The 56,823-nt window shown below is 58.0% G+C and carries 52 protein-coding genes, 3 tRNA genes and 2 pseudogenes (1 of these 57 only partly in view); 32 read left to right on the top strand and 25 right to left on the bottom strand.

Annotation, left to right across the window (positions count from 1 at the left end; all coding sequences use genetic code 11):
• Positions 1-234 carry the 3' portion of a hypothetical protein gene (locus ACIF4X_RS19705; protein ID WP_397483404.1) on the top strand. Its footprint begins 54 nt before the window's first position, so 234 of the gene's 288 nt are visible here — the last part of the coding sequence; the start codon falls outside the window, past its left edge; the stop codon is at positions 232-234.
• Positions 235-237: 3 nt separating this feature from the next.
• On the opposite strand, the gene ACIF4X_RS19700 is transcribed toward ACIF4X_RS19705, so the two are convergent.
• Positions 238-468 (bottom strand): hypothetical protein, encoded by a 231-nt coding sequence (locus tag ACIF4X_RS19700; protein ID WP_007912247.1) that lies wholly within the window; start codon positions 466-468, stop codon positions 238-240.
• A 71-nt stretch (positions 469-539) separates the two neighbouring features.
• Entirely contained in the window at positions 540-896 is a 357-nt protein-coding gene (locus ACIF4X_RS19695; RefSeq protein ID WP_095120936.1) for a hypothetical protein, read from the bottom strand.
• Positions 897-1,106: 210 nt separating this feature from the next.
• Between ACIF4X_RS19695 and ACIF4X_RS19690 the strand changes: the two genes are divergently transcribed.
• The 5 genes from ACIF4X_RS19690 (at position 1,107) to ada (ending at position 4,244) form a co-directional block, all read left to right on the top strand.
• Positions 1,107-1,409: a DUF1883 domain-containing protein gene (locus ACIF4X_RS19690; protein WP_016984992.1), complete on the top strand. Its 303-nt coding sequence runs from the start codon at positions 1,107-1,109 to the stop codon at positions 1,407-1,409.
• A gap of 28 nt (positions 1,410-1,437) precedes the next feature.
• A complete protein-coding gene (locus tag ACIF4X_RS19685) occupies positions 1,438-1,614 on the top strand; it encodes a hypothetical protein (RefSeq protein WP_193559261.1) in 177 nt (58 codons plus the stop codon).
• Positions 1,615-1,707: 93 nt separating this feature from the next.
• Complete coding sequence (locus ACIF4X_RS19680; RefSeq protein ID WP_397483403.1) at positions 1,708-2,418, top strand: 2OG-Fe(II) oxygenase; 711 nt, start codon at positions 1,708-1,710, stop codon at positions 2,416-2,418.
• Positions 2,419-2,422: 4 nt separating this feature from the next.
• The gene (alkB, locus tag ACIF4X_RS19675; RefSeq protein WP_397483402.1) at positions 2,423-3,088 is read left to right on the top strand and encodes a DNA oxidative demethylase AlkB; all 666 of its coding nucleotides are present in this window, start codon (positions 2,423-2,425) and stop codon (positions 3,086-3,088) included.
• A gap of 88 nt (positions 3,089-3,176) precedes the next feature.
• A complete protein-coding gene (gene ada / locus ACIF4X_RS19670; protein WP_397483401.1) occupies positions 3,177-4,244 on the top strand; it encodes a bifunctional DNA-binding transcriptional regulator/O6-methylguanine-DNA methyltransferase Ada in 1,068 nt (355 codons plus the stop codon).
• On the opposite strand, the gene ACIF4X_RS19665 is transcribed toward ada, so the two are convergent.
• Positions 4,241-5,224: an MDR family oxidoreductase gene (locus ACIF4X_RS19665; RefSeq protein WP_397483400.1), complete on the bottom strand. Its 984-nt coding sequence runs from the start codon at positions 5,222-5,224 to the stop codon at positions 4,241-4,243. The genes ada and ACIF4X_RS19665 overlap by 4 nt on opposite strands.
• A 187-nt stretch (positions 5,225-5,411) precedes the next feature.
• Between ACIF4X_RS19665 and ACIF4X_RS19660 the strand changes: the two genes are divergently transcribed.
• The 12 genes from ACIF4X_RS19660 (at position 5,412) to ACIF4X_RS19605 (ending at position 17,174) form a co-directional block, all read left to right on the top strand.
• The gene (locus ACIF4X_RS19660) at positions 5,412-6,353 is read left to right on the top strand and encodes a hypothetical protein (protein WP_397483399.1); all 942 of its coding nucleotides are present in this window, start codon (positions 5,412-5,414) and stop codon (positions 6,351-6,353) included.
• Positions 6,304-7,845, top strand: coding sequence for a hypothetical protein (locus ACIF4X_RS19655; RefSeq protein WP_397483398.1), 1,542 nt, complete (start codon positions 6,304-6,306; stop codon positions 7,843-7,845). The genes ACIF4X_RS19660 and ACIF4X_RS19655 overlap by 50 nt, the downstream gene beginning before the upstream one ends.
• A gap of 98 nt (positions 7,846-7,943) precedes the next feature.
• On the top strand, positions 7,944-9,008 hold the full coding sequence (locus tag ACIF4X_RS19650) for an NAD(P)H-dependent flavin oxidoreductase (RefSeq protein ID WP_397483397.1): 1,065 nt from the start codon (positions 7,944-7,946) through the stop codon (positions 9,006-9,008).
• 170 nt (positions 9,009-9,178) lie between these two features.
• Complete coding sequence (gene modA, locus ACIF4X_RS19645) at positions 9,179-9,946, top strand: molybdate ABC transporter substrate-binding protein (RefSeq protein ID WP_397483396.1); 768 nt, start codon at positions 9,179-9,181, stop codon at positions 9,944-9,946.
• Complete coding sequence (gene modB / locus ACIF4X_RS19640) at positions 9,947-10,627, top strand: molybdate ABC transporter permease subunit (RefSeq protein WP_397483395.1); 681 nt, start codon at positions 9,947-9,949, stop codon at positions 10,625-10,627.
• A 3-nt stretch (positions 10,628-10,630) separates the two neighbouring features.
• Complete coding sequence (gene modC / locus ACIF4X_RS19635; protein WP_397483394.1) at positions 10,631-11,710, top strand: molybdenum ABC transporter ATP-binding protein; 1,080 nt, start codon at positions 10,631-10,633, stop codon at positions 11,708-11,710.
• A gap of 72 nt (positions 11,711-11,782) precedes the next feature.
• Complete coding sequence (locus ACIF4X_RS19630) at positions 11,783-12,820, top strand: DNA topoisomerase IB (protein ID WP_397483412.1); 1,038 nt, start codon at positions 11,783-11,785, stop codon at positions 12,818-12,820.
• Positions 12,821-12,964: 144 nt separating this feature from the next.
• A complete protein-coding gene (locus ACIF4X_RS19625) occupies positions 12,965-14,602 on the top strand; it encodes an ATP-binding cassette domain-containing protein (RefSeq protein ID WP_397483393.1) in 1,638 nt (545 codons plus the stop codon).
• Positions 14,603-14,673: 71 nt separating this feature from the next.
• On the top strand, positions 14,674-14,904 hold the full coding sequence (locus tag ACIF4X_RS19620; RefSeq protein ID WP_397483392.1) for a hypothetical protein: 231 nt from the start codon (positions 14,674-14,676) through the stop codon (positions 14,902-14,904).
• 118 nt (positions 14,905-15,022) lie between these two features.
• Complete coding sequence (locus ACIF4X_RS19615) at positions 15,023-15,253, top strand: hypothetical protein (RefSeq protein WP_397483391.1); 231 nt, start codon at positions 15,023-15,025, stop codon at positions 15,251-15,253.
• Positions 15,254-15,515: 262 nt separating this feature from the next.
• A complete protein-coding gene (locus ACIF4X_RS19610; protein ID WP_397483390.1) occupies positions 15,516-15,800 on the top strand; it encodes a hypothetical protein in 285 nt (94 codons plus the stop codon).
• A gap of 828 nt (positions 15,801-16,628) precedes the next feature.
• Positions 16,629-17,174: a hypothetical protein gene (locus tag ACIF4X_RS19605; protein WP_397483389.1), complete on the top strand. Its 546-nt coding sequence runs from the start codon at positions 16,629-16,631 to the stop codon at positions 17,172-17,174.
• 138 nt (positions 17,175-17,312) lie between these two features.
• On the opposite strand, the gene ACIF4X_RS19600 is transcribed toward ACIF4X_RS19605, so the two are convergent.
• Positions 17,313-17,399, bottom strand: a tRNA-Leu gene (locus ACIF4X_RS19600).
• A gap of 455 nt (positions 17,400-17,854) precedes the next feature.
• Here ACIF4X_RS19600 and ACIF4X_RS19595 point away from each other — a divergent pair.
• On the top strand, positions 17,855-18,223 hold the full coding sequence (locus ACIF4X_RS19595) for a hypothetical protein (RefSeq protein ID WP_397483411.1): 369 nt from the start codon (positions 17,855-17,857) through the stop codon (positions 18,221-18,223).
• A gap of 5 nt (positions 18,224-18,228) precedes the next feature.
• Here the strand turns inward: ACIF4X_RS19595 and ACIF4X_RS19590 are convergent.
• The 12 genes and pseudogenes from ACIF4X_RS19590 to ACIF4X_RS19535 form a co-directional block, all read right to left on the bottom strand.
• A pseudogene (locus ACIF4X_RS19590) lies at positions 18,229-18,750 on the bottom strand (lysis protein); the annotation flags it as partial.
• Positions 18,740-19,161 (bottom strand): annotated as a pseudogene (locus ACIF4X_RS19585) (cell wall hydrolase). The pseudogenes ACIF4X_RS19585 and ACIF4X_RS19590, both read right to left, overlap by 11 nt.
• A 58-nt stretch (positions 19,162-19,219) precedes the next feature.
• Positions 19,220-21,211, bottom strand: a complete 1,992-nt coding sequence (locus tag ACIF4X_RS19580; RefSeq protein ID WP_397483388.1) for an acyltransferase family protein — start codon at positions 21,209-21,211, stop codon at positions 19,220-19,222.
• A gap of 145 nt (positions 21,212-21,356) precedes the next feature.
• The gene (locus tag ACIF4X_RS19575) at positions 21,357-21,629 is read right to left on the bottom strand and encodes a tail fiber assembly protein (RefSeq protein WP_397483387.1); all 273 of its coding nucleotides are present in this window, start codon (positions 21,627-21,629) and stop codon (positions 21,357-21,359) included.
• A gap of 91 nt (positions 21,630-21,720) precedes the next feature.
• Entirely contained in the window at positions 21,721-22,134 is a 414-nt protein-coding gene (locus ACIF4X_RS19570) for a hypothetical protein (RefSeq protein WP_397483386.1), read from the bottom strand.
• A gap of 346 nt (positions 22,135-22,480) precedes the next feature.
• Positions 22,481-22,554 (bottom strand) — tRNA-Cys (locus tag ACIF4X_RS19565).
• 46 nt (positions 22,555-22,600) lie between these two features.
• Positions 22,601-22,676, bottom strand: a tRNA-Gly gene (locus tag ACIF4X_RS19560).
• Positions 22,677-22,736: 60 nt separating this feature from the next.
• On the bottom strand, positions 22,737-23,297 hold the full coding sequence (gene pgsA / locus ACIF4X_RS19555; RefSeq protein WP_007950102.1) for a CDP-diacylglycerol--glycerol-3-phosphate 3-phosphatidyltransferase: 561 nt from the start codon (positions 23,295-23,297) through the stop codon (positions 22,737-22,739).
• 32 nt (positions 23,298-23,329) lie between these two features.
• Positions 23,330-25,153 carry an excinuclease ABC subunit UvrC gene (uvrC, locus tag ACIF4X_RS19550; protein ID WP_127927157.1) on the bottom strand — a complete coding sequence of 608 codons (1,824 nt, stop codon included), beginning with the start codon at positions 25,151-25,153 and terminating at the stop codon, positions 23,330-23,332.
• Positions 25,154-25,155: 2 nt separating this feature from the next.
• Entirely contained in the window at positions 25,156-25,797 is a 642-nt protein-coding gene (gene uvrY, locus ACIF4X_RS19545) for a UvrY/SirA/GacA family response regulator transcription factor (protein ID WP_016984198.1), read from the bottom strand.
• Between the two features lie 127 nt (positions 25,798-25,924).
• Positions 25,925-26,368 (bottom strand): GNAT family N-acetyltransferase, encoded by a 444-nt coding sequence (locus ACIF4X_RS19540; protein WP_397483385.1) that lies wholly within the window; start codon positions 26,366-26,368, stop codon positions 25,925-25,927.
• Positions 26,368-27,126, bottom strand: coding sequence for a carbon-nitrogen hydrolase family protein (locus ACIF4X_RS19535; RefSeq protein WP_397483384.1), 759 nt, complete (start codon positions 27,124-27,126; stop codon positions 26,368-26,370). The genes ACIF4X_RS19540 and ACIF4X_RS19535 overlap by 1 nt, the downstream gene beginning before the upstream one ends.
• Before the next feature lie 615 nt (positions 27,127-27,741).
• Here ACIF4X_RS19535 and ACIF4X_RS19530 point away from each other — a divergent pair.
• On the top strand, positions 27,742-28,818 hold the full coding sequence (locus tag ACIF4X_RS19530; RefSeq protein WP_397483383.1) for a 3-deoxy-7-phosphoheptulonate synthase: 1,077 nt from the start codon (positions 27,742-27,744) through the stop codon (positions 28,816-28,818).
• A gap of 55 nt (positions 28,819-28,873) precedes the next feature.
• Here the strand turns inward: ACIF4X_RS19530 and ACIF4X_RS19525 are convergent, their stop codons facing one another.
• Positions 28,874-29,953 (bottom strand): hypothetical protein, encoded by a 1,080-nt coding sequence (locus tag ACIF4X_RS19525; RefSeq protein WP_397483382.1) that lies wholly within the window; start codon positions 29,951-29,953, stop codon positions 28,874-28,876.
• Positions 29,954-30,289: 336 nt separating this feature from the next.
• On the opposite strand from ACIF4X_RS19525, the gene ACIF4X_RS19520 reads away from it, so the two are divergent.
• The 10 genes from ACIF4X_RS19520 to ACIF4X_RS19475 all read left to right on the top strand — a co-directional run bounded on the left by ACIF4X_RS19520 (position 30,290) and on the right by ACIF4X_RS19475 (position 43,258).
• Positions 30,290-31,159 (top strand): lipase family alpha/beta hydrolase, encoded by an 870-nt coding sequence (locus tag ACIF4X_RS19520; RefSeq protein WP_397483410.1) that lies wholly within the window; start codon positions 30,290-30,292, stop codon positions 31,157-31,159.
• Between the two features lie 97 nt (positions 31,160-31,256).
• Positions 31,257-31,538 carry a peptidylprolyl isomerase gene (locus ACIF4X_RS19515; RefSeq protein ID WP_007912303.1) on the top strand — a complete coding sequence of 94 codons (282 nt, stop codon included), beginning with the start codon at positions 31,257-31,259 and terminating at the stop codon, positions 31,536-31,538.
• Positions 31,539-31,671: 133 nt separating this feature from the next.
• The gene (locus ACIF4X_RS19510; protein ID WP_397483381.1) at positions 31,672-33,540 is read left to right on the top strand and encodes an extracellular solute-binding protein; all 1,869 of its coding nucleotides are present in this window, start codon (positions 31,672-31,674) and stop codon (positions 33,538-33,540) included.
• Positions 33,540-34,601, top strand: a complete 1,062-nt coding sequence (locus tag ACIF4X_RS19505) for a microcin C ABC transporter permease YejB (RefSeq protein WP_007912305.1) — start codon at positions 33,540-33,542, stop codon at positions 34,599-34,601. The genes ACIF4X_RS19510 and ACIF4X_RS19505 overlap by 1 nt, the downstream gene beginning before the upstream one ends.
• Positions 34,601-35,623: an ABC transporter permease gene (locus tag ACIF4X_RS19500; protein WP_095120956.1), complete on the top strand. Its 1,023-nt coding sequence runs from the start codon at positions 34,601-34,603 to the stop codon at positions 35,621-35,623. The genes ACIF4X_RS19505 and ACIF4X_RS19500 overlap by 1 nt, the downstream gene beginning before the upstream one ends.
• Before the next feature lie 9 nt (positions 35,624-35,632).
• On the top strand, positions 35,633-37,207 hold the full coding sequence (locus ACIF4X_RS19495; RefSeq protein ID WP_397483380.1) for an ABC transporter ATP-binding protein: 1,575 nt from the start codon (positions 35,633-35,635) through the stop codon (positions 37,205-37,207).
• Between the two features lie 169 nt (positions 37,208-37,376).
• Positions 37,377-38,783, top strand: coding sequence for a sigma-54 interaction domain-containing protein (locus ACIF4X_RS19490; RefSeq protein WP_397483379.1), 1,407 nt, complete (start codon positions 37,377-37,379; stop codon positions 38,781-38,783).
• A 296-nt stretch (positions 38,784-39,079) separates the two neighbouring features.
• Positions 39,080-40,471 (top strand): GntP family permease, encoded by a 1,392-nt coding sequence (locus ACIF4X_RS19485; protein WP_397483378.1) that lies wholly within the window; start codon positions 39,080-39,082, stop codon positions 40,469-40,471.
• A 7-nt stretch (positions 40,472-40,478) separates the two neighbouring features.
• On the top strand, positions 40,479-41,252 hold the full coding sequence (hbdH, locus tag ACIF4X_RS19480; RefSeq protein WP_397483377.1) for a 3-hydroxybutyrate dehydrogenase: 774 nt from the start codon (positions 40,479-40,481) through the stop codon (positions 41,250-41,252).
• A 50-nt stretch (positions 41,253-41,302) separates the two neighbouring features.
• Complete coding sequence (locus ACIF4X_RS19475; protein ID WP_397483376.1) at positions 41,303-43,258, top strand: acetoacetate--CoA ligase; 1,956 nt, start codon at positions 41,303-41,305, stop codon at positions 43,256-43,258.
• 48 nt (positions 43,259-43,306) lie between these two features.
• Here ACIF4X_RS19475 and ACIF4X_RS19470 read toward each other — a convergent pair whose 3' ends face one another.
• Both ACIF4X_RS19470 and ACIF4X_RS19465 read right to left on the bottom strand, forming a co-directional pair.
• A complete protein-coding gene (locus tag ACIF4X_RS19470; protein WP_397483375.1) occupies positions 43,307-47,074 on the bottom strand; it encodes a hypothetical protein in 3,768 nt (1,255 codons plus the stop codon).
• A 134-nt stretch (positions 47,075-47,208) separates the two neighbouring features.
• Positions 47,209-48,318: a PilT/PilU family type 4a pilus ATPase gene (locus ACIF4X_RS19465; RefSeq protein WP_397483374.1), complete on the bottom strand. Its 1,110-nt coding sequence runs from the start codon at positions 48,316-48,318 to the stop codon at positions 47,209-47,211.
• Positions 48,319-48,431: 113 nt separating this feature from the next.
• On the opposite strand from ACIF4X_RS19465, the gene ACIF4X_RS19460 reads away from it, so the two are divergent.
• Both ACIF4X_RS19460 and ACIF4X_RS19455 read left to right on the top strand, forming a co-directional pair.
• Positions 48,432-50,969, top strand: a complete 2,538-nt coding sequence (locus tag ACIF4X_RS19460) for a PAS domain S-box protein (RefSeq protein ID WP_397483373.1) — start codon at positions 48,432-48,434, stop codon at positions 50,967-50,969.
• 51 nt (positions 50,970-51,020) lie between these two features.
• On the top strand, positions 51,021-51,296 hold the full coding sequence (locus ACIF4X_RS19455; RefSeq protein WP_007912322.1) for a peptidylprolyl isomerase: 276 nt from the start codon (positions 51,021-51,023) through the stop codon (positions 51,294-51,296).
• A 116-nt stretch (positions 51,297-51,412) separates the two neighbouring features.
• Here ACIF4X_RS19455 and ACIF4X_RS19450 read toward each other — a convergent pair whose 3' ends face one another.
• The 6 genes from ACIF4X_RS19450 to ACIF4X_RS19425 all read right to left on the bottom strand — a co-directional run bounded on the left by ACIF4X_RS19450 (position 51,413) and on the right by ACIF4X_RS19425 (position 56,704).
• Positions 51,413-52,348: a sugar kinase gene (locus ACIF4X_RS19450; protein WP_397483372.1), complete on the bottom strand. Its 936-nt coding sequence runs from the start codon at positions 52,346-52,348 to the stop codon at positions 51,413-51,415.
• Between the two features lie 157 nt (positions 52,349-52,505).
• Positions 52,506-53,720, bottom strand: a complete 1,215-nt coding sequence (locus ACIF4X_RS19445) for an amino acid deaminase (protein ID WP_397483371.1) — start codon at positions 53,718-53,720, stop codon at positions 52,506-52,508.
• A 39-nt stretch (positions 53,721-53,759) separates the two neighbouring features.
• Positions 53,760-54,524: an IclR family transcriptional regulator gene (locus ACIF4X_RS19440; RefSeq protein WP_397483409.1), complete on the bottom strand. Its 765-nt coding sequence runs from the start codon at positions 54,522-54,524 to the stop codon at positions 53,760-53,762.
• 309 nt (positions 54,525-54,833) lie between these two features.
• Positions 54,834-55,223: a RidA family protein gene (locus tag ACIF4X_RS19435; protein WP_007912330.1), complete on the bottom strand. Its 390-nt coding sequence runs from the start codon at positions 55,221-55,223 to the stop codon at positions 54,834-54,836.
• Between the two features lie 30 nt (positions 55,224-55,253).
• Positions 55,254-56,045, bottom strand: coding sequence for an amino acid ABC transporter ATP-binding protein (locus ACIF4X_RS19430; RefSeq protein ID WP_397483370.1), 792 nt, complete (start codon positions 56,043-56,045; stop codon positions 55,254-55,256).
• Complete coding sequence (locus ACIF4X_RS19425) at positions 56,042-56,704, bottom strand: amino acid ABC transporter permease (protein WP_397483369.1); 663 nt, start codon at positions 56,702-56,704, stop codon at positions 56,042-56,044. The genes ACIF4X_RS19430 and ACIF4X_RS19425 overlap by 4 nt, the downstream gene beginning before the upstream one ends.
• Between the last annotated feature and the right edge of the window lie 119 nt (positions 56,705-56,823).

The following is a 56,823-nucleotide window of genomic DNA, read 5'->3' as shown; positions in this document are numbered from 1 at the left end:
GCGACCTCCCAACCCACTTACCTGAACAATGGTGAACAGGGCCTGTCGATCGATTGCTCCGGCGAGGCCAACTCCTGGGCGACCTGCTATGAAAAAGCCGATGCATCCTGCGCGGGCACCGGTTACCGCATCGTTGGCACTGACGGTACGCCTCAGCCCAAGGAAAGCGACAAAACCCTGGGTGTCGATGTCGGCAACTACAAGAACCGCAGCGTCGTTGTGGTCTGTAAATAGACCTTACATATGAATTTCGGCGAATTTGATCCCGAGTCCGCGTACGACTTCGATCAGATCGTCGAGGCGGTTGAACGACTCGACTTCGTCGTTTTCGTCGACCAGGAAGTAACTGCGTCCGGCACTCTTCTTGAAAAACACGATCCACTCCCCCGGATTCGCCGGGTTCTGGATGACATGGGTGGCAGAGATCAGGCCCTCTACGTGGCGCTCCCGTACTTGCTCTCGCTTCATCGCGGCTCCAGAAATGAAAATGCCGTCACAGCATGACCGGGACGGCATCGTTGCTGATGACTATCAGTCTATCAGCCGGAAATACACGCATTGGCAGCGTTTCGCACGTCACGCGGACGCACTGGCACGTTCGACATGCGCTCATGCAACTTGATGCTGCTGCCGCCGGAGCGATCTTCGATATCAAATACCGCTGCCGCGCCGGTGGAAAATTTACCCGGTACGATGACCCGAACCCCGTCCTTGTGCGGCTGCATTTGCAGCGCACCGCGGCTGTCCGCCAGCTTCTCGGCCAGGCATTGGGCATATTCATGGGGTTTCTTGCCGGAGATTACGCTCACGGTCGGCAGCGTTTCATTGATTTCGGAAACACTCGCACAACCACCCACAGCCAAAACCAACGGCAGACACACCACACCCCACTTCATACAAAACCTCCGTTAAAGACCGTCCGACAGCACAAATGCCGTTTTTCTCCGGGGCCTTCTGCATTTAACCCGCATCCGATTGCGAATATCTGTTCAAAATTGTCAAACCAACGCCCGACGGCCAGATAATAACCCGTGCGGGCTGATAAACTGCGCGCAATTACAAGCTATCGTTTTGATTTTGTAGAAAAAGCCCTTCTGGAGGCGCCCATGAAATTCATTCACCAGCGCGAACACCTCAACGAAGACGACATCGTCGTCATCCAATGCTCGCAAATGTGCAACATCCGTCTGATGAACGACGCCAACTTCCGCAGCTTCAAGAACGGCGGCCGTCACACCTATCACGGCGGCGCCTTCGACACCTTTCCGGCCCGTATTACCGCGCCGAGCACCGGTTTCTGGAACATCACCATCGACACCGTCAACCGCCGGCCGATCAGCGTCACGCGCAAACCGACGCTGACTCACTCGATCAAGATCATCCGTCGCTCCAGCACCAAACTCAGCTGAGACACGTCGCTCAACCAGAAAGGAATGCATGACCGTGGCCCAAACGACCAAATACGTCATCAAGTACAAACTCAACGGTGAACGCCGCTTTGAGTTCGCGCAACTGGAAAACGGCACTGAAGAAGAAGCCAAGGCTGCTCTGGATGCGCTTCACGGCTCGTCTGAAGACGTGATCAGCGACATCGCCGTCAGCAAAGCACTGTAAACATCGACAGGAATTCGACCGCAAGCGGCGGAGTGTTCTGCCGCTACGTCCTGCCTAGACTGACTTTCTTCGACCAAGCGTCAAGGAGTCAGCATGTCGATGTCCCCTTCCCGGCTGGATTCGCTCGACTGGGCAAGCCTTGAGCGGCAACTGGATCAGGACGGCTACGCGATCATCCGTTCACTGCTGCAGGCCGAAACCTGTGATCACTTGAGTGCGCTGTATCCGCAGACCGAACCGTTTCGCTCGCAGGTCATCATGGCCCGCCACGGTTTCGGTCGCGGCGAGTACAAATATTTTCGTTATCCCCTGCCGACACCCGTAGAACGCCTTCGCGGCGCGCTGTACCCGCGCCTGGTTGCCTTGGCCAATCGCTGGTACGAACGCATGAACCTTCCCGAGCGTTTTCCGGCGAACCACGCCGAATTTCTTCAGCGCTGCCATGCTGCTGGCCAGATACGCCCTACCCCTCTTCTATTGCAATACGGCCCGCAGGACTACAACTGCCTGCATCAGGACCTGTACGGCGAATCAGTTTTTCCGTTGCAGGTAGCGATTCTTCTGTCAGCACCCGGGCAAGACTTTACCGGGGGCGAATTCGTTCTCACCGAGCAACGCCCGCGCATGCAGTCTCGTCCGCACGTACTCGATCTGACGAAAGGTGATGCCGTGATCTTTGCCGTGAATCAGCGCCCGACCGAAGGTGTGCGCGGTTATTATCGGGTGACGATGCGCCACGGCGTCAGTCGCCTGCACAGTGGAAAAAGGCATACCCTAGGCATCATCTTTCACGACGCCACCTGACCCCATGCAACCGAGCAATTTCGATCTGTTCGCCGATCATGAACCCGAACAACGCCCCCGCGCCGAGCAGATTGGCGAGCAATCGTGGGTGCTGCATGGTTTCGCCCTGCCGCTGATCGAGCAGATCCTGCCGGCGATGGATGCGATTCTTGCCGCAGCGCCCTTGCGCCACATGGTCACGCCGGGCGGCTTCAGCATGTCGGTGGGCACCAGCAGCTGCGGCGCTTTAGGCTGGATCACTGATCGCTATGGCTATCGTTATTCAGGCGTCGATCCGCTCAGTCATTTGCCATGGCCACCGATGCCGGAAGTATTCGCGGCACTGGCGCACTCGGCAGCCGCGCAAGCAGGATTCGCTGACTTTAACGCCGACTCCTGCCTGATCAATCGCTATGTCCCCGGCGCCAAGATGTCATTGCACCAGGATAAAGACGAAAAGGCCTACAGTGCACCGATCGTTTCGCTGTCACTGGGGCTGCCGGCAATGTTCCTCTTCGGCGGTTTCAGTCGCAGCGACAAGAGCCAGCGCATTGCCTTGCTGCATGGCGACATGGTGGTCTGGGGGGGCGTTGATCGCTTGCGTTTTCACGGCGTACTGCCGATCAAGCAAGGCCGGCATCCGCGCCTGGGTGAACAGCGGATCAATCTGACCTTTCGCGTGGCCGGATAGTCAGCAAAAAATTTGACCGCAAGGCCCGGAGTGTTGCGTCTTGCGACGCTGGTTAACCTGAATCAAACAGGTCAACGGACAAACCCTCATGAAAACGCTTTCGACTCCCTCCACGATTGAAAACGATCCGCGCTGGGCCGCTGTGGTTGCGCGAGATTCACGGGCGGACGGGCAATTTGTCTACGCGGTGAAAACCACCGGCATCTACTGCCGCCCGAGCAGCCTTGCGCGGTTACCGAAACCGCAGAACGTCGAGTTTTTCGACACCGCAGAACAGGCCGAGGCTGCCGGCTACCGGCCGAGCAAACGAGCCAGCAAGGATCAGAGTGATGTCGCCGCGCAGCATGCCGCGACCGTCGCCATTGCCTGCCGCCATATTGAATCCGCCGAGACGTTGCCGGCGCTCAACGAGCTGGCGCAAACCGCCGGCCTGAGTCCGTTTCACTTCCATCGCGTATTCAAAGCCGCGACAGGGTTGACGCCAAAAGGCTACGCGACGGCCCATCGCTCGCGCAAAGTCCGTGAGCGCCTGGCAGACGGCGGCTCGGTAACCGATGCGCTGTACGACGCCGGTTTCAATTCCAATAGCCGTTTCTATGAATCAGCGGATCATTTGTTGGGGATGAAACCCGGCGACTATCGCGCGGCCGGGAAGAACAACGACATCCGCTTCGCTGTTGGCCAATGTTCGCTCGGAGCGATTCTGGTGGCGCAAAGCGAGCGTGGTGTGTGTGCGATTCTGCTGGGTGACGATCCGCATCAATTGGTGTGCGATCTGCAGGACCAGTTTCGTAAAGCCAACCTGATTGGCGCCGATGCCGGCTTCGAGCAATTGATCGCCAAAGTCGTGGGATTTATCGAAGTGCCGGCGATTGGCCTGGACCTGCCGCTGGACGTTCGTGGTACTGCGTTTCAGGAACGCGTGTGGCAGGCGTTGCGGGAAATTCCGCTGGGCCAGACAGCCAGCTACGCCGAGATCGCCCAGCGCATTGGCGCACCGACATCCATGCGCGCGGTAGCCCAGGCGTGCGGGGCCAACCGCCTGGCGGTGGCGATCCCTTGCCACCGCGTGGTGCGCAGCGATGGCAATCTTTCGGGCTATCGCTGGGGCGTCGAGCGCAAACGTCAATTGCTTGAGCGCGAGACGCAGCCTTAACGATTGACGTCCACCACAACCCGCCCGCGAAGTTGTCCGGCGAGTAACTTCGGCGCCGCATCAATGGCCTCGCTCAAGCCGATTTCATGGCTGATCAATGCCAGCAACGAGAAATCCAGATCCCTGGCCAGACGCTCCCACGCTTCGAGGCGGCGCGCCTTGGGCTGGGTCACGCTGTTGATGCCGGCCAGGGTCACACCACGCAAAATGAACGGGGCAACCGAAGCCGGGAAATCCATGCCCTGCGCCAGACCACAGGCGGCGACGGTCCCTTCGGAGCGAGTGCTGGCGCAGGCATTGGCCAACGTATGGCTGCCCACCGAATCGATTACCGCTGCCCAGCGCTCTTTGGCCAGTGGCTTGCCGGGTGCTGACAAGGTCGCGCGCTCAATGATTTCACCGGCGCCCAACTGCTTCAGATACTCATGTTCGGAGACACGGCCGGTGGATGCGACGACTCGATAGCCGAGCTTGCTCAGCAAAGCGATGGCGAAACTGCCAACGCCACCATTGGCCCCCGTGACCAACACCTCGCCCTGATCCGGCGTCACGCCATTACGTTCGAGTGCCAGAATGCACAGCATCGCCGTATAGCCCGCCGTACCGATGGCCATGGCTTGCGCCGCCGTAAAGGCTTCGGGCAATGGAATCAGCCAGTCGCCATTGAGCCGTGCCTTCTGCGCCAGACCACCCCAGTGATTTTCGCCGACACCCCAGCCATTGAGCACCACCTGATCACCCACCTTATAGTCGGGGTGGGAACTGGCTTCTACGGTGCCCGCCAGGTCGATCCCGGGCACCATCGGAAACTTGCGTACCACCGGACTGCTGCCGGTAATCGCCAGACCATCCTTGAAGTTCAGCGTGCTGTACGCGACAGCGACGGTGACATCGCCTTCGGGCAACTGATCTTCGTTGACTTGCTGCAGGTTGGCGCGATAACCGCTGTCGTCTTTGTCGATCACAATGGCGTTGAACATGACTGCCTCGTATGACTGTTTTCAGAATGTCGTGCCTTGAAATATCACATCGCAACACGCTGCCACATACGACTTTGCGCCAATCAGCGAATCTACCGGGTATTTCCAACGCGGGCGACTATGCTTTTTCGACGGTCGTGGTTTCGCCATTATTTCTTCAGAAATCGGCCTGTCGATGGAGCTGACAATGCCTTACCCGCGCTCGTTTCTCATGATGTTGATGCTGGGCCTGCTGACGTTCGGCAGTGCCTGGGCGGCACCGGTCCCTGAGACCCCGATCGAGCCTGCCTGGCCGCAAGTCATCAGCAGCGGCAAAGCGAAACTGACGGTGTATCAGCCGCAACTCGACAGTTGGGACGGTTACACCCTCAATGCCCGCGCCGCCGTTGAAGCCACCGGTGCCGATGGCAAGTCGACCTACGGGATCGTGCAATTCAGCGCGCATACGCTGGTCGACAAGGCCACGCGCTGGGTCGCGCTGGATAAGTACAAAATCATCAAAGCCGATTTCCCGGCCGATGCCAGTCAAGCAGACACTTGGGGCGCGGCACTGGAGAAAGATGCCGAGAACCGCAAGAAAACCATCTCGCTGGATCAACTGGAAGCTGCTGTCGGCGTACTCTCGGCAGAACAGAAAGCCGACAGCGCGCCGCTGGAAAACACCCCGCCGACGATTATCAGTTCCGACGTTCCCGCCCTGCTCGTCTATATCGATGGCGACGCGGCGTACCGACCGGTAGAAGGCACGGCGCTGCAACGAGTGATCAACACTCGCCCGCTGTTATTGAAAGATGCACAGGGCAAACATTATCTGCATGTCTTCGATGGCTGGATGGTCGCCGAGCAGATCAATGGCGCCTATACCCGTCTGGTTACGCCGTTTGCCGAACTGGAGAAAGCCAAACAGGCCGCCATTCAGAGCCGGCAAGTGGATCTGCTGACTGGGCAAAGCGATCCGAAAGACAAGATTCCAAGCCTGGCCAAACCGCCGCAACCGAAGATTTTCATCGCCACCACGCCCACGGAATTGCTGGTCACTGACGGCGCAGCGCAATGGACGCCGATTCAGGCGTACCGGTTTGCTGTATGTCAGCAACACTACCGGGCACATCTTCAAGGAAATCGGTGACCAGAACAGCTATGTGCTGATTTCCGGGCGCTGGTTCCGCGCCAGTGACATGAATGGCCCGTGGACCTTTACCCCCGCAGACAAACTGCCGGCGGACTTCGCCAACATTCCCGACGACAGCCCGAAAGAGAACGTCAAGGCTTCGGTCGCCGGCACGCCGCAAGCCAAAGAGGCGGCCATTGCAGCGACCATTCCACAGACGTCGGCCATCAAGAAAAGCGCGGTAAAAATGACCGCGCCACAGTTCGATGGCGAACCGCAACTCAAAGCCATCAATACCACGCCGCTGCAATACGTGGTCAACAGCGCCACGCCTATCATCCGCGTCGACAACAACAGTTGGTATGCGGTGGAAAACGGTATCTGGTTCACTGCCACTGGCGTAAACGGCCCTTGGCTTGTCGCCAGTTCCGTGCCGGCGGTGATCTATTCGATCCCGCCGAGTTCGCCGATGCATTACCTCACCTACGTCAAAGTCTACGAGTCCAGCGGTGACACGGTAGTGGTTGGCTATACGCTTGGGTATCAGGGTTCGAATCTTGATCCGGCGACGGGCGTCGTGGTGTATGGCACTGGCTATCCCTACACGCCGTGGGTGGGCAGCGTCTGGTATGGCCCGCCGGTGACTTACGGTTTCGGCGTCGCCATCCGCTACACACCGTGGACGGGCTGGACCTTCGGTTTCGGTTTTGGCTGGAGCTGGGGCGGCAGCACCGTGGCGATGGGTTGGGGCTGGGGCGCGTACCCGTGGTGGGGCAATTACGGCTGGGGTTACGCCTGGGGCCCGCACCTGTATCCGGCGCCACTGGCCTGGGGTGGCGCCGCTTACGGATATCGTGGTGGCGCGGTGGCCTGGGGACCTGGTGGCTGGGCCGGCACTACCGGCAATCTCTATCATCAGTGGGGTGACCGGGCCACGGTCAGCCGCTATGGCGCTGGCTACAACGCCTGGACCGGCAATCGCTGGGCCGGCCAGGTCGGTGCTTCCTACAACTCCCGCACCGGCGTCGCAGCTGCCGGTCAACGGGGCGCCGTGCATAACGTCTACACCGGCAATTACGCCGCCGGACGCAGTGGCGTGGCAGTCGGACCGAACGGTGGCGCAATTGCCGGCGAACGGGTCACCGCCGGCAATGCGCGTAACGGCGCGCAGGTCACCGCCAATCGTGGCGCCGTGTACAACCCCAACACCGGCAACACCACTCAATATGGCGGGGTTCGCGGGCGCAACGGCGGCGCTGCACACGTTGGCGACAACGTTTACGCAGGCCACGACGGCAACGTGTATAAAAAGACCGATAACGGCTGGCAGTCGATGGTTGGCGGCGGCGCGACCCGCAGCGCACCCATCAACAACAATGCGCAGTTGCAGAACCTCAACCGCGACTCTGCTGCGCGCAACTTCGGCAACCAGCGGACCAACAACTTTCACAACTCCTCGCAATTCATGAACCACTCGTTTGGTGGCGGCGGTGGCTTTCATCGACGCTGAAAAACTGCACGGGTTGTTCTGAATTTCGAACTGGCTGCGAATCCGGTTTTGCTGTTAAAAAACGGGCTCTGCCTTCCACCGTTCGGAGAACAGCGTTCATGAGCCAATGGCCAGACACCCGCCTTCTTGACCTGCTCGGCATTGAACTGCCAATCATCCAGGGCCCGATGGCCGGCGCGACGAATTCGTCGATGGTCATCGCCGTGTGCAATGCCGGCGGCCTGGGCTCAATGCCGGCGGCGATGCTGAGCCTCGAGCAATTGCGCGAAGAGCTGAACACCATTCGCCAACACACCGACAAGCCCTTCAACGTCAACTTCTTCTGCCATCAGCCACCGGCCGCCGATGAGCAACGCGCACGTGACTGGAAGCATCTGCTGGAACCGTACTACCGCGAACTGGGCGCCGATTTCGATGCACCGACGCCGGTGTCGAACCGAGCACCGTTCGATGCGGCAGCCTGCGCAGTACTGGAAGAGTTTCGACCTGAGGTCGTGAGCTTTCACTTCGGGCTGCCAGAGAAATCCCTGCTGGATCGGGTCAAGGCAACCGGGGCCAAAATTCTGTCCTCCGCCACCACTGTCGATGAAGCGATCTGGCTGGAGCAGAACGGCTGCGACGCGATCATCGCCATGGGCTACGAGGCCGGCGGCCATCGCGGCATGTTTCTCAGCGATGATCTGAGCAGTCAGGTCGGCACGTTTGCCCTGGTGCCTCAGGTGGTCGATGCGGTAAAAGTGCCGGTGATTGCTGCCGGGGCCATAGCCGATGCTCGCGGTGTGGCGGCGGCGTTCCTGTTGGGCGCTTCGGCAGTGCAGATCGGCACAGCCTATCTGTTCACGCCGGAAGCGAAAGTCAGCGGCGCTCACCACAAAGCGCTGCGCACCGCCAAAGAGAGCGAAACGGCGATCACCAATATCTTCACCGGGCGACCCGCGCGGGGTATTCTCAACCGCGTCATGCGTGAGCTGGGTCCGATGTCGCCGAAGGCACCGGCATTTCCCTTGGCCGGTGGTGCATTGATGCCACTGCGAGCGATCAACGAAGCAGCGTTTGCCAACCTCTGGGCCGGTCAGGCATTCACGCTCGGCAAAGACATCGGCAGCGCTGAACTGACCCGGGAATTGGCCGAAGGTGCATTGGCAAAGCTCACTCGCCAGTGACGCTAAACAGAGTGAGGATCAAGCATCCTCACTCTGGTTTTAACCAATGCTTCCTGTTTGGCGGCATTTCGCTATATATTTCGCTATATAGCGAATTCACCCCCCTCGCATCGGCGCAGTCCACCTCCAACAATAACTGCCCTCTGCACTCGCCAACACGGAGCTGTTACATGACCATTCGTGCCTCACGTTTTGCCCCTACCTGCCTGGCCTCTTTGTTCGCCGTCTTTGCCATTGGCGCTGCTCAGGCTGATGAAGTGCAGGTGGCGGTTGCAGCCAACTTCACCGCGCCGATCCAGGCCATCGCCGCCGATTTTGAGAAAGACACCGGGCACAAACTGGTTGCTGCCTACGGCGCCACAGGCCAGTTCTACACCCAGATCAAGAACGGCGCGCCGTTTGAAGTGTTCCTCTCCGCTGACGACACCACCCCGGAAAAACTCGAAAAAGAAGGCGACACCGTCAAAGGTTCGCGCTTCACCTACGCCATCGGCACGCTGGCGTTGTGGTCGGCGAAAGAAGGCTATGTCGATGCAAAAGGCGAGGTTCTGAAAAAGAACGAGTACCAGCACCTGTCCATCGCCAACCCGAAAGCGGCGCCCTACGGCCTGGCAGCCACACAAGTGCTGGAAAAACTCAAACTGACCGAAGCCACCAAAGCCAAGATCGTTGAAGGCCAGAACATTACTCAGGCTTACCAGTTCGTCTCGACCGGCAACGCGGAGCTGGGTTTTGTCGCCCTGTCGCAGATCTACAAGGACGGCAAGGTCAGCAGCGGTTCGGCGTGGATCGTCCCTGCTGATATGCACGACCCGATCAAACAGGACGCCGTCATTCTGAACAAAGGCAAGGACAACGCCGCCGCCAAGGCACTGGTTGAATACCTCAAAGGCCCGAAAGCCGCTGCGGTCATCAAGTCCTACGGTTACCAGCTCTAAATGTCGCTGACGAGTGCCGATTTCGCGGCGATCTGGCTGACCCTGAAACTGGCGTCCCTGACCACCGCGATCCTGTTGGTTGTCGGCACTCCGATTGCCCTGTGGTTGTCGCGCACCCGTTCGTGGCTGCGCGGCCCGATCGGGGCAATTGTCGCCCTGCCCCTTGTGCTGCCACCGACCGTCATCGGTTTCTATCTACTCCTGATGATGGGCCCGCACGGGTTTCTCGGCCAATTCACCCAATGGCTGGGCCTGGGCACCCTGACCTTCAGTTTCACGGGCCTGGTGATCGGCTCGGTGATCTATTCCATGCCGTTCGTGGTGCAACCGTTGCAAAACGCGTTCTCGGCGATCGGCACCCGCCCACTGGAAGTGGCCGCAACCTTGCGCGCCAATCCGTGGGACACTTTTTTCAGCGTGATTCTGCCGCTGGCGCGCCCCGGATTTGTTACGGCGGCGATCCTCGGCTTCGCGCATACCGTCGGCGAGTTCGGCGTAGTGCTGATGATCGGCGGCAATATTCCCGACAAGACCCGCGTGGTTTCCGTACAAATCTATGACCACGTCGAAGCGATGGAATACGCACAGGCGCACTGGCTGGCCGGGGCGATGCTGGTGTTCGCGTTTCTGGTGTTGCTGGCGCTGTACTCCAGCCGCAAGACCCGCGCAGGCTGGAGCTGAGTGATGATTGATGTACGTCTGAACATTGTCTATTCGGGCTTCAACCTCGACGTCGACCTGAATTTGCCGGGGCGTGGCGTGACCGCGCTTTATGGGCATTCCGGCTCGGGTAAAACCACCTGCTTGCGCTGTATCGCCGGGCTTGAGCGCGCCGAACAAGGTTTTATCCGGATCAACGACGAAATCTGGCAAGACAGCGCAAACGGCATTTTCGTCCCGCCACACAAACGTGCGCTCGGCTATGTGTTTCAAGAAGCCAGCCTGTTCCCCCACTTGTCGGTACTGGCCAATCTGCAGTTCGGCCTCAAGCGTATCGCCAGATCCCGGCGTCGGGTCGACATGGCGCAGGCCACTGAACTCTTGGGCATCGGGCATTTGCTCGAACGTCATCCGCAGCACTTGTCGGGAGGCGAACGCCAGCGTGTCGGCATCGCCCGAGCGTTACTGACCAGCCCGAAACTGTTGCTGATGGATGAGCCACTGGCGGCGCTCGACAGTCAGCGCAAAAGTGAAATCCTGCCTTACCTGCAACGCCTGCATGACGAACTGGACATTCCGGTGCTGTATGTCAGCCATGCGCAGGATGAAGTCGCACGGCTGGCCGACCATCTGGTATTGCTCAGCGACGGCAAAGCCCTGGCCAGCGGCCCTATCGGCGAAACCCTCGCGCGTCTGGATCTGCCGATGGCGATGGGCGATGACGCCGGTGTGATCATTGAAGGCCAGGTCAGCGCTTACGATGCGGAGTATCAATTACTCAGCCTGCAGTTACCGGCCACCGAGATGAACATCCGTGTCACCCACGCGCCGATGGCATTGGGTCAGGCCCTGCGCTGCAAAGTACATGCACGCGATATCAGCCTCACCCTACAGGACAGCGAGTTCAGCAGCATTCTCAATCGACTGCCGGTGACGGTGGTCAGTGAGCAATCGGCCGACAACGCCGCCCACGTACTGATTCGTCTGGATGCCGGCGGCACCCCGCTGCTCGCGCGCATCACCCGCTATTCCAGAGATCAATTGGGCGTGCACCCGGGCCAGCGATTGTGGGCGCAGATCAAAGCGGTCGCAGTCCTCGCCTGAATCATTCGGCACGACGGCAACGGCGTGCGGTCAATGGTTTTACAGACCGCCGCGCCACCGAAGGAAACCGCCATGCCCGACACCGAGCTGATTGCCGAACTGCCAGCCGATCTGCATTACGTCGACGACACCCAGCCCGGTATCACCCGCAAGAAACTGCGCGGCAAGTTCAACTACTTCGAACCGTCAGGTCAGCGCATAACCGACACTGACGAAATCAAACGCATCAATGCCCTCGCCGTGCCGCCAGCTTATACCGACGTGTGGATCTGCGCGGACCCGCGGGGCCACCTGCAAGCCACCGGCCGCGATGCCCGTGGTCGCAAGCAATACCGATATCACCCGCGCTGGCGCGAAGTGCGCGATGCCGACAAGTATTCACGCCTGCGCGAGTTCGGTCTGGCGTTGCCAAAATTGCGCAAACAACTGGAGGCACTGTTGGCCGCGCCCGGTTTCAGTCGTGACAAGGTCATGGCCACGGTGATAACGCTGCTCGACGCCACACTGATTCGCGTCGGCAACACCCAATATGCTCGCGACAACCGTTCCTATGGCCTGACCACCCTGCGCAGCCGACATGTCGAAGTCAACGGCAGCGCGATCCTGTTCCAGTTTCGCGGCAAGAGCGGCATCGAACACCAGATCACCGTCAAGGATCGACGTCTGGCCCGCATCATCAAACGTTGCCTGGAGATTCCCGGACAGAACCTGTTTCAGTACCTGGATGAAAACGGCGAGCGACACACCGTCAGCTCTTCCGACGTCAACACTTATCTGCAAACCCTGACCGGCGCTGATTTCACGGCCAAGGACTACCGCACATGGGCTGGTAGCGCTTTGGCCTTGGCGGTGTTACGCGAGTTGCAATGGCAGTCCGAGACCGAAGCCAAACGGCATGTGGTGGAGATGGTCAAAGGCGTCGCCAAGCAGTTGGGCAACACGCCGGCGGTCTGCCGCAAGTGCTACATCCACCCCGCCGTGGTGGAAAAATTCATGCTCGGCGCCCTCGCGGAACTGCCTCGTCCACGCGTGCGCAAAGGCTTGCGCGCCGAGGAAGTGGCGTTGGCGATGTTCCTTGAGCGAATGAGCGAAATGACCGACGCATCTTGATCCACGGGGGAGCGTCATCTAGGCTAGCCAACCTCTCCTCTTCCGGACGACTGCAGACGTGAACAATTCAACCTTCTAAAAATGTACTCGCGACACGCCGTTCTCGGCGTTGGTCAGTGTTCACGACATTTTTTGGAGGTGCCGATGACTCACGTCTCGCGTACAGCCGCACTCGTTTCCCTGAATCAACTGGGTTTTCAGTTTGCCAATGGCGCAATGCTTTTCGAACGCCTGAGCCTGAATTTTGATGGTCAACCGACCGCTATCGTCGGGCGCAATGGTGTCGGCAAAAGTGTACTCGCACGTCTGATTGCCGGGCATTTGCAGCCCACTGTCGGCAGCGTGGCCCGTTCAGCGTCCGCGCACTATGTCGCGCAAACCTTCGTCACCACCTCTGGGCAATCCGTAGCCGACGCGACAGGGACGGCCACGGTGCTGAGTGCACTGGAACGACTGAAACTCGGTTGTGCCACGCCCGAGGATTTCGATCTCATTGGCGAACGCTGGGATCTGACGGAACGTTTGCGCCAAATGCTTGATGAAGCGGGGTTAACCGACATCACCGCGACGGATTTGACCGAAAATCTCAGCGGTGGCCAGCAAGCCAGAATTGCCTTGATCGGTGCCCTGCTGAGCCAAGCGCAATTGCTCGTCCTCGACGAGCCCACCAATCACCTCGACACTGCCGGTCGACAGTGGCTGATGAACGCGCTTGATCGCTGGCATGGCGGACTGATTGTCGTCAGCCATGACCGGCAACTACTGGAGCACATGCAACGAATCGTGGAACTTACACCGCTGGGGGCAACTGTTTTCAGCGGAAGATATTCGGAGTTCACCGAGCAGTGCCGCTCACTTCAACAAGCGGCCCAGGCACAACTCGACCAGGCCCGCATTGAACGTCAACGTGAACGTACACGACTGCAACGCGAGCACGATGCGATCCAGCGCCGCGCGGCCGGCAGCCGGCGCAATGCGCAAACTGCCAACGTTTCTGGCTTCGAACGGGCGGCGATGAAAGCGGCCGCGCGGGACATCCCGGGGCACATAAGGGTCGGCCATCAGGCCCGCAAGTCCGAACTGGATGAACGCGTTCGTGAGGCCTACGCCAACGTCCCGCCAGACGACGGCGTGCGGATCCATCTGCCCGGCAGTGTGGTTCCGAGTAACCGCAGAGTATGCACGCTGATCGACGCGTGTTTGCCATGGTTACCGGCGGATGCGCCCAGCACTCGACTAGACCTCATCATTCAAGGACCGATGCGCATCGCTGTCAGCGGGCACAACGGTTGTGGCAAATCAACACTGTTGAGATTGCTGGCTGGCGAGTGGGCGCCCGTGAGCGGCGAGTGCACCACGCATGTGCCTTTTGCCTTTCTCGATCAACAGCTGAAACTGCTGGATTGCGAAACATCCATTGTCGATCAATTGCTGGTACAGCAAACGCCCCTGAGCGAAGGCACGTTGCGCAGCTTCCTCGCTCAACTGCAACTGAATGCGCAGAGTGTCACCCGGCCTTGCGCCTCACTCAGCGGTGGCGAGCGCTTGAAAGCAGCGCTCGCGTTGGCGCTGTGGCGCCAGACACCCGCGCAACTACTGCTGCTGGACGAGCCCACTAATCATTTGGACCTGGTGTCGGTGCAAGCTTTCGAACAAGCCTTGCGGACATTTCCCGGAGCGATTGTCGCGGTGTCCCACGATCAGGCGTTTCTACGGGCATTAAACCCAAGCCATCATTTGATCTGGCACCGCGAAGGCTGGCGCTGGCAACCGACGAGCTGAGCTGTGTATTTTTTGCACGATTGCCGTGGGCTTCTATAGTTGATCTGACACGAATCAGCTGCGGTGACGCCATGGAAGACATTTTCGTCGTGAAGCGTTGCAACAAGATCATTATTCACGGTCGACGCGCCGGTGACAGCCAACATGATCCAGCCGAAGCGCATAGCTGGTTTCGAATTTGCGATACGCGTACTGGCGGCTTCATCGGCGATGGCTACGACGCAGAGCAAGACGCGCAGCGCGAATGCAGGCGTCTCAACGCAGTCAGTTCCCCACTACCGGCCCGCGCGCCGTCCGGCTGATGCCGATCAGAAGCGGGTCTATACTGAAACCAGCTGAAGGAGCAGCACCCCACGGCAGAAGGCTCGCAACACGCGGGCTTTTTGCTGCAGCTCAGGTTTCATCGAACGGAGGTGTTCCATGTCCGAAAAAGAGTCCATCACCACCCTCCTCACCCTGCTCGACGCTCGGCAAGCGCGCCTTGCGGCCGCCTGCAAAGAGATCGCCGACTGGGTCGACCACCAAGGCGGACATCCAACCGCCTTGCGCATCCGTGACCGGCTGAACGACATCGAGAAAGATGCTCCGCTGATTCGCAACACGCTATCAGCGCTCAAACCTCTTGAGCGGCCACTGCCTCGGTTCAGATGACGTCTGACTTCGCCACGATCTCAGGAATTTCCCTGCAAGCGGTGACACGCCGGTCACCGCGCTCTCGTGCGCCTGTTGTGTTTGCTTTTCCAGCAATTGCATTTTTGACCTGACGACCCCATCTGCACGCCTACAGTGAAATCACTTGTGGACAGCAATCCTCCCACCCGCCCATATGCGGGCGTTTTTTGCCTGCGCCCAAGCACCGAACGGCGCTGTGTATGAGTTGTCAAAACTCATACATGTCGCAAAGGAGACCGTGATGGTTATCCATTTCAACGTCGACGGGCATCTGGCCTGTGGGCACAAAGGCCAACAGCTTTCGGCAAGCCGCGAACTCAATCGTGTTAAGTGCCGCAGTTGCCGCAATACCGATGCCTACAAACAGGCACGAAAAGATCAGCGTAACGCCGCCCGGCGCGCCTCACGACAAACGAAACACGCTATTGGCACCGCTAACTGGCGTGCAGAATGGATTGAACGACTTACAGCGATGGCGGGACTTCAGCGCTTGCCACGAGGCTTCGCCAGACAGGCCTATGTTTAAATCTGCACGAGAATGGGCCGAATGAGTCGGCCCATTCTCATGTCTGGGGTATCCAGTATCAATCAGGAGCCAGTGGCTCTTAACCCTGAAATAACTCTCTCAAGCGGCTTATGGAAGGGTTGCTCAATCAAATGGAAAAGTGCTGCTGCACACAGCAACGAGACTGACCAGTAGGTGATGTAAAAAGCAAGCCAGTTAGAGTCAAAGTTCGCACCGTGCCACCTATACATGCATCGAATAACAAGCTGATGAACCGTGTACAGAGAAAAGCTGATTTTCCCGAGATAGACTAGCGAGCGCCACGTCAGCAAATTAGACAACGCCCCTCGCTGACCACTGAAAACAGCGATCATTATGCAAAACGGAATAAAGGACCCTGCGACCAACACCCAAACACTGGCCTGTGGGGCGATACTTGCAAGTATATTTTTTGACAGCCATGTCATACCACACATTGATGCAATCACCAGGACCAAGGTTGCAACTTCGAGCTCGCTGGCTTTCGACCTTGTAGGCATGGCTCAATATAAAGTCCGACAACACAAATAAAAATGAAACCGCATTTCTCAAATCGAGAAAGCCAACACTGTAAGAAAAGTAGCTACTGAGCCACCATCACCCACTACTATCATTGCCGCTGCAATCGCCCCTCGCGGGCCCGAAAATCAATCAAGGCTGATTTCCGACAGGCACAAAAAACCCGGCGCAGTGGCCGGGTTTTAGCTACTTTCAAACTCAATACCGCTCTAACTGCCTTGTTTCGGTCTTGTTGCAGCGGATGCACGAAAGGGTTTTGTGTGTGTCGTTACGGGAGACCTCAGTCATGTAATGGTCTTCCTTCTTAGCTTGGGTGAAACCGCATCTGATGCATTTTTCCTGCACCTTGCAAAAATCATCTCTGCCCATCTCAACGAAGTCTTCATGCTTCATCTTAGAATCTTCGTGTCCGCAATGCACGCAGTTGCGAATCATCGTACAGGTGTGATGGTTTTTATAGTTGAACTCACCAAACTCGTGTTTGTGTTTGGTGACATGCTCAAAACAGTCAGGGCATGTTTTTTCCAGCAGACACGCCGGACCATTAACCGCCTTGGCATAATCCCCAGCATGCATGCCCACTCCGCATTTAGCTTTGAGAGCCAGTTCCTTGACCTTGTCGAAAAATCCCATTTTTTGCTCCAGCACTTTGTTCTTAACACTGTTATGTCGTCTGCAAAGCTTAAATCTTTAGTACAAAGCTCGGCGCTTGGCAGGGTTTTGGTTATTGAAAAGACCGAGTTTCAGATGCGCGATGTACGCGTCAAGGCTCGCGCGAACAAGGCGGAATCGAGCGACAACATCATGCAGGCCAAGGATCAACCTGTACTGCCGTAGTGAGACTGAGCAATACATACAAAATCGCAAGGGCAAAAAGACATGCCCAAAAATGAATTGCGAACCGCTGTCAAAATTGCGAACCGGAAACAAACAAGGGTTTGCATCAGCTTTCGCCCGCAAACCCTTGATTCAAGATGGTGCCCGAAGCCGGAATCGAACCGGCACGCCCTTACGAGCGGGGGATTTTAAGTCCCATGCGTCTACCAGTTTCGCCATTCGGGCGGTAGCGCGATGTTGCTGTCTTCTGCTGCACGGTAGCGACCCTGAGTAGATCCAACCTTGAACAGCAGTGCGGGAAATATATACATCACTTCCCGGTGAAGCAAGTTCGCAATGGCCTTTTTCAAGACTAAATCTTGCAGCGCATTGCAAATAAAAAAGCTCCGCAAATCATGGATCTACGGAGCTTGTTTATAGTGGAGGCCGAGGTCGCAATCGAACCGGCGTAGGTGGATTTGCAATCCATCTATAAATCTCTGTAGATCAATAGGTTAGCACTATTCTCGTTCCGCAAGCTACTGATTTTTATGAGGCTGCAGGCCGCGTAATCCGTGACGGTATACTTTAGATGCGGAACACCGAACAACACAGTTCCGCGCCTCTCGTCGCCTTGCCCTCGCCTGCCTGCCGCCCCTCGATTACTGTATATAAAAACAGTGCAACGTAAGGCGCCGCACGTGGATCCCTCCGATATCGAAAACACTGACGACTGGCTCGGCTGCCCGACGCCGCTAGAAACTTGCCGGCACCAGTTGGCCCTCTACGAAAATGAGTTCGAGGAACTGAACTTTCAGCTGCAACAGTCCAGGGAGCGGATATTCAAACTGGTTGAGATGCACGCCGCCGCCACGGCTGAGTGCGAAAAACTCCGCTGCCAACTGAGCGGCGCAAAGTCAGAAGCCGCACAGGCCTGCAGACGCGCGACCGATATCGAGACCAAAAGCGCTTGGGAGCTGATGGCGAAGAACAAGCACATCAGCGAACTGGTCACAAAACTGGAAGCCGCCACCGGTATCAGCGTGCGAACTGGCCAGCCGATCCGGTAACTCCACTCAAAGTGTGCGGGTGCCAGCGCTTTGATATAGGCCTGGCATGCCTGTAGCGCGATCAGTCCACGGTCACCGATGTCGGTGATGGCGATAACTTGTTGAGCATGCGTCGGGTCAAGTCGGGCGCGTACGATTGCATGATCCACGCCGCGGGCGCCGGAGGTGGCTGACACGTCGCAGCCTTTGGCAACGTCGGTTGCGTCGAGGAGGACTGACAACCGCAAATCAGAAGTGGCAAGGCGATCGCGTAGGCGATCTTGGTCACGCTGGGCATCAGTCATTTTCCTGAAGTGGGTCTGCTCGCTGGCCGCCAGCCTATGCTCAAGCGCCACACGCTTGTCCTGCTCGGCCTGCTAGGTAGCGGCGGCCTGGGTCAATTGGTTGTTGGCTTCGGCGTTTAACCGGCCCTGTTCGGCCAACTGCTTGCCATAGCGCCAGTCCTGAAACTGCCAGGCGCTGCCGAAGCCGGCGAGCACCAGCGCCAGCACGCCATCGTTTTCCACGGAACGACCATCACGGCACATCCTTGAAGAACACGTGAACACCCAAATGGAGCGTCTGCTTCGCCTTCGCTGCCAGGCCGGCGCCTTGATGCTCGTCGCTTAGTAGTGCGAAGCGCCGCCGGTAGGATCCGTAACAGCGCCATCGATCACCTTGTCGGCAGCGATCCGACATTGCGCCAGTTCACGGAAAGGGATCAGCTTAACGCCAATCAGGAACTGTTAGTTCGCGTCAGTCTTGTTCCAGCAGCTGAACTGGTACGGCTTCTGGCACACACCGGCATAGCCCTCACCCCACCAAGACTTTTCCTTTCCATCAAAAACGCGGTTGCGGATCGTCCAGGCAACGGCGATCTGGCCGGCCGCTCCCTCGCCGCGAGCCTCACCCCACAGCGTGCGTGCAAGTACATCGCGGTCTTTTTCGGTTACAGACATCACTTTTCTCCAGGCACAAAAAAGCCGGCGCAATGGCCGGCTCGGTTTTAGATTGGGACTACTTCAATATGCGAAGGAAATCTTCGGCATAGATGCGACTCCCCCTTTCGGAGAGATGGTGGGAGTCTCGATAAAGCAAAACCCCATCCTTGCTGATGCTGCAAACGTCATGCGCGCAGAAGACACCCAGCGGGTCGTACACTTCGAGTTGCGGGTGTTTCGCTTTAAGCGCCTCAAGCATGATCCGAAGTTCGCCCTGCCGGGCAAGAACATCAGCCTGTCGCTGCGTGCAACTCATCAACGGGTTGCGAAGACAGTCACGCGGAAACCATGGAAGTTCAGGAGCATCAACATTCACGACCACTCGCTTGCCAGATTCCTCCAGTCTTGATATCGCGTTATCTAGCCCCGCCTTGAACATATCGACATAGGACAGGCTTTCACCTCCATTCATGCTGATCTTCACGAAACCCGGACCCAGGCCGCTTTTCACGTGATCCGCTGCGAATTTGCTTGATAGGAAATACCCACCGTAGAACGAGAGCACAACAACGCGGACGCTCTCCTGCTGTTGCAGCCAACCGAATATCGCCTCCATGCGACGGCTGCAATCTGTCTGACTACCGACCACCGAAACGCCAAGCACCGGCGGACAACTGTTGTTGGCGAGCAATATCCATGACCGTTGTTTATCGCTCAATACGATACCGGGAAACTTATCGTCGGCGTGGCTATCACCCACGAGGGCGATGTTCGGTGCGGCCGAAACTGGTTCCTTGCACATATCCAAACCAGACAATCCAGTGCCGGTACAAGCCCTGTAGCGGGGAATGTCCTTGACGGGCTGAAGGTCGGCGGACTTCACTGCGATTGCACGCTCCGGCGCCCCTCCACTTGCGAAGATGGCGAATCCGGTACCGCCTATTCCAAGCATCATGCAGACCAGCACCGGAGCGAGCGAGCGAACATGTCTCACGCGCCGCTCAACAACAGCGTAAGTCGCCCATGCCAGAGCAACGGATGCCGCCACCAGGGTGACACGCATTGCGAGAGACGGCTCCCCACCCTGAACAATCCTGGCAAATGACAGCAACGGCCAGTGCCAGAGGTACAAAGGAAAGCTGATCAGGCCGATCCAGACCATTACTCGATTGGAAAGCACAACACGGTTAATCCATGCATACGGTCCGGCCGAGATCAGAAAAGCCGACCCGAGCACCGGCAGCACTGCCCACCAGCCTGGGAAAGCTTTGTCCTTACTCGCCAAAATTAGCGCAGCACCCACCAGCGAAACACCCAACAGCGCCTTCAAGTCCCTTAGAAGCGGGCCATTTACAGTCTCGTTTACGGAAGTACGATACATCGAGAGGTAGGCCAAAGCAGAGCCGGCCAACAGTTCCCAGAATCGGGTCTGCGGGGAATAAAAAGTCGCTACCTGGTCTTTCTCAACCCCGACGATGTTCAACAGGAACGAGGCGCAAGCCACCCCGACCAGTACCCACAGAAAATTCAGCCGTGCCTTGTGAAAAACCCAAAGCAGGATCGGCCACACGATGTAGAACTGTTCCTCTATTCCCAAAGACCACAGGTGCAACAGTGGTTTGGTTTCGGCAGAGTTGTCGAAATAGCCGCTTTCACCCCAAAGAACCAGGTTAGAAACGAAGCCAGCACCAGCGGCGGCGTGTTTGCCGAGCTGTGAATACTCATCGACAAACAGCAGAAACCAACCTGCCAGCAACGTGACAAGCAGCACAGTGATCAGTGCAGGAAATATCCGCCTAATTCGACGGCCATAAAATTCGGCAAAACTGAAAGACGCTCGATCGAGACTGCCGAAAATAATGCTGGAAATCAGAAAGCCTGAAATGACAAAGAAAACATCGACGCCAACAAAACCGCCTCGAATAAAAGAAGGGAAGGCATGAAACCCAACAACGGCCAAGACAGCGATGGCCCGCAGACCATCAATGTCGGCACGATACTTGGGATGGATCGGGGCATGCGATTTCTTTGAAACAGTTAAAATGCCTTCCGGCTGGACAACATTCATCAGGCGTAAATCTTCCAGAGATCTGATTTGCGCGACAAGTTACCCTGAACATCACCCACAATCCAATGTAGGTGCACAGCAACATTCAATCAGCATCCGGGGCTATCGGCCACTGGATGTCGTTTGGCCACGCCGGCTGCTGCTCTTACCGGTTCAGCGACACCCGATACTGCTTCCAAACCCGTAGAGAAGCCAGCTCTACCGATGTTGCCTCTTCAAGATCAACAACATCCTGAAGCGGTGCGATTTGGTTGGTTGCCCACTCCATCATGCCCGCCCGCTTGACCCGCGCCACCGCAGCGAGCTCATCAGAGGTTGGCACCGGTGGCTCGCTGAAAGCTCCACCGGCGTACAGCCACCCAGGAGCAACGAGAGTTGCAGCCCGAATCTCGACCCAAATGAGATTCGGATGAACCATTTCCGTGATGTCTCAATCAGTTTCAAAAATCTCCAGAACTCGCCCATCATCAACACGTGCGTAGGTTCTCATCACGCATACTCCTCGATTATCACCATGCCCGGGGCACCGCCGCCACCTTGGAGCGCGGCAGTTGTTCCTGATCCGCCAGCAGCCCCACCCGACCCTCCAGCCCCCGGACCTGATCCAACCCTTCCGGAACCTTGATCGTTGAATCTTCGCTGATTGACGCCGCCTCCAAACGCAGATCCGCCACCCACACCTGACTGGTAGGCAAGTAGCGTAGTGATAATAGAGGGGCTACCACCGGAACCCTGAGCGATGATGCACTCCCCATATCCCGAGCCGATGCCGGCGGCACCTGACCCTTGAGAAAATGGCGGGCTCGTGGCCGCACAGCCATTCCCGCCTTCACCACCAGTCGCGGAAAGCAGCGAGCCGAAAGACGAGAACCCACCAGTTCCGCCGGCATTTGCGCCAGCAGCGCCAGCGGAGTCAAGCCCACGGCAAACAACGCCGTAGCCGAGAACTGGACCCTTGACCTGGCACGCGTGGGCTGAAGATGCGACAGAAGAAAACAGCCAATCGGGATCTGCCACCACGGATGATCCGGCGCACTCGGAAAAGAAAAGGCGGTACCACCTGGACGGGTTACTAATATAATGGCAGGGACGCCGACGGTAACCGCGTAGATCGAGTCTACGAATCTAGCCTCGAATATCACTCTCCCATTCGTTGCGGCTAGAAATGAGCAACCGTTGCGGAACACACGGTGTAAATTGCGGAACACGCCACTTTCTTGCAGGCATAAAAAAACCCCGCAGATCATTGATCTACGGGGCTTTCAATAGTGGAGGCCGAGGTCGGAATCGAACCGGCGTAGGTGGATTTGCAATCCACTGCATAACCATTTTGCTACTCGGCCTCAAAGCATTTGCTGTCAGTAGCACAACAACAAACACGTACAAACTTGGAGCGGGAAACGAGACTCGAACTCGCGACCCCGACCTTGGCAAGGTCGTGCTCTACCAACTGAGCTATTCCCGCTTGGTGATGCGCATTCTATAGAATTAAGAAGCTTCGTCAACCCCTTGATTCAAAAAAGTTTTATTTCTTTTCAACATCGGTCTTCAGGTGCGGCCAGGCAGCGCGGAGGTACTGAACCATCGACCACAGCGTCAGGCCAGCGGAGACCATCAGCAAGGCGTAACCCAGGATAACCCAGAAACTGAAGTCCTTTGGATTGGCCAGCAGGATCACCAGTGCGAGCATCTGCGCGGCGGTTTTCCATTTGCCGAGATTCGAAACGGCGACGTGGGCACGGGCGCCGAGTTCGGCCATCCATTCACGCAAGGCCGACACCACAATCTCGCGACCGATGATGACAGCCGCCGGCAGTGTGAGCCAGAGATTGCCGTGTTCCTGGACCAGCAGCACCAGTGCCACCGCAACCATGAGTTTGTCGGCCACTGGATCGAGAAACGCACCGAACGGAGTGCTTTGCTCCAGACGACGGGCCAGATAACCGTCCAGCCAGTCCGTCGCTGCCGCAAAGGCAAACACCGAGGCGGAGGCCATGTAACTCCACTGGTAAGGCAGATAGAACAGCAAAATGAAGATCGGGATGAGCAGGACGCGTAGAACGGTAATCAGATTAGGGATATTCATCGGCACAACTGGCTACGAGGTGAAGGGGCATTCTACTCGCTATGCAGGTTCGCATAAATCGACTCTGCGAGCTTTTTACTGATCCCCGGGGCTTTGGCGATCTCTTCGATGCTTGCACGAGACAGCTCCTGCAATCCACCAAAATGTTTCAACAAGTCGCGACGTCGGGTTGGCCCAACGCCCGCAACGCCTTCCAGCGTTGACGTACGGCGGGTTTTGCCTCGGCGTGCGCGGTGTCCTGTAATAGCAAAGCGGTGCGCCTCATCGCGGATCTGTTGAATCAGGTGCAACGCCGGCGAGTCGCCACGCAAGGTGAACTCATGCGCCGCATCATTCAGATACAACGTTTCGAAGCCCGCCTTACGCGTGGCGCCTTTGGCGACACCGAGCAGAATCAGATCCGGTACGGCCAACTCGTTGAGAACATCTCGAGCCATCGACAGCTGACCCTTGCCACCGTCCACCAGCAAGATGTCCGGCAACTTGCCCTCGCCTTCCTTGAGTTTGCTGAAGCGTCGTGTCAGGGCCTGATGCATGGCGGCATAGTCGTCACCTGCCGTGACACCTTCGATGTTGTAGCGTCGGTAGTCCGACTTGATCGCGCCTTCTGGACCAAATACAACACAAGAAGCGACCGTTGCCTCACCACTGGAATGACTGATGTCGTAGCATTCCAGACGCTGCGGCGGCTCATCCAGGTTCAACACTTCAGCCAAGGCCTCAAACCGTGCAGCAGTGTGCTGACGGTTGGCCAGGCGCGCGCCCAACGCCTGCTCGGCATTGGTGACGGCCAGTTGCTGCCAGCGTGCACGCGTACCGCGCACCCGGTGACTGATGGCCAGTTCGCGGCCGCGCAACTCATGAATCGCCTCGATCAGTGTCGGGAAATCCTCGTGCACGACATTGACAATCAGCTCGCTCGGCAAATCGCGCTCGGGGCTGCTGATGAAGTATTGGCCGAGAAACGCAGCCATGACTTCCGACACATCCTCTTCGATACCGACTTGCGGAAAGAAATTTTTGCTGCCCAATACGCGCCCACCACGGACGCTGATCAAGTGCACGCAGGCGCCGCCCGGGTTGACGAATGCCGCGATGACATCGATATCCCCTGTGCCGCCTTCCATGCTCTGTTGATCCTGGACTCGACGCAGCAGCGCGATCTGATCGCGCAATTCGGCGGCTCGCTCGAACTCGAGGTTGATCGCCGCCTCCTCCATCGCCGTGGACAGCTCGTTGGTCAGCGCGTGGCTGCGGCCCTCAAGAAACATGACCGAGTGACGCACATCTTCGGCATAAACCTCAGGCTCAACCAACCCCACGCAAGGCGCTTTGCAGCGTTTGATCTGATACTGCAGACAGGGACGGGTACGGTTCTTGTAGTAGCTGTCTTCACACTGGCGAACGAAGAAGGTCTTTTGCAGCAGACTCAGGCTTTCACGTATGGCGCCGGCACTCGGATAGGGGCCGAAGTACTTGCCCTTGGCCTTTTTGGCCCCGCGATGAATGCTCAGGCGAGGGAATTGGCCGTCGGACAGAAACACGTAGGGATAGGACTTGTCGTCGCGCAACAGAATGTTGTACGGCGGCCGCCACTCCTTGATCAGCGTTTGCTCAAGCAGCAGCGCTTCGGTTTCGTTGGCGGTGATGGTCGTTTCGACCTGCGCAATGCGCCCGACCAACGCGGCAGTCTTGGGCGCCAGACCGGTTTTGCGAAAGTAGCTGGCCAGACGTTTTTTCAGGTTCTTGGCCTTGCCCACATACAACAGGCGCGCATCGCTGTCGAACATGCGGTAGACGCCGGGGCGCCCGCTGACTGTAGACAGAAAAGCGCCGGAATCGAATGTTTCAGTCATGGTCAGAGGCTGGCATCAACCATGCCGTGACGCACCGCCAACAGTGTCAACTCAACGTCGCTACTGATCGAAAGTTTCTCGAAAATACGGTAGCGATAGGTGTTCACGGTTTTCGGCGACAGGCACAACTTGTCGGAAATGATCTGTACCTTCTGACAGCCGACAATCATCAATGCGATCTGAATTTCCCGCTCGGACAAGGCGTCGAAGGGCGAATCATTGGACGGTTGAAAAGACTTGATCGCCAATTGCTGGGCAATCTGCGGACTGATATAGCGCTGGCCGGCAAATACCAGGCGAATGGCCTGGACCATTTCCGGCAAACCCGCGCCCTTGGTCAGATAGCCCGCAGCACCTGCCTGCAGCAAGCGTGTCGGGAAAGGATCCTCTTCACACACCGTAACCGCGACCACCTTGATATCCGGATGACTGCGCAACAGCTTGCGCGTGGCTTCCAGGCCGCCGATGCCAGGCATCTTAACGTCCATCAGCACCACATCGGGCTTCAACTCTCGGGCCTTGATCAGGGACTCTTCCCCGGATTCGGCCTGGCCAACCACCTGCAAGCCATCGATATCGGCCAGCATACGTGTAATGCCTGTACGAACGAGATCATGGTCATCGACCACTAGCACCCTAATCAAGCAGACACCTCGCGATATGGTCATATTGGGATGCCGGACACCTTAGCAAAAAGTGCCACGCAGACCTAGCGGAAAGCGTCATTTAAAAAGTTTCAATTCATCATTAAAGGCTTGCCGGCCGTGGGTTTCAGAGCACATGTGTACTGATATCAAGCTGCATTCGCAGAAAACACTCATCCGCGCCCTGAACCTGTAGGCCTTTTCTTTCATACAAGTTTCTCGCCGGATTATTTTCGAATACGGTCAGCCGCAAAGCCGGACGCTTCTCTTTGCGAGCCATGTCGATAACCTGATCAATCGCCCAGGAACCCGCGCCCTGCCCCTGAAACGCTTCAGCAATCTGCAGTTCACGAATGTATAACGCGCGCACATCCCGGCTGAGGCTGAGAAAACCTGCCGGCACATCACCCTGCACTATCAGCCAGTTCTGCCGCCCCGACCACGCCACGTCAAACGCCTCGTCCTGCCATAACAGGTCATGGTGAATGTAGTAGCGCAGCATGTTCTGACAGGTGAGACCGCGGGCAAGCGCCAGATCCTCTGGACCCGCGAGACGTAATCGCAATGTCATCAGGTTTGCACGACAGGAACTATTCGCCCCTGCCATACACCCTTGTGACGCTGGGCGATTACCAAAAGATCGCCCACCCCAGGCGCCGCAACGACCAACGAACCGTCTTCAGACCAAATGCCACTGCGCCCCGCGGATTGCCATCCACCGGTCAGCCCGCCGTGATTGGCCATCAGCACAGCCATCGAGTGTTGCCGGGCATAGCCCTGCAGTATTGCGGTGTCGGCTGCGTAACCCTTCTCGCTGATCAGTACACCGGCGGCGTATAAACCTGCGCCCTGGTCTGCGGCCGCTGCGGCATGGCTGGCATGTGAGAAATCGGCGCACACCGCCAACGCGACCACTTCACCGCCAATGTTCAGTGTCGGCCCGCCGAGACCGGGGGCAAAAACAATCTCTTCGCCTGAGTGCAGATGCTGCTTGCTGTAGACGCCGAGCGAGCCATCAGCGCCCAGAACGAGGGCACCGATCAAAACCGAAGCGCTGCTATTCAGCCGAATCGGCATGCCGACGACGGCAGTTATGCCAAGCGCTCGGGCCAAATCCCTAAGCGGTTGCAGCACGGCATCTTGCGGATCTATCGCCAACGTTGCCGCCACTTCCCCCTCGTAGCCAGTCAGCGACAACTCGGGGAAAACCAGTAATTCGACGCCCTGCTCCGCAGCGATCTCAATGAAGCGACTATGCCGGGTAATGTTTCCAGAAAGATCACCGGCGATGGATATGGTCTGGGCAGCAGCAATAGTCAATGTCGACACGTTTCATCCTTGGCAATCAAGCAAAGCGCAGAGTGTCACCACTCTTGCTTGACCCTGGCAACAGGCATTTTGTTGATCAGGCGATAGCAATTTCTGATTGCTGAGGCGTATCGGCCTCTAGTAAGCTCGGCCCATTCATCGGAGACAGACCATGCTCAACGCCCCTTCACAGCTTCGTACCGCCAGCGCCCTGCGCTCGGTTGCGGCTGCGCGGGCGAATGACGTTTGCGCTCCGGTCAGCTTTTATTTTGGGTATTGGTTTAGCCACTGGCGCGCCTGATACCAAACGGCGCCCATAAAAACGGGTCGCCTACCAGAGAATTCTCAACCCCCGGTCGGCCTCCCGACCGGGGGTTTTGTTTTTTCAGCCCCACACTTTTTCAGCAACACACCAGACACTTTGAGGATTCACGAAATGAACTACGCCACTTATTACCGTTACGACAGCTTTAGCGCCTGGCGATTTACCAGCTTCCGCTCGGGACAGCCTGCCGCCTCCGATCGGTCACCTGAAGGTGGCAAGCACACACACGTAGCCAATACGGCCAATTGTCGAACACCCCAGTAGGGCCGAGTGAGCGGGAAGCACCCGCCGCCAGCCCAGGAAGACCGAATATGAACTCGTCCGTTTCTGCTCTGCCACTGTCCACTCTGAACTCTGCCAACGAAGCACTGACTCTGCGTCTGCCCAGCTCGTTGCAGCTCAAACAGCAATTGCCCTTGAGCAATGTCTTGAGCCAGCAAGTCACCGCCCACCGCCAAGCGATTCGCGCCATTCTCAATGGCCAAGACCCGCGACTGCTGGTCATCGTCGGGCCCTGCTCCATCCATGACCCACAATCGGCACTCGAGTACGCCGGCAAGCTCGCTCGACTGGCTGAAGCAGTCAGCGGCGAAATGCTGTTGGTGATGCGCGCCTATGTCGAAAAACCGCGTACCACGGTCGGCTGGAAAGGTCTGGCCTACGACCCGCACCTGGATGGCAGTGATGACATGGCTGGCGGCCTGACCCTGTCGCGCGAACTGATACTGGAAATGATCCGTCTCGGCTTGCCGGTGGCCACAGAATTGCTGCAACCGATGGCCGCCGGTTACTTCGATGACCTGTTGAGCTGGGTGGCCATTGGCGCCCGCACCACTGAATCGCAGATTCACCGGGAGATGGCCAGTGGATTGAGCATACCAGTCGGCTTCAAAAACGGCACCGACGGCGGCGCAGCCATTGCGGTTGACGCCATGCGTTCGGCAGCCCATCCGCACCGGCATTTCGGCGTCGACAGCCAAGGTCATCCGGCCATCATTCAAACGCCAGGCAACCCCGATACCCATCTGGTATTGCGTGGGGGCCATAAAGGGCCTAACCATGATCGCGAGAGCGTGGCAAAAATCCACGCCGACCTGAACCGACTGAAGATTCCGAGCCGGATCATGGTCGATTGCAGCCACGCCAACAGCGGCAAGGACCCCCTGCGTCAGCCTGGCGTTTTCAACGAAGTGCTTGAGCAACGCTTGCAAGGTGACCGTTCTCTGATCGGCATGATGATTGAGTCTCACCTGTTCGAAGGCTGCCAGCCGCTGAGCGAGTCATTGCGTTACGGGGTGTCGATTACCGATGGGTGCCTCGGTTTCAGCGCAACGGAACGCTTGCTGCTTGAAGCCGCGCAGCGCCTCGCCGCAGACGCCAAAGACTGATTGCGAGACGTGCCCTCCGGTTTTATCGCAAACCGGAGGGCTGAGCACATGTCCGTTACGCCTCCACTTGTACTGGCGTCACCGCCGATTCCTGACTGACATCGTCCAGACGTTCAGCCGTGTAGGACACCCGCACGGTCGTGCCATGGTGCTCACGCCAGAACCTGTGCGGCACGATAAAGATCAGCGGTTTCCCTGCCGTCTCCCGAGTGATTTCGCGGTCATCCCGGTGATTGAAAAAATCCCCGTCGCACTTGAGATACACCAGCTCACCTTCCTGCGTCTGGGCATTACCGATCACAACGGTGACGCCATCTATCGAATCATCGTTCAACAGCACACCATCTTCAGCTTCAAGCACATCAGGAGCATCCAGCTCACCACGAACGAATGGAGTGATGACAACTCTCGTGGCTTCGGATTCGCGAACAATTCCCCTGGCTTGTTCGACTCGATAGCTCACCATCACCTCGCCACCGAGGTGCGCCGCAATGTGCGCTCCGTCAATCCAGAATGACAGGACGTCGGCGACAGCAAAATCTTCGACTTTCAGGGTGTCGCTGAACGTTGCAGGCAATTCATTTGCGCCCCACGTCAACTTGATCTTGTCTCCGGCAGCCATTCGGGCGTAAGGCTGGAGCACGATCAGCGTACCTTCCTTTACTCGCGCCGGATCCAGCGCCCCTCCGATCGCACCCTCGACAATCGGGGCAAGCAACTGTGGTCGTGTATCCCCTACAGATAACTGTATGCGTGCAGAAAACGCAGGTGCGGACGAACGAGCACTGAGCAATTTCCAGTAGACCTCCAGCGAACCGCCATCCAGTGCCGCGACATGCATGCCTTTGATAACGAAAACGATATCCTTGCCGACCTGTTCTTCGCTGACATAGCGAACCATTTCATGCTGGTAAGCAAAGCCCTCTATATCCAGACCGTCCCAACTCAACACCAACTGATCGCCACAGGTCATGTTTGCATAAGGAGCGATACGGACAACGACCTTGCCCAGCGACGGATCAAGCACCGTCTCCTCCATGGAATCGAGGACTGCCGCTGGCAGCAGTTCATTCGACTCACAGGGACTGACGGGGTGGCGCATCCGGTAGCAAAACTCGACTTCGTGCGTGTGCATTTAGAGGCTCCATTCCTTGGAAAAAACGCCGCTTTCATGGACGGCGTCGACAGCCAACATTGAACGTGATCCTGTGCATTTTCGATGTCAGCCTAATCCGCCGCAGGCGCACAGCAAACGCCTCCGACTCGGTAGGCAATCTGCGCATAACCGCCATCAACCCAGCGAAAGATGGCCGCAACTTCCGATTCGGATTTCATAAGTATCTGAAAATTCGTACAGCCCTTAGTCCAGATTCAACGGCCAAGAGAAGCCTCTTCTTACTTCTTCAACGGGACGAGTGTTTTAGAGTGGCCTCCGGACTCCCCGATGAACTTCTGCGAAAAAGGTAAGAACATGCAACGGAATGCTTCAACTCGTTATCCCGTCCTGTTGGTACACGGCCTGTTCGGATTTGAGCGCATCGGTCATTTCGAGCTGTTCCATGACGTAAAGAACGCGCTGAAAGCCGGCGGCAGCCGAGTGTTTGTTCCGCACCTCTCTGCCACCCATAAAAACGAAATACGAGGTGAGCAACTGCTTGCACAGATTGATCGTGTCTTGCGGGGCACAGGTGCCGACAAAGTCAATCTCATCGGACACAGCCAGGGCGCATTGGCTGCTCGATACGCTGCCGCGCTCGCACCGCACGCCGTTGCCTCGGTGACCTCCGTCAGTGGCCCGAACCATGGCTCGGAAATGGCTGACTTTCTGCGCAAGGCACTGGTGCCCGGGCGATTACCCGAGGCGGTCGCACAGAATGTGGCGACTCTGTTTGGCAACTTTCTTTCGTTGCTCAGTGGCAGTGCGAGATTGCCGCAAAACGCACTGGCAGCACTCAATGCTCTGACGACAGAAGGTGTGGGCGATTTCAACGACAAGTTTCCTCAGGGGTTGCCCGGGAGCTGGGGCGGCCAAGGCGCGGAGCAAGTCAATGGTGTGCGTTATTACTCATGGAGCGGCGTCCTGCCGGCTCACAGTCCGTCGACACTCGATCCGACCCGGAACATTTGCCATGCGCTATCGCAATACTTCATGACCGAGACGCAGCAGAATGACGGTTTCGTCGGCCGCTTCAGTTCTCATCTGGGGCAGGTTATCCGCTCCGACTATCCCCTGGACCATCTGGGCAGCCTGCGCCGCACAGCCAGCACCATCACTAACCTGCCCGACCCGATTGAACTGTACGTTGAGCACGCCGAACGTCTGCACGCCGCGAATCTCTGATCAAGGCCACGGACAATCGAACGGAACTTTGCCGAGAATTCGCCCACTGAATCCGGTAGGCTCCACACTTTACTGAAATAGATTGGAGAGTTTCCCCATGGCTAAAGCCACTGCCCGCCACATCCTGGTTTCCAGCGAAGACAAGTGCAACGAACTCAAGGCCCAGATCGAAGGCGGCGCTGATTTCGCCGAAGTCGCCAAAGCCAACTCCACCTGCCCGTCCAGCCGCCAGGGCGGTGATCTGGGTTCGTTCGGTCCTGGCCAGATGGTCAAGGAATTCGACACCGTGGTCTTCAGCGCGCCAATCAATGTCGTGCAAGGTCCAGTGAAAACTCAGTTCGGTTATCACCTGCTGGAAGTCACCAGCCGTCAGGACTGATCCGTCGCCTGACTGCTTGCCAACGGCCCGCCTTCTGGTGGGCCGTTGTGTTTCAGTTACACATACGGCTGGCGACTGGCGCGCCTCTCGCGTACAACTTGCGCTTATCGATTTCCCGGTTCCAAGGCTGACAATGCGACTGGTTTTCCCCACATTGATGCTCACCGCCCTCGCCCTGCTGACGGGCGCCACCGGCGCGAGCGCTGCACCGCAACACGCGCTGACAGTTTATGGCGAACCCGCCAAGTACCCTGCCGGCTTCAGTCACTTCGACTACACCAACCTGCAAGCGCCCAAGGGCGGGACGATGCGCCGCTCGGCCATCGAGATCGGCCACTTCGATCATGTTCTTCCTTATATAGACAAAGGCATCGGCGTCACGCAGATCGATGGTTTGCTCTATTCGCCGTTGGCTCAGCGTTCGCTGGACGAGCCTTACACGGTTTACGGACTGGTCGCGCAAAAGATGGAGCGCTCGGATGATGGTCTGTCGCTGCGGTTCTTCATCAATCCCAAGGCACGTTTTGCTGATGGCAAGCCGATTACCGCCGAAGACGTACGCTACACCTACGATTTATTGATGACCCAGGGCAGCCTGCGTTATCGCACTCAGTTTGATGACGTCAAAGGCGTCGAAGTGGAAGGCCCGTTGACCGTGCGTTTCGACTTCAAGAGCAATGAAAACCGCACCCTGCCACTGGACGTCGCGACCCTGCCGGTATTTCCCGAGCATTGGTGGAAAAGCCGCGATTTCGCCGGGGGTGGCGGGTATGAACCACCACTGGGCAGCGGTCCTTATCGAGTTGGAAAAGTCGATTCGGGGCGCAGCATCACCTTTGAGCGCAATGCCAACTGGTGGGGCAAGGATTTGCCGGTCAGTCGTGGCCTCTACAATTTCGATCATTTCAGCATCGAGTACTTCGGTGATACCGACGTCGCCCGGCAAGTGCTGCGTGGCGGCGCCTATGACTACAACCGCGAGTTCTCGGCCACCGGCTACTCGATCGGCTACGACAGCCCCGCGCTGAGCGACGGACGCCTGCAGAAAGCGCATCTGGCCACCGAGGCGCCCCAGTCGGCCCAGGGGTTTGTGTTCAATCTGCAAAAACCTGTATTCGCCGATCGCCGCGTGCGTCAGGCCCTGGCCATGCTCTGGGACTTCGAATGGAGCAACCGGCAGATGATGCGCGGCATGTATATCCGTCAGCAGAGCTACTTTTCCAACACGCAACTGGCCGCAAGCGAATTGCCCGATGCGCAGGAACTGAAAATCCTCGAGCCGCTGCGCGGTCAGGTTCCCGACGAAGTCTTCAGCCAAGTCTTTGAAGCGCCGAAAACCGACGGCAGTGGCCTGATCCGCGACAAACAATTGCAGGCCCTCGAATTGCTCGAACAGGCTGGCTGGAAACCGGATGGCGATCAGTTGGTGAATGCCCAGGGCGAGCCACTGACCTTCACCTTTCTGGTCAGCCAGAACGGCATGGACCGCTTGCTACTACCGTACAAGCGCACACTGAAACAGATCGGCATCGACCTGAATATTCGTCGCATCGATTCCTCGCAATACGTCAATCGCCTGATGAGTCGCGACTACGACATGATCGTCACCGGCTATCCGGTCAGCACTTCGCCGGGGGGCGAATTGCTCAATTATTTCGCCTCCGCATCGGCCAACGACCCGGGCGCGAACAACTACATGGTGTTGAAAAACCCGGCAGTGGATACGCTCATCAACGGTCTGATCCGCGCATCCACGCAGTCCGACATGCTGCACTACGCCCATGCTCTGGACCGGGTGCTGCAATGGAATTACTACTGGATTCCCAACTACTATCCACCGGGTACCTCGACCGTATGGTGGAATCGTTTCGGCATACCCACGGTGCAAGCCAGTAATGACGAAGCCATCGAGAGCTGGTGGGAAATCAGCAGCACACCCCTGACCAATCAACAGATGACGGCCGAGAAGATCGCCCGTGGCAGACCCGGAGGACCGCACTGATGTGGGGTTACATACTGCGGCGCCTGCTGCTGATCATCCCGACGCTGGTAATCATTCTGCTGGTCAACTTCGTGATCATCCAGGCCGCGCCCGGCGGTCCGGTAGAACAGGCCATCGCCCACCTGCAAGGCATCGGCGGCGCCAGTGTCGGTGGCGGCGCCAGCGAAACCATGAGTGGCACATCACGTGCCAGTCGCGGTCTCGATCCGCAACTGATCAAGGACATCGAAAAACAGTATGGCTTCGACAAACCGGCCCACGAACGCTTGTGGCTGATGCTGAAGAACTACGCGCAACTGGATTTCGGCAAAAGCTTCTTCCGTGGCGCGACAGTCACCGATCTGATCCTGGAAAAAATGCCGGTGACCATTTCCCTCGGGTTGTGGGCGACGCTGATCACTTATCTGGTGTCGATCCCGTTGGGGATCCGCAAGGCTGTGCACCATGGCAGTCATTTCGATATCTGGAGCAGCACGGCGATCATCATCGGTTACGCGATGCCAGCGTTTCTGTTTGCGATGTTCCTGATCGTGGTGTTTGCCGGCGGCACGTCATTGAACTGGTTTCCGGTGCGTGGCCTGGTGTCGGACAACTTCGAATCGCTGTCGACCCTCGGCAAGATTGCCGACTATTTCTGGCACCTGGTGCTGCCGGTGACGGCGCTGGTGATTGGTGGTTTCGCTACGCTGACGATCCTGACGAAAAACTCGTTTCTCAATGAGATCACTCGCCAGTACGTGGTCACCGCGCGCGCCAAAGGCCTGAGCGAACGACGCGTGCTCTACGGGCATGTGTTTCGCAACGCGATGCTGCTGGTGGTGTCCGGCATCCCGCAGGCGTTCATCAGTGTGTTCTTCGCCGGCTCCTTGCTGATCGAAGTGATCTTCTCCCTCGACGGCCTCGGACGCATGAGCTACGAAGCCGCGGTTTCGCGGGATTACCCGGTAGTGTTCGGTTCGCTGTTCATCTTCACCCTCTTCGGCCTGCTGATAAAACTCGTCGGTGACCTGTGTTACACGATGGTTGATCCGCGTATCGATTTCGCCGCGAGGAACGCCTGATGTTCAAGCTCTCGCCTCTAGGCCGTCGTCGCTTCGAGCGCTTCAAGAAAAACCGTCGTGGCTGGTGGTCGCTGTGGCTGTTTATCGGCCTGTTTGTGCTCACACTGGGTGGCGAATTGATTGCCAACGACAAGCCTTTGGTCGTCAGCTATCAGGACCAATGGTACTTCCCGGTATTCAAGCGACACACCGAGCAGGAGTTCGGCGGGCAACTGCCGTTCCAGGCCGATTACCGCAGCGACTATGTGCAGAACCTGATTCGCAAGGACGGTGGCTGGCTGCTGTTCCCGCCGATTCCATTCAGTGACGACACGCCGAACTACGACCTCAACAAACCAGCACCGAGCCCGCCGACGTCGGTCAACTGGCTGGGCACGGACGATCAATCGCGAGATGTACTGGCGCGGGTGATTTTCGGCGCACGGGTGTCGATTCTGTTTGCCTTGATGCTGACTTTTGTCAGCGCCCTGATCGGCATCGCCGCCGGCGCATTGCAGGGTTACTACGGCGGCTGGGTCGACCTGCTCGGGCAGCGTGTGCTGGAAGTCTGGTCGGGGCTGCCGGTGTTGTATCTGCTGATCATCCTTTCCGGTTTTGTCGAGCCGAATTTCTGGTGGCTGCTGGGGATCATGGCGCTGTTTTCATGGCTGGCGCTGGTGGACGTGGTGCGCGCCGAGTTCCTGCGCGGACGCAATCTGGAATACGTCAAGGCCGCCCGCGCGCTGGGCCTGAGCGACCGCAAGGTGATTTTCCGGCACATTCTGCCCAACGCCATGAATGCGACACTGAGCTACCTGCCGTTCATTCTGACCGGCGCGATTTCCACCCTAACTGCGCTGGATTTTCTCGGTTTCGGCATGCCCGCCGGCAGTGCTTCGCTGGGTGAGTTGATCGGTCAGGGCAAACAGAACCTGCAAGCACCGTGGCTTGGGTTGACGGCGTTTTTCACCCTGGCGTTGATCCTTTCTTTACTGGTGTTCATTGGCGAAGCGTTGCGTGACGCGTTCGACCCTCGATCCTGAAGCGTGGCCATGACTGACAACCTGATTGAAATCCGTAACCTCAACGTCGCCTTCCATGGCCAGAACGTGGTGCGCGACCTGTGTCTGGACATCCGCCCCGGCGAATGTCTGGCGCTGGTGGGCGAATCGGGCTCGGGCAAATCGGTGACCGCCCATTCGATCCTGCAATTGCTGCCGCAAAGCGAAGCGCATACCGCTGGCAGCATTCGCTATCGCGGGCAGGAACTGATCGGCGCCGATCCCAAGGTCTTGCGTGAATTGCGCGGCAACCGCATCGCGATGATCTTCCAGGAGCCGATGACCTCACTGAATCCGCTGCACACCATCGAAAAGCAGATCGGCGAAACCCTGCTGCTGCACCGTGGCCTCGGCGGCAAAGCGGCGCAGCAACGCATCCTCGAACTGCTCGGACTGGTGGGTATCCAGAAACCCAAAGAGCGACTCAAGGCTTACCCGCATCAACTCTCCGGCGGCCAACGGCAACGGGTGATGATCGCCATGGCCCTGGCCTGCGAACCAGAGCTGTTGATCGCCGACGAACCGACCACCGCGCTCGACGTGACCGTGCAGCGCAAAATCCTGCTGCTGCTCAAATCCCTGCAGCAACGTCTGGGCATGTCACTGCTGCTGATCAGCCACGACCTCAATCTGGTGCGCAGCATTGCCCAGCGCGTGTGCGTGATGAAGGCCGGGGAAATCGTCGAACAGGCGCCCTGCGAAGTCCTGTTTACCGAGCCGAAACATCCTTATAGCTGTGTATTGCTCAACGCCGAACCCGAAGGCGAAGCCCTGCCGCGGGATGAGCGCGAAAACGTGCTGGAGGTCGATGACCTGAAGGTTGAGTTTGTCGTCGGTGGCGGTCTGTTCCAGCGCAAGCAATACCTGCGGGCGGTGGATGGCATCAGCCTGAGTATCCAGCGTGGCAAGACGCTGGGTATCGTTGGTGAATCCGGTTCCGGCAAGTCGACATTGGGCCAGGCGATCCTGCGTTTGCTCGACTCCGAGGGCGGCATCCGCTTTCAGGGCCAGGCGCTCAACGGCCTCAATCAGAAGCAGATGCGGCCGTGGCGCCGGCAAATGCAGGTGGTATTCCAGGATCCGTTCGGCAGTCTCAGCCCGCGCATGTCAGTGGCGCAAATCATCAGCGAAGGCCTGGAAGTGCACTGCGAGTCGACCGCTGATGAGTGCGATGAACAAGTGATCCGCGTGCTTAAAGAGGTCGGCCTCGACCCGGAAAGTCGCCATCGCTACCCCCACGAATTCTCCGGTGGCCAGCGCCAACGCATTGCCATCGCTCGGGCGCTGGTGCTCAAACCGGCGCTGATCCTGCTTGATGAGCCGACGTCGGCACTCGATCGCACGGTGCAGAAACAAGTGGTCGCCCTGCTCCGCCAGCTTCAGGAAACCCACGGTTTGACCTATCTGTTCATCAGCCACGACCTGGCGGTGGTGCGCGCCCTGGCCCACGACATGATCGTGATCAAGGACGGCAAAGTGGTCGAGCGTGGCGCCAGTCATGATGTGTTCGACGCGCCGCAGCATCCGTATACCAAAGAGCTGTTGGCGGCGGCGCATCCGGGGTAGGCATAATCGGGGATCGACTTGGAACCGAGTCGCGGCCATCGCTGGCAAGCCAGCTCCCACAAGGGGCTGCAGCGGCCACGACATGTGTATACGACCGAGAACCCTGTGGGAGCTGGCGTGCCAGCGAAGAGGCCCGCATCAACAACTCAAATTCCGGACTAGCTGTCAGATGAACACCACCGAAAGCCTCAAGGACTACCAACGGGTTCGCACCCTGGCGATCCGTTCGCTGTTCGAGATCATCGAGCAGTCCAGCGAAGGCACGGTGATTGTCGACCGCGATGCCAACATCGTCTGGATGAACGAGCGCTACGCCCGGCGTTTCGGTCTTGAATCGGCGGCAGGCGCCATCGGCAAGCCTTGTGAAAGTGTGATCCCAGGCAGTCTGTTGCGCGAGGTGGTGCGTACCGGTCGCCCCATCCTTCTGGACATGCAGGACACCCCGAAAGAGCCTCTGGTGGTGATGCGTCTGCCGATCCATGACGACGCCGGCACGGTGATCGGCGCGATCGGGTTTGCCCTGTTCGATGAGTTGCGCACCCTGTCGCCAATGCTCAAACGGTATTTGAGCATGCAGGAAGAACTGGCCTCGACCCGTTCTCTGCTGCGCGCCCGGCAGACCAAATACAACTTCGCCCATTTCATCGGCACCAGCGCCGCCAGCCTTGAAGTCAAACGACGTGCCCGGCGCAGTGCCAGCGCCGAATCGCCGGTGTTGCTGCTTGGCGAAACCGGCACAGGCAAAGAGTTGCTGGCCCAGGCGATTCACAGTGCCTCGCCACGAGCACACAAAGCGTTCGTCAGCGTCAACAGCGCGGCGATTCCCGAAGCATTGCTGGAGGCGGAGTTTTTCGGCACGGCGCCCGGCGCCTTCACCGGCGCCGACCGCAAGGGTCGCACCGGAAAATTGCAGATCGCTCAGGGCGGCACGCTGTTTCTCGACGAGATCGGTGACATGCCGCTGCCTTTGCAGAGCAAACTTTTACGCGTGTTGCAGGAAAAGGAATTCGAACCGGTAGGCTCCAACGAGGTGATTCAGAGCGACGTGCGCGTGATTGCCGCCACCTCGACGGATCTGCAAGCCGCGATCAAACGCGGTGAGTTCCGCGCCGATTTGTACTATCGCCTCAATGTGTTGCTGATTCAGGTGCCGTCATTGCGGGAACGACTTGATGACCTGCCGGCGCTTAGCGAAGCGATTCTGGAAGAGTTGCGCAGTCAGCACGAGTTGCACCGTGATGCGCTGGCGTTGCTCGGTCAACATGCCTGGCCGGGGAACATTCGCGAATTGCGCAATGTGTTGGAGAGGGCGGCGTTGCTCAGTGATGACTTGATGCTCACCGAGCAGGATATTCGTGCGGCGATTGGAACGTTGACGCCGGTCGAACGTGCGTCGGTACCGATGGTGGAGGCGCTGGCTGAAGAGACATTCGCTCAGGCGCGGGAGCGTTTTGATCGACAACTGGTTCAGGCGGCTCTTGCGCAATGTGCGGGGAACGTGCCGGATGCGGCGGCTCGACTGGGGCTGGGGCGATCGACGCTGTACAAGAAGATGGTGGCGCTGGGGATTGCTTGAGTCTCTATAAAGAGACATCTATCTCTTTTTTTAGATCAATTATTTGAAGATCAAAAGATCGCAGCCTTCGGCAGCTCCTACAGGGGAATAACGCATCCGCACTGTAGGAGCTGCCGAAGGCTGCGATCTTTTCGGCTTAATGTGGTCTCAATAATGAGACGGAAACGCTGAAACCTGCCCTGCTCACACAATAATATCTTTATATTTCAACGTGATAGATAGCTGGCACGGATCTCGCTAACACCTCTCCCACACCCGTTCTACCCACAAAAATAACAATTCTGGAGAGACACACCATGAGTGTGATCATTGCCTTGGCAGCCCTGGCGCTGCTGATGCTGGCCGCCTACCGTGGCTACAGCGTTATCCTCTTCGCCCCGATTGCCGCCCTCGGCGCTGTCCTGCTCACCGACCCTTCGGCCGTAGCCCCCGCGTTCACCGGGGTGTTCATGGAAAAAATGGTCGGGTTCATCAAGCTGTATTTCCCTGTGTTCCTGCTCGGCGCCGTGTTCGGCAAGTTGATCGAGCTGTCGGGGTTCTCCCGCTCGATTGTCGCTGCGGCCATTCGCTTGCTCGGCACCAAACAGGCGATGCTGGTGATCGTGCTGGTCTGCGCCTTGCTCACTTACGGCGGCGTGTCGCTGTTCGTGGTGGTCTTCGCGGTTTACCCGTTTGCCGCCGAGATGTTTCGCCAGAGCAATATCCCCAAACGGCTAATCCCGGCAACCATCGCCCTCGGCGCGTTTTCGTTCACCATGGACGCCCTGCCCGGCACACCGCAAATCCAGAACATCATCCCCAGCACCTTCTTCAATACCACCGCGTGGGCGGCGCCATGGCTGGGCGTGATCGGCACGATTTTCGTGTTCTGCACCGGTATGTTGTTTCTGCAGCGTCAACGCAACAAGGCGCAGCGCGCCGGTGAGGGCTACGGCAAGGAATTGCGCAACGAGCCGGAAACCGCTGAAGACCTGAAACTGCCAAACCCATGGATTGCGCTGTCACCGTTGCTGGCGGTGGGCATCATGAACTTGCTGTTCACCCAATGGATTCCGCAGTGGTACGGCAAGACCCACAGCCTCGCACTGCCGGGCATGGCCACGCCGGTCACCACCGAGATCGCCAAACTGACGGCGATCTGGGCGGTGCAAGCGGCGTTGCTGATTGGCATTCTGATGGTCTTGGCGTTTGGTTTTCAGGCGATTCGCAGCAAGCTCGCCGAAGGCAGCAAAAGTGCAGTGAGCGGCGCATTACTGGCGGCGATGAACACCGCGTCGGAATACGGCTTCGGCGCGGTGATCGCGTCGCTGCCGGGCTTTCTGGTGCTGGCGGACTGGCTCAAGCAAATTCCCAATCCGCTGGTCAACGAAGCCATCACCGTGACCTTGCTCGCGGGCATTACCGGCTCGGCGTCGGGCGGCATGAGTATCGCGCTGGCGGCGATGTCCGAGCAGTTCATTGCCGCTGCCCACGCCGCGAACATTCCGCTGGAAGTGCTGCACCGCGTCGCCGCGATGGCCAGTGGCGGCATGGACACGCTGCCGCACAACGGCGCGGTCATCACCTTGCTCGCGGTGACCGGTCTGACCCACCGCGAAGCCTATAAAGACATTTTCTGTATTACGCTGATCAAGACCCTGGCGGTTTTCGTAGTGATCGGCACTTTCTACGCCACTGGCATTGTGTGAGGTATTCATGACCACTCTTTCCGGCAAGACCGCGCTGGTAACCGGCTCCACCAGCGGCATCGGCCTGGGCATCGCACTAAGCCTGGCCAAGGCTGGTGCCAATCTGATTCTCAACGGTTTTGGCGATGCATCGAAAGTCATCGCCGAAGTCGCTCAGTTCGGCGGCAAGGTCGGCCATCATCCGGCCGATGTCAGTGACCCGGCGCAGATCGCCGACATGATCAATTACGCCGAGCGCGGGTTCGGCGGTGTCGACATTCTGGTCAACAACGCCGGCATCCAGCACGTCGCCGCCGTGGAGGAGTTTCCCGTCGAGCGTTGGGATTCGATCATTGCCATCAACTTGTCCTCGGTGTTTCACAGCACACGCTTGAGCCTGCCGGGGATGCGCGCCAAAGGTTGGGGGCGGATCATCAATATCGCCTCGGTGCATGGCCAGGTCGGCTCGACCGGCAAAGCGGCTTATGTGGCCGCCAAGCACGGCGTGATCGGTTTGACCAAAGTGGTCGGCCTGGAAACCGCGACCAGCAACGTCACCTGCAACGCGATCTGCCCAGGCTGGGTGCTGACGCCGCTGGTGCAGAAGCAGATCGATGACCGAGCGGCCAAGGGTGTCGATCCGCAGCAGGCACAGCATGATCTGCTGGCCGAGAAACAACCGTCGCTGGAATTCGTGACACCGCAACATCTGGGCGAGCTGGTCTTGTTCCTGTGCAGCGAGGCCGGCAGCCAGGTACGTGGGGCGGCGTGGAATATTGATGGTGGCTGGTTGGCGCAGTAATGCTGCGTCCTCCAACGGGATTTGTGTAATCAGAAAACAAGAGGCACCCAATGTCCGACATCCTCTGGCAACCCGACGCCAACCGAATCGCCAATTCGCGCATGGACACCTTCCGCCGTGCGATCAATCAGCGCCACTCGCTGAAACTCGACGACTATCCTGCCCTGCACCAATGGAGCATCGAGCAGCGCGCGGAGTTTTGGCAGGCAATCGTCGATGTCTTCGATATCCGCTTCCACACACAACCGGATGCCGTGCTGCGCGAAGGCCCAAGCATGCCCGATGCAGAATGGTTTCCCGGCGCCACGATGAACTTCGCCGAACACCTGCTGCGCCGTCGCGACGATGCCGTGGCAGTGGTGAGCGTAGCGGAGAATGGCCAGCGCGAGCAGTTGACCTGGGCCGAACTCGCCGAGCACGTCGCCGGGTTTCAAGCGAGCCTGCAAGCCGCCGGTGTTGGCCTCGGTGATCGTGTCGCCGCGTGCATGCCGAATACCTGGCAGACACTGGTGGCGATGCTGGCGACGACCAGCCTCGGCGCGATCTGGTCGTGTTCCTCGCCGGACTTCGGCACCCACGGTGTGATCGACCGTTTCGGTCAGATCGAGCCCAAGGTACTGCTCACCTGCGCCAGTTATCGCTACGCGGGCAAGACCATCGACCAGACCGACAAAGTCAACGGAATACTTGAGCAACTGCCGACGCTGAGGCAGTTGATCATCGTCCCGTACGCCCAGCCGCAAGCCCCCGTCGAGGCTTACCGGACGCATGCCGAAGTGACCGTGTGGGATGACTTCTACCAAGTCGGCGGCGAGCCGGATTTTGTCCCGGTGCCGTTCCATCATCCGCTGTACGTGCTGTATTCCAGCGGCACCACCGGCGTGCCGAAATGCATCGTTCACAGCACCGGCGGCGTGTTGGTGCAACACGTCAAGGAACACGGCCTGCATTGCGATCTGGGACCTGGCGATCGACTGTTTTACTACACGACGTGCGGCTGGATGATGTGGAACTGGCTGGTTTCGGCGCTCGCGGTCGGCAGTGCCGTGGTGCTCTACGACGGCTCGCCGTTCCACCCGGACAACCAGCGTTTGCTCGACTTGATCGACGACGAACGCATCAGCGTGTTCGGCACCAGCCCCAAGTTCCTCGCCACCCTGGAAAGCAGTGGCGCCATACCTCGCGAAAGCCATGATCTGGGCAGCCTGAAGACGCTGCTGTGTACCGGTTCGGCGCTGTCGCCACAAAGCTATGACTTCGTCTATCGAGACTTCAAACCCGATGTGTGCCTGGCGTCGATGTCGGGCGGCACCGATGTCGTTTCGTGCTTCGTCAACGCCAATCCGCTGTCATCCGTGCGGCGTGGCGAGAACATGGGCAAAAGCCTGGGCATGGCTGTTGAGGTCTGGAATGACGCGGGTCAATCCGTGATTGGCGAAAAAGGCGAACTGGTCTGCACCCGGCATTTCCCGGCCATGCCGATCGGACTGTGGAATGACCCCGACGGAACGAAACTGCGGCAATCGTATTTCAGCCTGTTTCCAGGTGTTTGGGCACAGGGCGATTATGCCGAGCAACGGCCCCACGGCGGGATGCTGATCCATGGGCGTTCCGACGCAGTCCTCAATCCGGGGGGCGTGCGCATTGGCACGGCGGAGATTTATCGCCAGGTCGAGAAGGTCGCTGAAGTGCTGGACAGCGTCGCCATCGGTCAGCAGTGGCAGGATGATGTGCGGGTTTTGCTGTTTGTCAGGTTGCGCGAAGGACTGGAACTGGATGAGGCGCTGGAGCAGCGCCTCCGCCAGGTGATCCGCGCCAATACCACTCCAAGGCATGTGCCGGCGAAGATCGTCGCCGTGACGGATATCCCGCGCACCATCAGCGGCAAGGTTGTCGAACTGGCGGTGCGCGAGGTGGTGCATGGACGGCCGGTGAAAAACACCGATGCGTTAGCCAATCCCGAAGCGCTGGAGCAGTTTCGGGATCGGCCGGAGCTTGAGACTTGAGTCGGGCGCTGACGCTCTCACGATAAACGTTGGCGGCAGCGCTGGTCGTCAGCGGGGTTTGTTCAGCGTAATCACAACCGGCTGAGTAATCGCCGTACCGCCACTGGCGTCGAGTGCGCTGCGAATGATCGTCATGTTGCGGTCGAACGTAGCTTTGTCCGTAGCCATTTGACTCAGTAACGAGGTAGCAACTGCCAGAGAGTCAGCATTCTCGAAGGATTCGGACACCGCATGGCAACTCTCGACCGAGTCCGCTACAGCCAGGTTGCCGGATGCAAGATTCAGCAGTTGCGCCACATCCAGTCGCTGCCCAGTGTTGCTTTGATGCTCTGTGTCGGTGGCGTAACCAACATCCGTGGTCTGCGCACTACCGTGGAACAGTTCATGTATCAGGTCATCTGCCACCACATCATGGTTGAAGCCCAGATTGACGAAATGTTTGTTCAGGTTCTGAGTATAAATCTCGACAAACGCAATATCAGGCGCGTCGCTGGCGCTGGCGCTTTTCCACCGCTTGTAGCTGTTCACATCAAAAGAAGCGATTGTCTCGTTATTCTTGAATGCATCGAGCAAGGTATTGCTCATCGAGAAGCCGGCAAAGTCAAAGCGAATCAACCGCAGATAATTCACCAGTCGCTCAGTAGCCATCTTCGAAGTATCACCGAACAGCGCCTTCATCAGCAGATTGCCATCTCGCTTGAACTCATGTCGGCTGATGACATCGATCGCGTTGTCAATCTTCACCCGAGCGCGGGGCAGGCTTTTTTCGATGAAGTTGCGCGTGTAGCTCACCGGCAGTGTCTTGGGTGAGTAAGGCAACTGTAGAGGGGCTTTATACGCGAAGCCTTTCAACGGATTGCCCCACAGATTGCCATGACGGTTCAAGGCATACCATTTGTTGCCACTGCGTGCGGCCAGAACAGGCACAACGTTGCCATGGGTGCCCAGTGGCTTCCAGTTACCCAGCCCCAAATGGGCATTATCGGATGCACTGAGCAGATCGTAGGATTGACGACGGCCACTGAGTTTGTGCAACTGGCTGTTCGCTATAGCGACGAGTTCATGGCTGTTTTTGTTAAAACGCAACAAGCCCTTGTGCACCAGTTTACCGCCGGCCTGTATGCCAGAAGGCACCCCATCCAGCGGATTGAAAAGTCCTATGGCCGAGGTGAATGCCAACCTGGTAAAGCGCGCAGCTTTGGATGAAGTTGAAATAGCCTTGGCCGAAATACTCAATACTTTGGAACTTGCGCCGGCCACCGTTCCCACCAGGCCGATGCCATCCATCAAACAGCCGTAAATCCCGTCCACCACCTTGTCATGTTCACCCGAGGCAATATCTTCGATGCACTTTTTGAAAGGCACGACCAAGTCGATGAAATAGGTCAGCAAGCGCTCTCCCTCCTCCCTGGAGAGTTCGAGTGGCGTCGGTATACGGACTATTTCTCTCAGTTCATTTTTATTGAGGAAGGGTCGATTCTTTACCAGAAACTCGGCGATACGTTCGATATTCGGATCGTTGAATTTGCGATAGAACCCTGATTTTGGCGTCGAAGCTGCTTGTGGTCCTTTCAGCACGCCAAAGTTATCGATGATGGCCATGCTGCTGGTAATCGAAGAGTCTTCGGCTGCTGCGTGGGTAAACCGTTTAACATCGAGCGGGAGGCTCTGCGTTGCGATGATACTCAGTGGCGTCGTTAAATTTGCACTGGCACTCATTCTTGAACGTTGTTGCAGTTTTCGCTCTCGCCTGATGAAAACCGCCAAGGCGTCATTTTTTCGGGTTTCTCCGCGCGATGTGAACAGTTCATAGCAGATGTCAGCATTCTCGTAAGACGCATACATCACAATGCCAAAACGTCCCGTGGCAGCATCTCTGCTTTGTAGTGTCTCTTGTTCGAGATCAATACTCAGGGGGCCGCCCCACCGGCGCGTTTTTTTATAAACGGCAGATCCGCGGACCGTCAGGAAGTGAATATCAGTATTCATGAAGATCTGCAGATCTGCCTCCGGCATCTGCGCCAGAGCCAGTTTCACCGTAGACAACATGGCGCTATTCAACCCGTCGAAATGCACACTCAGTTGACGATCCATCTCCTCGTCACAGGAGCCAAGTTTCAGCAAGTTCGGGTAACGCGTGTAAAGGCTGACACCGGACGGGTTGTAGTTGATGGCCGGCTTGGGGGTACCATTCGTGACTAGACGCACTGTACGCCTGTCCCACTGGCCAGTGACCAAGTCGCCGGATTGATGCAAATCGACCATGGACATGACTTGCTGCCCGCCTTTCTCGGACAGTGCTTTTTCGTCCAGGCTGTCACAACCCGGAGCGGCAGCTTTCAGAGCCGTACGGGCAATCTGCGCTCTGTCGGGTAGCGGTGTCGAAAATGCCTTGGCGATTTGCGCAAACGTTTCCGAGTGTTGTTCGAATGCGTCAATTGCACGCCGGGTGCTGGTTTCCTCTGCTTGCTCAAGTTCAGTGCGGGTCACCACCTGGTTAAGCAGCGCCCAATCGACGATCGGATCAATCATCGCCAGATCGCGTAGATGTTGCTGCGCGTCGCTGATCGGCTCCAGTTCGGCATAAGCCATGATCCGCGCATAAGTCATTTCTCGCGCCGCCCCCGATTTTGCTGCCTCCACCAGCAAAACGCCACGACAGAAGTTGATCCAGGCAATCGACCCGAGCGTAATCGACGGAGGAATTTCCCGAACCAGAAACTCTGGCGCATCACGTGCCAGTAACAGGTGGGCCGCCAAGGGCGCCAACTCAAAATCAACCCATTGTTTAGCCCGCAGAAAGGCGGCCACTTCTTCACGTATGAGCGATGGGTGACGCTCAACGTTGGAGGGTGCATACAGATCCAGGCCATTGATGCGTTTACGGCGATGGCTGAGGCCAATTGATGGATCCAGATCCAGCAAGATCGCCGTCGTCAGCAATTGACGGAGAATATGCTCGGAAACCAACTCCCCTTCGTTTACACCATACCATCCGAGTTCGTTCAGATAGTTCCTGGCGAGTGTTTGAGAGACCGGATGATTGACGAGTTCGCTCATGACATGGTTCGCACTGGCATGGGATACGGCGGCGCGCCCGGTAACACCGTGCAGGAACTTCAGCAGTTTGCGCGCTGGCGCCAACTTTGACGTTGCACCACGAATAGCTGACAACTGTTCCTCGTTTAACGCGACAAATGCCTGACTATCCGTCTGGAAATGCTCCCAGTAATTACCAGGCTCTTTCACTTGGGGATCAAACTTGAACAGGGCGATCAGCTCTCTGACCTTTGCGTTATTCTCGGGAAGTTTTATTTCATGAAATCGAAACCATTGATCAAGCGTTATATCGTTATCAGGCCATACATAGCCGCCTGCCACGCCTGCTATATCCGAAATCACTGTCAATGCAGATTGTGTCGGAACGCTGTGTTCAAAATGACGCGCGGCTACCAGATCCACCCATCCCCTGTCGGCACGGACTTCCATCTTGCCGTCAGGTGTAACTCGTACAAGTCCGTTATGATCGCGCGCTTCTTCCCGGGCAAGCGCACCGATTACCGGGCCGGTAGCCAACAGGTCGTTGAGCATAAGTCTGCCGGGATTATAAATTTGATACAAAGACGATCCCGAGTGCAATTCCACTTCATGCGCATACCAATTGATTTTTTGATCATCAGTGTATTGGTTTAACGCTTTCTCCAGTTCAGCCAAAACCAACAGGCGCTCTACTGCATCTGCTTCAGTCCTGTATTTCCATTCGGAAAGCGCGACGGCCGAAGACCAGACCGTTTTATTTCTGGATCCATCATTCATACTTAGAACCTCATCAAGTTAACTAGCCGACAACTTCGGCCCGATGACGTTCTACTGCTTTCTATACACGCTCTCCATTTGGAAAGTATGAGGCGTTATTTCCTTCCAGACACTAAAAAGCAACTAATCGAAATTCAATCCATCAGCCCCCACTCGCCTGGCGCTAGTTCGTTGCTACCACTTTCATCTCCCGCAAGCTTCATACGTAACTTCAGGTTATTGACCGAATCTGCATTTTTCAAAGCCTCCTGAGCACTGATCACACCGTCCGCAACCAACGCAAACAGCGCCGCATCAAATGTCTGCATACCCAGTTCAGTTGATTTTTCCATTATCGGTTTAAGCTCTTCGAACTGACCACGCCGCACTAGATCAGCAATGGTCGGCGTACCCAACAACACCTCGACAGCAGCCCTTCGTTGCCCGTCGACAGTGCGTACCAAGCGCTGCGAGATAAATGCTTTCAGATTATTGCCCAGCGCCTGCAACAACTGCGGCCGGCGCTCTTCAGGGAACATATTGATAATCCGGTCCAGCGCCTGATTGGCATTAATGGCGTGCAACGTCGAGAGCACCAGATGCCCGGTATCGGCGAATGCCAAGGCATGTTCCATGGTTTCGCGGTCACGGATTTCGCCGATCAGCACCACGTCCGGCGCCTGACGCAGGGTGTTTTTCAGAGCAGCGTGGAAACTGCGGGTATCGACCCCGACCTCCCGTTGATTGATGATCGAACGCTGGTGGCGATGGATGTACTCGATCGGATCCTCGATGGTGATGATGTGCCCGCTGCTGTGGCGGTTGCGGTGGTCTATCAGTGCGGCCAGCGACGTCGATTTACCCGAATCGGTGGCGCCGACAAAGAGGATCAGCCCTTGCTTGAGCATGACGGTGTCGAGCAGTACCGCTGGCAGCTTCAGATCGGCAAACCGTGGGATATCGAGTTTGACGTTGCGTATGACGATCGATACATCGTTGCGCTGTTTGAAGATGTTCACGCGAAAGCGGCCGATGCCCGTTCGCGAAATCGCCAGGTTCATTTCCAGATCCCGGTCGAACTCCCGTCGTTGCTCGGCGTCCATCAGGGAGGCAGCCATGGCGGCGGTTTCACCGTTCTTGAACGAACGCTCGCTCAGCGCCGTGAGCACGCCGTCGAAACGCGCACTGGGCGGTGCTCCTGTAGACAGGAACAGATCCGAACCGTTTTTATTGGACAAAACTGACAACAGTGCATCGATTTCCATGGCAAAAAGCACCCGCGAAGCATTCAATGAATAGACAATGGCCTGCGTCCGACGCAGCACAACTGCAACAATGATAGACGTCGCCTCACCGAACCACGCTCAGGACTGATGTAATGAATGCTGTACCGAACACCGACGACGCGCAGGCACTGATCGCCCGCACCGACTGGAGCCGTAGCCCGCTGGGCGCTGCCGGCAGCTGGCCGCAAAGCCTGCGCACCGCGGTGGACATCGTGATTCACTCGCCAATGCCGATGCTGTTGTTGTGGGGCCCGCAACTCACGCAGATCTACAACAATGGCTTCGCCCTGCTCGCCGGCCACAAGCATCCGCACGCTTTCGGACAGCCTGCGCACCAGATCTGGCCGGAACTTCGCGACTTTACCGACCCGATCTACCGCGCCGTCCTACAAGGTCAGGTACGCACCTACAGCGAAAGACGCTTCACCCTGCGACGGGACGGCCAAGAGTCCGACTTCTGGCTGGATCTGACCTACAGCCCGATCCGCGATGAAACCGCGCAAGTCGCCGGAATTCTGGTCACCGCCATCGAAACCAACGAACGCCGCCGCATCGCTCTGGAACTGCAGCGACGTTCCGAGGAAAGCCTCAAGGCCCAACGGGAAACCGAGGAACGTCTACAACTGGCCCTCGCCGCGACCGATGCCGTCGGCACTTGGGATTGGGACATCGGCGAAGACCGCTTTATCGCCGATGCGCATTTTGCCCAGTTGCATGGCGTCGACCCCGGCCTCGCCGGGCGGTTGCCAATCAGCGATTACCTGCAAGGCGTGCACCCGGAAGACCGCGCGATGATTGCGCGCAGCATCAAGCATTGCATCACCCACGGCACCGAATACGCTGAGGAATATCGCCTGTTACAGGCTGACGGCGAAGTACGCTGGGTGTTCGCTCGCGGTCGTTGCTATAAGGATCATCATGGCCGGCCCATGCGTTTCCTCGGGGCAGCACTGGATCTGACCGAGCGCAAACACACCGAACAGGCGTTACGCCAGAGTCAGACTGAACTGCAACTGATCATCAACGCCATGCCGATTTTGATCAGTTATGTCGACTGTGAAGAACGCTTTCGCCTGAACAACGCGGCCTATCTCGACTGGTACGGGCTCACGCCGCAGGAACTCTACGGGCGCACGATTCGTGAAGTCATCGGTGAAGAAGCCTATTTCCTGCGCCTGCCTTACATTGCCGAGGCGCTGGCCGGCAGACCCTGTTCATTCAGCCTGTACACCCCGCACCGCGATGGCAGCAATCGCCACGCACTGATGAATTACTTGCCGCGTTACGCCGCCGACGGCGCGATCAGTGGTTTCTATATCTTTGTAATTGACGAAACCGAGCGCAAGAAAACCGAAGAGGCTTTGCGCAATCTCAACGAAACGCTCGAAGAGCGGGTCAGCGCCCGCACCGAACAATTGGCCCAGGCCAACCAGCGCTTGCAGAACGAGATGTTCGAACGCGAGCGCGCCGAAGATGCCTTGCGCCACGCGCAGAAAATGGAGGCTGTCGGTCAGCTCACCGGCGGTATCGCCCACGACTTCAACAACATGCTCACCGGGATCATCGGCAGCCTGGATTTGATGCAGCGCTACATCGCCAACGGCCGGGCCGACGAGATTGGCCGCTTTACCGAAGCGGCGGTGTCATCGGCCAACCGTGCGGCAGCGCTGACCCATCGTCTGTTGGCGTTTTCGCGGCGACAGTCGCTGGATCGCAAAACCCTCAACGTCAATGAACTGGTGCATTCGCTGGAAGACCTGATCCGCCGTACCAAGGGCGATCCGATCGAACTCACCCTGCGTCTTGCCGAGAATGTGTGGCCCGTCAGCACCGACGTCAGCCAACTGGAAAACGCCCTGCTCAACCTGGTCATCAATGCCCGCGACGCCATGCCCGACGGCGGCGAGTTGTTGATTGAGACGGCCAACGTCTATCTCGACGGCAGCGATATCACCACGCTTGAACCGGTCAAGGCCGGCGATTACCTGATGCTGGCGGTCAGCGACAACGGCACCGGCATGACGCCTTCCGTACGTTCCAAGGCCTTCGATCCGTTCTTCACCACCAAGCCGATCGGCCAGGGCACCGGGCTGGGGCTGTCGATGATTTATGGTTTTGCCCAGCAGTCGGGCGGCCACGTCAGTCTCGACAGCCTGCCGGGCCAGGGCACATGTGTGCGCTTGTACCTGCCGCGCTTGTATGGCGTCGAACCGGAACGGCCAGCCGTCGAGGCCGTTGAACAACCGTCGTCGACGGCGACCGGTGAAACCGTGGTGGTCGTCGAAGATGACCCGGCGGTGCGCATGCTGGTGCTCGATCTGCTCCGGGAGTTGGGTTATCAAGCCTACGAAGCCGAGGATGCGAAGACCGCCCTGCCCTTGCTGGAGTCCAATCTACGCGTGGACCTGCTGGTCACCGACGTCGGCCTGCCCGGCATGAATGGCCGGCAACTGGCGGAAATCGCCCGTCAGCATCGACCGGGGCTCAAGGTGCTGTTCATGACCGGTTATGCGCAGAAAGCCGCCGAGCGTCAGGGGTTTCTCGAGGACGGTATGGACATGGTCGCCAAACCGTTTGCCATTGAGCTGCTGGCCAGCAAGATCCGCACGATGGTCAGCCAAAACCCGTGACTTGAGGCATAATCCGCGCCCCGCCGTCACCCCGTTATCAGGTACCGCACGATGAAAGCCCAAGCTCGCCACATTCTGGTGAAAACCGCCGAAGAGGCCGAACAGCTCAAACAACGCATCGCCAAGGGTGAAGCGTTCGATGTGCTGGCGAAGAAATTTTCGACCTGTCCGTCCGGCAAACGCGGCGGCGATCTGGGCGAAGTGCGGCCGGGGCAGATGGTCGGGGCAATTGATGCGGTGATTTTCAAAAAGCCGTTGCGTACCGTGCATGGGCCGATCAAGAGCAAGTTCGGGTATCACCTGGTGCAGGTGTTTTACCGCGATTAAACACCGCAGCCCTGTAGGAGCTGTCGAGTGAAACGAGGCTGCGATCTTTTGATCTTGTTTTTTAACATCAAGATCAAAAGATCGCAGCCTTCGGCAGCTCCTACAGGTGTTGCATTTCAGGTTCTGGGAATCAATGCCCCCGGCACCTGAATCACCTTGCTGGCCAGCAAGTGCCCGGCCTCGGCAGCCTCTGCCGGACTCCCCCCCAGCAATCGACTGGCCAGATACGCCGCACTGAACGAATCCCCCGCCGCCGTGGTGTCCACCACCTTCGCGACCTTCTGCGCCGGCACTTCAAATGCCTCACCATCACAGCGAATCAGGCACGCCTCTGCCCCACGTTTGAGCACCACTTCCGGCGTGCCGAACTGCGCGTAAGCGGCAAACACCTGCGCGCAATCGGCAAACCCGAACAATGCCTGTTCGTCATCCACCGTCAGCAACGCCAGATCGACGTAGGGCAACACGCTGCGATACGCCGCTCGCGCGTCGTCTACAGAAGCCCACAACCGTGGCCGGTAGTTGTTATCGAAGACGATGCGCGCATCCCGCTGCCGCGCTTCGTTCAGGGTCTGAATCAGTTTCTCCCGGCCCAACGCACCGAGCACGGCGAGGGTGATACCGCTGAAATACAGCACATCATAATCCGGCAACGCCGCCAGAATCGGCGCGGCGGCCGGCGTGGTGAAGCAGTCGCGGACCGCTGCTTCGTTGCGCCAGTAAAGGAAACGACGCTCGCCGCTGGCGTCGGTCTGAATGCAATACAAGCCCGGCAGGCGCCCAGGCAAGCGCTGGACCATTTCCAGGCCAATGCCTTCGTCGGACCAGATCTGGCACATCGCGTCGCTGAAACTGTCATCACCCAGTGCGGTGACGTAATCGACCTGTGCCTTGTCGCCCATCGCGCGGGACAGATACACCGCGGTGTTCAGCGTGTCGCCGCCGAAGCTTTGCTGCAGGCTGCCGTCGGCGCGTTGCTGCAGTTCGATCATGCATTCGCCAATCAGGGCGATGCGCGGGGTGTTCGGGCCCAGGGGGCTAAGGGTGTTCATCTTGTGCTGTCTCTGTTGATGCGCGGGTGTCTGGTCTGGCCTCATCGCTGGCAAGCCAGCTCCCACAAGGATTCATGTCGCTCACAAATTTTTTAATCAACACTGAACCCTGTGGGAGCTGGCTTGCCAGCGATTGGCCGCGACTCGGTCTGAAGTCTTAGAAACAAGTCTCCATGCTCTCGATCACCGACAACTGCTCATCCACCAACAACCCCACACGCCACTTGTCGAACGTCAGGCACGGGTGCGAAGTACCGAAGGAAATGATGTCGCCCACGCGCAATTCCACACCCGGCGCCACCGTCATGAACGCATGCTGATCCATCACCGCCGTGACTTTGCACGCGCCGACGTCTTCGCCCAGTGCTGGCACCACACCCGCCTTGTAACGCAGCAACGGCACCGGCAAACCGGCATCGAAGGCGACATCACGCTTGCCCAGTGCGATCACCGCAAAACCCGGCTCCGGCAGCGACTGCACATGCGCCCAGACTTCCAGCGCCGGGCGCAAACCTTCGTGCAGATCACTGCGGCGGTCGAGCACGCAGCACTGCGCTTCTTTGTAGATGCCGTGGTCGTGCGCCACGTAGCTGCCCGGACGCAACACGCTGAGAAAACGCCCGGCGGCATTCTGTGCTTCGAACGATTCGGCAATCAGGTCGTACCACGCCGAACCCGAGGCGGTGATGACCGGTTTGGCGATGGCGAAAGCGCCGCTGTCCTGCAACTGCACCGCCAGACGCACCAGTGATGCGGCGAATTCACGGATGCCGCTGACCGCGTGATCGCCGTGAATCACCCCTTCGTAACCTTCAATGCCGGTCAGCGCCAGCGCCGGTTGCGCGTTGATCGCTTTGGCCAGCTCGATGACTTCCTGCTCGCTGCGGCAACCGCAACGGCCGCCGACCACGCCGTACTCGATCATCACGTTGAGTTTCACGCCGCGCGAGGCGAAGTAGGCGCCAAGATCGGCGACGTTGTCCGGATGATCGACCATGCAATAGAAATCGAAGGTCGGATCGGCCAGCAGATCGGCAATCAGCGCCATGTTCGGTGTGCCGACCAATTGGTTGGCCATCAGCACGCGGCGTACGCCGTGGGCATAAGCGGCACGGGTCTGGGTGGCGCTGGCGAGGGTAATGCCCCACGCGCCCGCGTCGAGCTGTCGCTTGAACAGTGCTGGCGTCATGCTGGTCTTGCCGTGGGGCGCGAGTTCCGCACCGCTGTCGCTGACAAACTTCTGCATCCAGCGAATGTTGTGCTCCAGCGCTTCGCGGTGCAGCACCAGCGCCGGCAGGCTGACGTCGCGTACCAAGTGCGCGCCAATGGCAGCGTCGCCCTTTTCCACAGCAGTATTGATGGCAGTCGTCATGGTCGAACTCCTCACTTTCGCGGCTGCAGGCAGCCGCGGTTATTCGTTGATGCGCCGGGCGAGGCTATTGGCGCTCTCGATCAGAACCCGGCGATAGTCGTTGTAATTGTTCTTCGCATCGGCCCGTGGAGCGACGATGCACAGGGTGCAGATCGCTACGCCGTAAGGGTCTTTGACCGGGGCGGCGAAGCAATGGGTGAAGGTGTCGGCGACGCTGTCGAAGGAGAAAAACCCATCGATGCCGGCCTGACGGATCTCCGCCAGAAAACGCTCCAGCGGCAGGCGCTCGCCGTCGGGCAGGATGTAATCGTCTTCGTCGATCAGGTCGATGATTTGCTGGTCGCTCAAGTGCGCGAGCAGCAAGCGACCGGAAGCCGTCCACGGAATGGGGGCGTTTTCACCGATGTCGGAGGAAATGCGGAAATGCCGCTCGCCCTCCTTCATCAACGCCACCGTGTATTTGCGCCCGTTGAGCAGGCACATCTGCGCGGTTTCATGGGTCTGGCTGACGATTTCCTGCAAGGCGTGATCGGCCTCTCGGCTCAGGTCGAAATGGCGCAGATGCGCCTGACCGAGGAAATATAACTGCCGGCCCAGATAGACATGACCGTCCTTGCCCACCGGCTCCAGAATTCGTCGATCGAGCAGCGAAGCGACCAGTTCGTAGACCGTGGATTTCGGGCTGCCGATACCGTTGGCGATGTCATTCGGACGCAGCGGCTGGCCGATCTCCTTGAGGAAATCGAGGATATCGAACGCCCGGTCCAGACCGCGGGCCCGGCGTTTGATGGTGTCTTCGGTCATTTCAGTGGTTCCCATTCAAAGTCGCCGGATGGTAACTGGCCCTTGGTGCCGTGTCAGTGACATTGCTGCCCTCACCCCCCGCCCTCTCCCGGAGGGAGAGGGAGCCTGACCGTATCGATGCACATGTTGTGGTCATTTGCCAAAATCTGCATCGACAGCGATCAGCCCCCTCTCCCAGAGAGAAAGAACCTGACCGTATCGATGTAAATGTAAGCGTCATACGCAAAATCCGCATCGATACAGATCAGTCCCCTCTCCCTTGGGAGAGGGTTAGGGTGAGGGGCTGCGGCCTAAGCAACGCAGCAATTTTCAAGCCTTCTTCTTGTAGGCAATGCAATCGATCTCAACCTTGCAATCCACCATCATGCTCGCCTGAACACACGCCCGTGCCGGTGCATGTTCAGGTTTGAAGTACTCGCCGAAAACCTTGTTGAAACTGCTGAAATCACGCGGATCATCCAGCCACACCCCGGCACGCACGACATCTTCCAGGCCATAACCGGCCTCTTCGAGAATCGCGATCAGGTTCTTCATGGTCTGATGGGTCTGCTCGACGATGCCGCCCACAATGATCTCGCCATCCACCGCCGGCACCTGGCCGGACACATGCAGCCAGCCATCGGCTTCAACGGCGCGGGCGAATGGGCGTGGCTGGCCGCCAGCGGCGGTGCTGCCGGTGCCGTAACGCGTAATGCTCATGGGTACTTCTCCTGATTACAAAACGAAAAATTAAAACCGCGTGCTTTTGAGAAACTCAGCCAGACGCGGCGATTGCGGGCGTTCGAACAGTTCCTTGGGAGGCCCTTGCTCTTCGATTCGCCCCTGATTCATGAAAACGATTTTGTCCGAGACCTCGAAGGCAAAACGCATCTCGTGGGTCACCAGCAGCATGGTCATGCCGTCTTCGGCGAGGCCCTTGATCACGTTGAGCACTTCGCCGACCAGTTCCGGATCGAGCGCCGAAGTAACTTCATCAAACAGCATCAGACTCGGGTTCATCGCAATGGCGCGAGCGATCGCCACGCGCTGCTGCTGACCGCCGGACAACTGCCCGGGAAAGTGATTGCGCCGTTCCAGCAGGCCGACGCGCTCCAGCCATTTTTCGGCGAGGACGACGGCTTCGTCTTTGTGCATCTTCTTCACCTTGAGCAGGCCCAGTGTGACGTTCTGCAACGCGGTCAAATGCGGGAACAGGTTGAATTGCTGGAACGCCATGCCGGTCATCGCACGATGCCGGGCGATGACCTTTTCTGCATGTCTGATGCGTTTGCCGTTGGTTTCGTCATAGCCGATGGATTCGCCGTCGAGCAGGATCTGCCCACCCTGGAATTCTTCGAGCATGTTCACGCAACGCAGCAATGTGGTTTTGCCCGAACCGCTGGAACCGATCAGCGTGACCACATTGCCGCGCTGCATGCTCAGATCAACCCCCTTGAGCACTTCGACCGCGCCGTACTGTTTGTGCAGGCCACGGATGTCCAGCAACGCCTGATTTTGAGGGGAAACTTGAGCTTGAGTCATGGCAGGGCCACCCGCTTTTCAATGTGCCGGCCGAGTAATTCGATGCCGTAGTTGATGACGAAGAACAGAAAACCGGCGAACAGGTAGAACTCCAGCGTCATGAAGTTCCGGGCGATGACCTGTTGCGTGCTGAGCAGCAATTCGGCGACGCCGATCACCGAGAGCAAAGTCGAAGCCTTGACGATTTCCGTGGACGAGTTGACCCAGGTCGGCAGGATCTGCCGCAAGGCCTGAGGCAACAACACGTAGCCGAGGGATTGATAGAACGTCAGGCCGATGGCCTGGCTCGCTTCCATCTGCCCGCGCGGCAAGGCTTGCAATGCACCGCGCACAATCTCGGCGACGTGAGAGCCACAGAACAGCGTCAGTCCCAAGGCCCCGGCCTGAAATGCGCTGATCTGCCAGCCCAGCGCCGGCGCCATATAGAAGCAGGCCAGCACCAATACAAACACCGGCGTGCCGCGAATCAGGTCGACATAAAAACGGAACGGCGCGCGCATCCAGAACTTGCCGTAAGTCAGCACCAGCCCGGCAACCACGCCAAGCATGGTGCCGAGCAGAATCGCCAGTGCCGACACCTGCACACTGGTCACAAAGCCCTGCCACAGCGGCTCACGCGCCACCCACAATTCATGCAACCAACTGGGAGATTCGTACATCGCAGCCTCCTATCGGCGGATCGCCAGACGCTGCTCGAGGTAACGCAGCAGCATGGCAATGAGGTAACAGGCCGCGGTATCGTAATATCAGTAGTGGCATGAGCACATTTCTGAATGTG

The sequence above is a fragment of the Pseudomonas sp. NPDC085632 genome (assembly GCF_044541255.1).
Lineage (GTDB): Bacteria > Pseudomonadota > Gammaproteobacteria > Pseudomonadales > Pseudomonadaceae > Aquipseudomonas.
The sequence above is the reverse complement of the archived record's forward strand: the minus strand, read 5'-3'. Positions and strand labels throughout refer to the sequence as shown.

What these genes read in the sequence shown, in the direction of transcription:
- ACIF4X_RS19700 (WP_007912247.1), bottom strand. Translation starts at nt 468, where the DNA reads ATGAAGCGAGAGCAAGTACGGGAGCGCCACGTAGAGGGCCTGATCTCT.
- ACIF4X_RS19695 (WP_095120936.1), bottom strand. Translation starts at nt 896, where the DNA reads ATGAAGTGGGGTGTGGTGTGTCTGCCGTTGGTTTTGGCTGTGGGTGGT.
- ACIF4X_RS19690 (WP_016984992.1), top strand. Translation starts at nt 1,107, where the DNA reads ATGAAATTCATTCACCAGCGCGAACACCTCAACGAAGACGACATCGTC.
- ACIF4X_RS19685 (WP_193559261.1), top strand. Translation starts at nt 1,438, where the DNA reads ATGACCGTGGCCCAAACGACCAAATACGTCATCAAGTACAAACTCAAC.
- ACIF4X_RS19680 (WP_397483403.1), top strand. Translation starts at nt 1,708, where the DNA reads ATGTCGATGTCCCCTTCCCGGCTGGATTCGCTCGACTGGGCAAGCCTT.
- alkB (WP_397483402.1), top strand. Translation starts at nt 2,423, where the DNA reads ATGCAACCGAGCAATTTCGATCTGTTCGCCGATCATGAACCCGAACAA.
- ada (WP_397483401.1), top strand. Translation starts at nt 3,177, where the DNA reads ATGAAAACGCTTTCGACTCCCTCCACGATTGAAAACGATCCGCGCTGG.
- ACIF4X_RS19665 (WP_397483400.1), bottom strand. Translation starts at nt 5,224, where the DNA reads ATGTTCAACGCCATTGTGATCGACAAAGACGACAGCGGTTATCGCGCC.
- ACIF4X_RS19660 (WP_397483399.1), top strand. Translation starts at nt 5,412, where the DNA reads ATGCCTTACCCGCGCTCGTTTCTCATGATGTTGATGCTGGGCCTGCTG.
- ACIF4X_RS19650 (WP_397483397.1), top strand. Translation starts at nt 7,944, where the DNA reads ATGAGCCAATGGCCAGACACCCGCCTTCTTGACCTGCTCGGCATTGAA.
- modA (WP_397483396.1), top strand. Translation starts at nt 9,179, where the DNA reads ATGACCATTCGTGCCTCACGTTTTGCCCCTACCTGCCTGGCCTCTTTG.
- modB (WP_397483395.1), top strand. Translation starts at nt 9,947, where the DNA reads ATGTCGCTGACGAGTGCCGATTTCGCGGCGATCTGGCTGACCCTGAAA.
- modC (WP_397483394.1), top strand. Translation starts at nt 10,631, where the DNA reads ATGATTGATGTACGTCTGAACATTGTCTATTCGGGCTTCAACCTCGAC.
- ACIF4X_RS19630 (WP_397483412.1), top strand. Translation starts at nt 11,783, where the DNA reads ATGCCCGACACCGAGCTGATTGCCGAACTGCCAGCCGATCTGCATTAC.
- ACIF4X_RS19625 (WP_397483393.1), top strand. Translation starts at nt 12,965, where the DNA reads ATGACTCACGTCTCGCGTACAGCCGCACTCGTTTCCCTGAATCAACTG.
- ACIF4X_RS19620 (WP_397483392.1), top strand. Translation starts at nt 14,674, where the DNA reads ATGGAAGACATTTTCGTCGTGAAGCGTTGCAACAAGATCATTATTCAC.
- ACIF4X_RS19615 (WP_397483391.1), top strand. Translation starts at nt 15,023, where the DNA reads ATGTCCGAAAAAGAGTCCATCACCACCCTCCTCACCCTGCTCGACGCT.
- ACIF4X_RS19610 (WP_397483390.1), top strand. Translation starts at nt 15,516, where the DNA reads ATGGTTATCCATTTCAACGTCGACGGGCATCTGGCCTGTGGGCACAAA.
- ACIF4X_RS19605 (WP_397483389.1), top strand. Translation starts at nt 16,629, where the DNA reads ATGGTCTTCCTTCTTAGCTTGGGTGAAACCGCATCTGATGCATTTTTC.
- ACIF4X_RS19580 (WP_397483388.1), bottom strand. Translation starts at nt 21,211, where the DNA reads ATGAATGTTGTCCAGCCGGAAGGCATTTTAACTGTTTCAAAGAAATCG.
- ACIF4X_RS19575 (WP_397483387.1), bottom strand. Translation starts at nt 21,629, where the DNA reads ATGGTTCATCCGAATCTCATTTGGGTCGAGATTCGGGCTGCAACTCTC.
- pgsA (WP_007950102.1), bottom strand. Translation starts at nt 23,297, where the DNA reads ATGAATATCCCTAATCTGATTACCGTTCTACGCGTCCTGCTCATCCCG.
- uvrC (WP_127927157.1), bottom strand. Translation starts at nt 25,153, where the DNA reads ATGACTGAAACATTCGATTCCGGCGCTTTTCTGTCTACAGTCAGCGGG.
- ACIF4X_RS19540 (WP_397483385.1), bottom strand. Translation starts at nt 26,368, where the DNA reads ATGACATTGCGATTACGTCTCGCGGGTCCAGAGGATCTGGCGCTTGCC.
- ACIF4X_RS19530 (WP_397483383.1), top strand. Translation starts at nt 27,742, where the DNA reads ATGAACTCGTCCGTTTCTGCTCTGCCACTGTCCACTCTGAACTCTGCC.
- ACIF4X_RS19525 (WP_397483382.1), bottom strand. Translation starts at nt 29,953, where the DNA reads ATGCACACGCACGAAGTCGAGTTTTGCTACCGGATGCGCCACCCCGTC.
- ACIF4X_RS19520 (WP_397483410.1), top strand. Translation starts at nt 30,290, where the DNA reads ATGCAACGGAATGCTTCAACTCGTTATCCCGTCCTGTTGGTACACGGC.
- ACIF4X_RS19515 (WP_007912303.1), top strand. Translation starts at nt 31,257, where the DNA reads ATGGCTAAAGCCACTGCCCGCCACATCCTGGTTTCCAGCGAAGACAAG.
- ACIF4X_RS19510 (WP_397483381.1), top strand. Translation starts at nt 31,672, where the DNA reads ATGCGACTGGTTTTCCCCACATTGATGCTCACCGCCCTCGCCCTGCTG.
- ACIF4X_RS19505 (WP_007912305.1), top strand. Translation starts at nt 33,540, where the DNA reads ATGTGGGGTTACATACTGCGGCGCCTGCTGCTGATCATCCCGACGCTG.
- ACIF4X_RS19500 (WP_095120956.1), top strand. Translation starts at nt 34,601, where the DNA reads ATGTTCAAGCTCTCGCCTCTAGGCCGTCGTCGCTTCGAGCGCTTCAAG.
- ACIF4X_RS19495 (WP_397483380.1), top strand. Translation starts at nt 35,633, where the DNA reads ATGACTGACAACCTGATTGAAATCCGTAACCTCAACGTCGCCTTCCAT.
- ACIF4X_RS19490 (WP_397483379.1), top strand. Translation starts at nt 37,377, where the DNA reads ATGAACACCACCGAAAGCCTCAAGGACTACCAACGGGTTCGCACCCTG.
- ACIF4X_RS19485 (WP_397483378.1), top strand. Translation starts at nt 39,080, where the DNA reads ATGAGTGTGATCATTGCCTTGGCAGCCCTGGCGCTGCTGATGCTGGCC.
- hbdH (WP_397483377.1), top strand. Translation starts at nt 40,479, where the DNA reads ATGACCACTCTTTCCGGCAAGACCGCGCTGGTAACCGGCTCCACCAGC.
- ACIF4X_RS19475 (WP_397483376.1), top strand. Translation starts at nt 41,303, where the DNA reads ATGTCCGACATCCTCTGGCAACCCGACGCCAACCGAATCGCCAATTCG.
- ACIF4X_RS19470 (WP_397483375.1), bottom strand. Translation starts at nt 47,074, where the DNA reads ATGAATGATGGATCCAGAAATAAAACGGTCTGGTCTTCGGCCGTCGCG.
- ACIF4X_RS19465 (WP_397483374.1), bottom strand. Translation starts at nt 48,318, where the DNA reads ATGGAAATCGATGCACTGTTGTCAGTTTTGTCCAATAAAAACGGTTCG.
- ACIF4X_RS19460 (WP_397483373.1), top strand. Translation starts at nt 48,432, where the DNA reads ATGAATGCTGTACCGAACACCGACGACGCGCAGGCACTGATCGCCCGC.
- ACIF4X_RS19455 (WP_007912322.1), top strand. Translation starts at nt 51,021, where the DNA reads ATGAAAGCCCAAGCTCGCCACATTCTGGTGAAAACCGCCGAAGAGGCC.
- ACIF4X_RS19450 (WP_397483372.1), bottom strand. Translation starts at nt 52,348, where the DNA reads ATGAACACCCTTAGCCCCCTGGGCCCGAACACCCCGCGCATCGCCCTG.
- ACIF4X_RS19445 (WP_397483371.1), bottom strand. Translation starts at nt 53,720, where the DNA reads ATGACGACTGCCATCAATACTGCTGTGGAAAAGGGCGACGCTGCCATT.
- ACIF4X_RS19440 (WP_397483409.1), bottom strand. Translation starts at nt 54,524, where the DNA reads ATGACCGAAGACACCATCAAACGCCGGGCCCGCGGTCTGGACCGGGCG.
- ACIF4X_RS19435 (WP_007912330.1), bottom strand. Translation starts at nt 55,223, where the DNA reads ATGAGCATTACGCGTTACGGCACCGGCAGCACCGCCGCTGGCGGCCAG.
- ACIF4X_RS19430 (WP_397483370.1), bottom strand. Translation starts at nt 56,045, where the DNA reads ATGACTCAAGCTCAAGTTTCCCCTCAAAATCAGGCGTTGCTGGACATC.
- ACIF4X_RS19425 (WP_397483369.1), bottom strand. Translation starts at nt 56,704, where the DNA reads ATGTACGAATCTCCCAGTTGGTTGCATGAATTGTGGGTGGCGCGTGAG.